This window comes from Actinomycetota bacterium, assembly GCA_040905475.1.
In the GTDB taxonomy this organism is placed as follows: domain Bacteria; phylum Actinomycetota; class AC-67; order AC-67; family AC-67; genus DATFGK01.
The window spans coordinates 18,643-76,313 of sequence record JBBDRM010000136.1; the positions used below are offsets into that span (position 1 = coordinate 18,643).

Below are 57,671 nucleotides of genomic sequence, written 5' to 3' on the forward strand. Positions count from 1 at the left end.
CCCCCCCCCCCCCCCCCCCCCCCCCCCCCCCCCCCCCCTCCCCCGCTCGGTGCCTAGCGGGCGTACGCGGTCGTGGTCTCCATCGCGCGGAGACGCTCCGACATCGCGCGCATCATCTTCATGCCCACGTTCGGTGCGACGGCCAACAGGCTCGCGAAACCGCGCGGCTCGAGGACGAGCAGCGACAGGTCTGTCTCTGCGACGACCGTCGCTGCTCGCGGCGCGACCTCGAGCAGACTCATCTCACCGAAGAAGTCGCCGGGCTCGAGGGTCGCCAGGTGCTGCCCGCGGAGCGTCGCTTCGGCGCGTCCTTCCACGATCACGAAGAACTCGGCGCCGGGCTTGCCCTCCTGAACCAGGGTGGTCCCGGCGGCTCGCCGGCCCTCGTCGAACAGCTGGGCGAGTCTCGCCAGCTCGCTGGGGCTGCAGCCTGAGAAGAGCTTGATCCCTCGTAGCACTTCGACCTTGTCCGAAGCGGCTCGCTCTCGACGCGCCATCGCGATCGACCTCCTCAGTTCCCGGCGATCCGGTCGGGTGTCATGCTGCGTCTTTCTTGCCGCGACGCCAATGGGAAACCTCACTCGCCCGGTGTGAGGAACCTCACTACGCTCTAGCCCGATGGCAGCCGCCCGCCGACCCGCACTGAAGTTCCCGCGTGAGCTCCCCGTCACGAAGCGCGGGCAGCATTGGTACGCGGATCTCGACGGCGTCGAGGTGCGGCTCTCGAACTGGAACAAGGCGTATTGGCCCGACGAGGGCTACACGAAGGGCGACCTGCTCACCGCTTACTACAACCTGGCGCCGATGATCCTCCCCCACCTGCGCGACAGGCCGCTGACGCTGCTGCGGATGCCCGACGGGATCGCCGGGCCCGAGTTCTACGAGAAGCAGGCTCCCTCGCACACGCCGGACTGGGTCCCGCGGGCGCGCGTCACCGGCCTGTCGAGGAACCGATCGATCGACTTCCTGATGGCGAACAACACGGCGTCGCTGCTGTTCGTCGCGAACCTCGGATGCCTCGAGATGCATCCCCTTCACTCGCGAGCGGGCCGGATCGACCGGCCGGACTACGCGTTCTTCGATCTGGATCCGTTCGAGCCGATCACCTTCGAGACCGTGCGGCGCGTGGCGGTCATGGTGAAGGTCGCCCTGGAGAAGCTCGGGCTCCGGGGCTATCCGAAGACCTCGGGCGCGACGGGGATGCAGGTCTTCGTGCCGCTCGACGGGACGCATACCTATTCCGAGGCCCGCGCGTTCGTCGAGCGGGTCTGCCGGTTGATCAACCGGACCTGGCCCGAGGGCACCACGATGGAATGGGAGATCGCCAAGCGCGCCGGGAAGGTGTTCCTCGACTACGCCATGGTGTCGGAGGGACGCAACATCGGCTCGGTGTATTCGGTTCGCGCCAAGCCCGGCGCACCGGTTTCCACGCCGCTGAAGTGGGACGAGCTCGAGCAGGACATCGAGCCCCGTGACTTCACGATCGCGACGGTCTGGAACCGCTACGAGCAGGTGGGCGACCTGTTCGCCCCCGTGCTCGATGGGGGGTCGAAGAAGGGGCAGAACCTCAACAAGGCGATGGACGCGCTCGGTATCGACCGCTCGAAGCTCGACGCTCCGGCCGATCTGCGCGCCGAAGCACCGGCCGAGCCGCTCAAGGAGTACAAGAGGAAGCGCGATTTCGCGATCACATCCGAGCCGGCCGGCAAGCCCGGCACGGTGGAAGTCGACCGGCCGACGTTCATGATCCACAAGCACCACGCCCGGCGGCTCCATTACGACCTTCGGCTCGAGCGCGGCGGCGTGCTCGTGTCGTTCGCGGTACCCAAGGGGCTGCCCGAAGAGCCGGGCGTCCGCCGGCTCGCGGTCCACGTCGAGGATCATCCCATGGAATACGGCTCGTTCGAGGGGCAGATCCCGAAGGGCGAGTACGGCGCAGGCGAAGTGCGGATCTTCGACGAGGGCACCTACGAGCCGCTCGAGTGGACCGACAAGAAGATCACGATCCGGCTCTACGGCGAGCGGCTGGACGGCGAGTACCACATCGTCAAGACCGACGAGAAGAACTGGCTGATCTTCCGCTCCACACGGTCCGGCCCGCTCGCCGCGAAGCCGATGCCGCCCGTCCTGCAGCCGATGCTCGCCACCGCGGGCGGGAAGCCGTTCGACGACCCGAAGTGGACGTTCGAGGTGAAGTGGGACGGCGTGCGGACCTTCGCCTACCTCGGGGGTGAAAAGACTCGGCTCGTCTCGCGACGCGGCCGAGACGTCAACGTCCAATACCCGGAGCTGGTCGACATGCACGGGCTGCTCGCCGGGGACAACGCGCTCGTCGACGGTGAGATCGTGGTGCTCTCCAAGGATGGGCGGCCGTCGTTCGAGCGGCTGCAGAGCCGGTTCACGCTGGCGAAGCCGACGGAGCGTGACTTGAAGGCCAACCCGGTGATCTTCATCGCGTTCGACCTGCTGTGGCTCGACGGCGAGTCGCTGATCGACCGACCGCTCGAGGAGCGGACGGAGGCGCTGCGACGCGTCCTGGTGCCCGGGCCGCGCGTGCAGAACTCGGTCGCCATCGAGCGGGAAGGAAAGAAACTGTTCGCCGAAGTGAAGAGACGGGGCCTCGAAGGAGTCATCGCCAAGCGCAAAGGCTCGCGCTACGTCCCCGGCCGGCGCACCAAGGACTGGGTCAAGATCAAGGCGGTCAACCGGCAGGGCTGCGTGATCATCGGTTGGTCGGCGGGTGAGGGCCGGCGCGACGGCTCGATCGGCGCGCTGCTGGTCGGGGTGTACAAGGACGGGAAGCTGATCTACGCAGGGCACGTCGGCACCGGCTTCACCGACCGGACATTGAAGACGCTGTCCGAGAAGTTGCGGCCGCTCGAGACAAAGGAGTCGCCGGTCCCGACGCCGCCCAAGGACGAGGTCGACCTCCGCGGCGTGCGCTGGGTCCGGCCGGAGCTGGTCTGCGAGGTCGAGTACCTCGAGTTCACGTCGCAGTTCCGGATGCGGGCCGCCTCGTTCAAGGGCCTTCGCGAGGACAAGGCGCCCGAGGACTGCGTGTACGAAGGCTGACCGGGAGGAGGCGATCCCCGCGCGACGAATCCCATCGGGGTGAGACGCCGCCGATCGCCGCTCTTCCTACTCCTCGTTGTCGTGGCCGGCCTCGCCGTGCCGCCGAGCTGGGCTCCCGCGCAGGCGGCTGGTGAGCCCTACCGCTATCGCGGCGTCATCTTCGGTCCGTACGGACGGCCGTGGACGCACGACGATCGGATGAGCGTGCTCGCGTGGATGGGCAGGCCGTGGCGCGACACCGGCCGGCCGCGGATGAACATCTACATCCACGCGGCGAAGGACGACGTTTACCAGCGGCTGCGGTGGCGAGCGCCGTACCCCGCGGAGCAGATGACCGCGTTCACGCAAGAGATCGCCCTGGCTCGTTCGCTCGGCGTCGAGTGGGTGCCGAACCTCAGCCCCGGGTTCCCGCTGATCCCTTCCGCGGCGCTCCCCGACGGCCCGCCGAGCCGGGACATCTGCTTCTCGTGCCCCGCCGACCTCGAGGCGCTCGTCGCGAAGCTTCGCCCGTTCGCCGAGGCCGGGGTCCGCACGTTCATGATCTCGTTCGACGACGTGCAGAAGCTCTCGACCCACGTCGAGGATCTGCTCACCTACGGTCTGGGCGACGCCGCGTACGGACGGATGAACGCGGATCTGCTCAACCGCGCCCGCGAGCGACTGCGAGCCGAGTTCCCGGCCTCGCCGGATGAGGCACCCGTCCAGGTGCTGACGGTGCCGGCCGAGTACAGCGGTACGGCGGCCAGCGCCTACCTGAAATCATTCGGCGAGACCTTGGACGCCGACATCCCGGTGATGTGGACCGGGACGCACGTCGTGTCGCCGGAGATCCTGGCGTCGGAGGCAGCAGCGTACAGCGCCGCGATCTCGACGCCGGCGTCGGGTCCGCGCAAGCTGTTGATCTGGGACAACTTCCCGGTCAACGACTACAACGGCAACATCTTCTCCTCGACCGGCCTGCCGACGAACTTCAAGCTCAACACGGGGCCGTACAAGGGCCGCGGCGCCGACCTCGCGGCGGTCATCGACGGGATCGTGGCGAACCCGATGAACGAAGCCGAGGCTTCGAAGGTCCCGCTCTACTCGGTGGCCGCGTACCAGAACGACCCGGCCGCTTTCACGACGTCCGCAGCGACCTGCCCGCTCGATGACGACGTCGCCGGATGCTTGGCCGAGGACGCGTGGCTGGAGGGAATCGCGGAGTTCGGAGGTCCGCTGTCGGACGCAGTGTTCGATGTGGTCGCTCAGATGCGCTCGACGCCGATGGATCGGACCGAAGCGCCTGTGTTCCGTGCCCGTTGGGAGGCGGTCCGAGACACGTTCGGCGACGCCTTCTGGCCGGAGCCTTGGGCCGCGCTGGTTTCCGAGCTGGGCGACGAGGGTGCCGCCCCGGGTCTGCTCCGCGCCGGGCTCGGCAACGCCCGGTTCATCGCGGAGACCAAGAACCACCTGGCGACGCTCGAACGCAACGTCGCGGCCGGGCTGGCGGCCACCGATCTCCTCGCCGCCCTACGGCCGGCGCTCGATGCGAAGATCATCGCTTCGTCGAGTGGCGCCGTTACCGTGACGGGGGTCGCGCGCGCTCCCGAGCTCGCAAGGGTGATGGACGCGCTGACGACGCTGCTTCCCCGAGAGACCGTGATGCGCGCGACTCCCTACAGCGTCCACGGCGACCGGTTCCAGCACTCGATCGACCAGGTGTACGTTCGCGAGAATCAAATGGACGCGTTCACCGGCTTCGTGCACGAGGCGTTCCTCGGGTGGCTTCCGGCCGGGCCGATCGCCGTCTCGGGACCCGTGACCGTCACCGTGAACGGAAACCCGGTGATGCTTCGGTCCGACGGCTCGTTCGAAGCAACGGTTCCCATCGAGCCCGGCGAAAGCCTTCTGACCGTGATCGCCACGGACGCGGCGGGCCTCACGACCGGCGCGCGGTTGACCCTCACCTGACTGATCCGACCGGTTTCTTCTCGCTCTTCTCGATGTGTACAACTATAGGGTTCAAGGTGTATCCTCATGTGTATGAGGACGAACATCGATATCGACGACGTGGTTCTCCGGGAGGTTCAGCGTCTCACCGGCGCGCGCACCAAACGCGAAGCGGTCGACTTGGCGCTCCGAGAGCTGGTCGCACGATATCGGCGGGCCGGGATCCTCAAGCTTCGCGGCCGGGTGCGGTGGGAAGGCGATCTCGGGCGGAGCCGCGCAGCCCGATCATGATCGTCGTCGATACCAGCGTCTGGATCGACGTCCTGAACGCGAATGACACGCCACAGGCCCTCCGTTGCGTCGAGCTGCTCGAGGACGGCGCACCGATCGCTTTGACCGACGTCATCTTCACCGAAGTGCTCCAGGGGCTTCGGACCGAGCGGGAGGCCGCGCGCGTCGAACGCTACCTCCGGTTGTTCCCGACCTTGAGGCTGGGATCCCTTGACGACTTCGCGCTGGCCGCTGGCCTCTATCGGTCTGCGCGTCGCGCCGGCGTCACGGTCCGAAAGACGTTGGACTGTCTGATCGCAGCGCCCTGCGTCCGCGAGGGCGCACCGATCCTGCACGCGGATGAGGATTTCAACCGCCTCGCTTCTTGCACGCCGTTGACGATCTTCTCGTAGGAGATCAGAACTCTTCGAGCCGGAACAGCTTGTAGGACTCGGCGTACTCGAAGGCGCCCTCGAAGCCCTTCTCCTTGGCGGCCGCGGCGATCTGCTTGTTGCGCTCGCGGATGAACTCCCCCACCGGCCATTCGCCGACCTGCGATGCGTGCGCCTCGAGCGCCTTCACCTTGAGGTCGATCGTGTCGGTGATGTCGATGAAGACGTCGGGGTCGCTGAACGCGACGACGAACAGCGCCTTGGGCTTGTGCGGCTCGAGGCCCTCTTCCTTCCACAGCTCCGGGAACATCAGGCCACTGGACGCGTCGGGGTTGATCGAGCGGAACACGACCTCGCCGACCGCGATGTGGTCGGGATGGTTGAGATACGCCGGCGCCCAGTACCGGCTCGTTGGGTCCTGCGAGATGATCGCATCGGGCTTGACCTTGCGGATCTCGCGCGCGACGGCCTTGCGCAGCTCCAGGTCCGGATACAGATAGCCGTCCTCGAAGCCCATGAAGATCACGTTTTCGATGCCGAGGATCTCCGCGGCTTGGAGCTGCTCCTGCCGGCGGATGTCGGCGAGCTTCTCGCGGGTCATCTCCGGATCGGACGAGCCTGAGGCGCCGTTGGTCACCATGCAGTACGTGACCTGGACCCCCTCGCGCGCCCACTTCGCGCAGGTGCCGGACGCGCCGAACTCGGCGTCGTCGGGGTGCGCGTAGATGACCATGACCCGCTCGAGCTCGAGCCCTTCGTAATCCATCGCGTCGCTCCTCCCGGTGACGAAAGGCGAGTCTACCGGGCTCCTCACTAGGATGCCGCCCGATGGCGAAGCACGTGGTCGCGGCGTTGATGGAGTACCGGGCTCAGGAACATCCCGAGCACGTGTTCCTCAAGATGGACGGCGTTCGCGAGACGTGGGGATCGTTCTATGCGAACGTTCTCCGCGTCGCCGGCGGCTATCGCGACGCGGGTCTGCGCACGGGCGACCGCGTCGCGGTCATGCTCCCCAACTGCCCGGAGTTCCTCTACGCGCATTTCGGAGCCATCTGCGCGGGTCTCGCGCCGGTGCCGGTCAACACGGCGCAGCGCGGCGAAACGCTCGCGTTCCTGCTGCGCGATTCCGGCGCGCGCGGCATCGTGATCGACGCGGCGCTGCAACCCCAGTACGAGGGGGACGGGCTCGTCGAGATCGTGCGGGGAGCCCCCGTTGCCGGCTCGGGTGGGATCACGCTGAGCGACGTGCTCGCGGGACCCGCGCGCGAGCTTCCGTACGAAGAGGCCGAGGGCTCAACGTTCGGGGTCCTCTACACCAGCGGAACCACCGGCCCGCCGAAGGGCGTCGTCCCGACCAGGACCGACATCGCCCCCTTGCTGGCCATGTGGCAGGCCATGGAGGTCGCCGCGGGCGAGACCCTCTACACCTGTCTGCCGCTCTTCCACGGGAACCCTCTGGCGATCTCGGTGCTCGGCGCGATGTTCCTCGATACCGCGATCGCGGTGTCCGAACGGTTCTCCGCGAGCCGGTTCTGGGACGAGTGCCGGGAGTTCGAGGCCGTCGAGTTCAATCACGTGGGCGCGATCATCCCGATCCTGCTGAAGCAACCTCCGCGCGACAACGACCGCGACAACCCCGTGCGGGTGTGTCTCTCCGCCGGCTGTCCGCCGCACGCATGGGAGCCGTTCCAGGATCGCTTCGGGGTGAAGATCGTCGAGCAGTTCTCGATGGTCGATGCGCCGGGCTACCTGATCAACCTCGAGGGGCGTGTCGGCTCGATGGGGAAGCCGGTCGCCGGCTGCGAGGCCGCGATCCTCGACGAGGCCAGCTTCGAGATGGGGCCGGGGCTCGTCGGAGAGCTCGGGCTGCGCGCGGCGGAAGGCCGAACGCACTACTACCTGAACCAGCCCGAGGCCACCGACGAAGCGTTCCGCCACGGCTGGTTCCACACCGGCGACCGCGCCTGGCGGGACGAGGATGGGTTCTTCTACTACGCCGGCCGAAAGAAGGAATCGATGCGCCGGCGCGGCGAGAACGTGAGCGCGTGGGAGGTCGAGAACGTCGTGAACCAGTTTCCGGGCGTTCTCGAGTCGGCCGCGCACGCGGTCCCTAGCGAGCTCGGCGAGGACGAGATCAAGGTCGTGGTCGTGCCGCGCGATGGGGTAACGATCGATCCGCGGGCGCTGACGGATTTCTGCGCGACCCGGATGGCCGCGTACGCCGTCCCCCGCTACGTCGAGATCCGGACCGAGATACCGAAGACACCGACGGAACGCCCCCGGTACGCGGAGCTGCGTTCAGAAGGCATCGGCGAACGGTCGTGGGATCGCTCGCGTAACGAGCGCTAAACGGTCGCCGCCTGGAACAGCTCCCAGTCGTCGGGAACGCCTCGCAGCCCGACCGACCCTCGCGACGTGAATCTGAGGTCCGTGCCGGTCGCCAGGTCACGCACGGTACGCGTCACAACCACCTGTCCGGCACCTGCCTCGGCGGCGGTTCGCGCCGCTATGTGGACGCCGATGCCGCCGACGTCTTCTCCGCGCAGCTCGATCTCGCCCGTGTGCAGTCCCGCGCGGATAGACAAGCCGGAGCCTGCCAGCGCTTCGGCCAGTTCGAACGCACACCGGAGCGCCCTCGTCGGGGCGTCGAACGTGGCCAGTAGCCCGTCCCCGGTGGACTTCACGAACCGGCCGCGGTAGCGCTCCACCTCTGCTCGCGCGGTGCGATCGTGCCGGTCCAGCAGCCGGCGCCACTGGCGGTCCCCAACCTCCGCGGCAAGAGCGGTCGAGTTGACGATGTCGGTGAAGAGCACGGTGGCGAGGACCCGGTCCACGTCGGGTTCGCCGCGCGCTCCGGTGAGGAACTCCCGAAGGGCGGCCGCCAATTCCTCGACGTGCTGACCCATCACACCGCTTCCGCTCCCAGGAAGCTCCACGAACCGGGAACCCTGGATGTTCTCGGCGAGGTACGTCGACTGTGCCATCGGGACGAACGGGTTGTCTTGCCGGTTGAGGATGAGCGTCGGCGCCTGAACCAGCGGAAGGACCTCGCGTACGTCGATCGAGAACGTCTGATCCATGTGATCGGCCATGACGCGTGGGCTCGCGGCAGCGCGTTGGTATTTCGCGAACCACTCCGTGAACCGGCGGTCGCCGGCGCGGTCGGGATAGAGGATCTCGCTCATCCTCGGCGTCCCCCAGTTCTCCGTGATGACGGAGATCAGCTGGGTGGACACCTCTGTCGGAAGGCCGGCAGGGTAGTCGTCCGCGTGCGTGATCCTTGCTGAGGTGTTGATGAGCACAAGTGCCGCGGTGCGGTCCGGGTGGGTCGCAGCGAACAGGATCGCGGTGGGCCCCGCATCGAGGGCGCCGATGATGACGGCACGTTCGGAGCCCGCAGCATCCATGACGGTGCGAAGATCCTCGACCCAACTCTCCCACGCGAAGCGCGAGCCCGGCGGGAGCGGATCCGATGCTCCGCTCCCCCGTCCGTCGAAGGTGATCAGGCGCCCGAGTGTAGCGATGCGCCGGTGGAAGTCTTCGAAGACGGGCTCGTCCCACTTGAGGTCGATGTGGCCCACCGATCCGATCGTCAGCACGAGATCCGGCGGACCATCGCCGAGCACCTGATAGGCGATGCGATCACTGCCGAGGCGGGCGAAAAGCGTGGAGGGAGGCCTCATCCGGCCGATTCTTGCACAGGGCCAGGCGGGTGCGGCAAGCTCGCCAACGCGCCGTCAAGCGAGTACGCGGCGCAGCTGCTCGACGTAGTCGTCCGAGCAGCCGTGGGCTTGGGCGCCACGGATGAGCGCCGACAGGTACCTCTTCGACGGCTTCTTGTATCCGCGCGGGATCGCGAAGTAGACCTGCGCGTCGACATCGCGGCCGTCGAATGAGACCGTAACGACGTCGCGGACGTACGCCCCGATGTCGATCCCCTCGTACGTATCGAGCGCGGCGAAGTGCTCGGTCGGTGAGGTCCCAAAGCACGCCCCATACTTCGGAATCTGGATCGGGATCGATGTGGGCGACGCCGCCGCCCCACGCCGGCGAGTCGCGGGTGAGCGTAAGCCGGTACCCGCCCAGCCGCGCGGTGGTGCCGTCGTCGACCCGGCCGCTCTGCTCGACTTCTGCGCGACACGGATGGCTCGGTTCGCCGTACCCCGTTACGTGGAGTTGCGACGCGAGTTGCCCAAAACCCCGACCGAGCGTCCGCGCTACGCCGACCTGAAGGCCGAAGGCGTTACCCAGCGAACCTGGGACAGCGAGGCGTCCGGGTACCGTCTACTCGGCTGAGCGCCGCCCGATCGCCCAAAGAACCGGGAAGTAGATGAGCTTCAGGCCCGGCGCTTCGGCGTCGCGCTGGATCGCCTTCTCCCACCGGGCGAAGTCGGCCTCCGTCGCAAAGCCCCGCTCGATCAGCGTCTCGCGGGCCGCCCACGCGGGACCACGCATCTCAGGAGAGCGCTCGAGGGAGTCGTAGACGCCTCGCCGCTCGACGACCTCGAGGCCGGCGGCGTCCAACAAGATCGGGAGCTTCAGCCCGATCGAGAGGTCGTTGCCGAGCTCCTCATGGAGCTCGATGTACCGGGTCGTCAGTTCCTCGAACTCGGGACTCGACGGAACTGCTCGGATCGCGGTCGCGTCCACATCCACGAGATAGACGTAGCCGCCCGGCTTCACCAGCGTGGCGAGGTGGTCGACGATCTCTTGCTCGCGGCCGCCGTTGTGCGCGAGCACGTGCCGCATCATCACGGCGTCGAAGTTCCCCGGCTCCAAGCCGGTCGCCCCGGCGTCGCCGGTGATCACGCGCGCGTTCGTGATCCCTTCCCGCTCGAGGATCGCCGTCGCCGTCGCCATGGTCCCCGGCTCGCGCTCGACGCCGGTGGCTTCTCCGCCGGGAGCAACGGCTTTTGCCATTTCGCATAGCGGGAGCCCCGGCCCGCACCCGACGTCGGCGACCCGCGCGCCGGGGACGATGCCGGCCAGGGTCCACGAATCGGCCTCGAGCCTGCGAGCCGACTCGGCCATGCGTCGATAGCGGTCGATCTCCGCTTCGCCGACCTTGAGGGTGTACGCCACGAGATGGATCGTATGTCGTCAGTCCGGAAGTGCGCGCAGTCGCTCGACGTACCCGGCCGGGAGGCCGTGCGCTTCGGCGCCGCGAACGAGTGCGGCGATGTAGCGCTTCGACGGGCGCTTGAAACCGCGCGGGACCGCCAGGTAGACGATCGCCTCCACCTTGTAACCGTTGTGCGTCACGGTCACGCTATCGCGGACGTAGGCGCCGCCGGCGATCCCTTCGTATTCGTCCAGCGCGGTCATGTCGGCTTCCGTCGCGTCCCAGAGGACACCCCAAACTTCGTCGGCGACGTCGGGCTCGATGTGGCCGACGCCGCCTCCCCACGACGGGGAGTCCCGGGTGAACGTGAGCCGCCAGCCTGCAAGCCTCGCGGCCCCGAGCGCGCGGGCCTCCGGTGCGCGCGAGCTCATCTGCATGGGATCCATGTTGCTGCCGTAGGCGAAGTAGAGCACGCACCTGACCTCCGTTGTGCTGTGACGAGGCTTAGCTGAGTCGAGACGTTTCCAGGATGGACCGAATCATCTTCACCCGTGCATCGAGGTCGCCTTCCGCACCGGTGACTCCGTGACCCATGAACCGAGACTTTCCGAAGGTCGTGTAATACCAGACAGAGTGCGATCCGTTGAAGTCGATCCCGTATTGAAACCCCCAGGGATGACCTGCGATCTCGACCACGCCGCAGTCGATGATCTGGGTGATGTACTCACCTTTGACGCACGCGGAGTCACCTTCGAAGGAGCGTTCCGTCTCCTCGTGTGCGACACCCATGACGAGCTCGATCCTATCTTTGGCCTTCTCATCAAAAGTGCTCTCCAACGACCATCGAGCATCCTGTGGAGCATCCGGATACTGCTCGACCCACCAGGTGCTCGGGTAGCAGATGCGCCAGTGCTGCGTCGGATCGAGGAGCAGCGCGTCGCGTGGAGGAGAACATTCCGGCGAGACAGCCCAAAGACGACGGGCGGCCGGATGGATCGGCACAACGGTTCCGCTCAGAAGATCCAGAGCGCTCACTTGCCCGTGGTCGAGGAGATCTTGATCCAGCAGGACCGTCCCACCGTCGGGGAAGAGAGAGCCTGCTTCTGCCCGGTGAACCCTGAACCCCTTCGGCCATTGATCCGACTCGCTCGGCACGGACCTCGTCGTTCCCGTTCCGAGGTCCCGAAGGAACAGCCGTCCCCCGCCGGCCGTCGGATCGGGTTCGGCGGCGAACGCCACGCAGCTCCCATCGGCACTGATGGGGAGAACGCCGCGCAAGCCGGCCCCTCGAGGGAGCTCTCTGTCCATCGCATCGCGGGACGCGCGGATCGTTCCGCCGCCGACCAGGTCGTGCACAAAGACGTCGCCGAACTCGTTCTTGTCATCGGGGACGAGGTTCCCAGCACCAGACGAGAACACCACGAAACGGCCATCACGCGCGATCGCGGCATCGACGCTACCTCCGGACCGGTCGCCCTCCTCACCGGATGAGGCAACCGACACTCGCACGGTCTTTCCGAGGAGCCTGTCGCGAACGAAGACATCGGACATCCCGTTGCGATCCTCCTTCACCAGATTCGTGGCTGAGGAAACGAAGACGACGTGCCGGCCGTCCCGAGAGATCGCGGCGACTCCGGACCAGCTGTCTCCGTCCGCTTCAGCGCCGCTGGAAGACACCGAGACTCGTTCTGTCGTTTTCGCGACGAGATCCCGAACGAAGATATCGATCTTGCCGTTGGAATCCCCCGGTGCCAGGCGCGGGTCGCCGTGAGAGAAAACGACGAATCCTCCGTCCGCCGAGATGGAGGCGAAGTGCCTCGAAGGCGTCACGACCCTGACATCCCGGCTCGCGTACCCCCCAGAGGGCAGAACCGAGACCGGGATCTCCTTTCCTGTCTTCGTGTCCCGCACATACACGGTCATGCCGTCGATCTCGAACGCCGCATACCGCCCATCGGCAGACATCGATCCGGCGCCATCCCCCCTCATCACAGGAACCGTGTGCCCACTCGACAGGTCCTTGACGAACATGAAGCCGTCCACCGTGACCGGCTGATAACGCCCTTCAGGCTTGCCGGAGCCACCAGAAGCGAGCGTAAGACACCCGGCCCCGGCGGCGGTGAAGGTGCCGTCGGTTTCTGGCGCCTCGTCGGCTCGCGGCCCTTCTTGTCTGCATCCTGCGGCCAGGAGCGACAGCACGATCAGGAGACGAATCACTCTTTCGCGTGAGCCCATGGATCGTCTCGGGCGGGTCATAGCGTCAGCACCTTTTCAGAAATGCCGTTCTCCAGGTACGACCCGAAGGCGATGGAGGTCACCGGCGGACGGCCATACCTTCCAGTGCAGCGTACTCCCGCGCACGCATTGCGCAATGAGCTCATCGCGATCGAGTCCGGAGCGATCGCGATGCGTGCTGATGAAGCCTAGCTCTCGGTTCCGGCTGCAAGTCAGGTTGCGGTCGGCGTCAAGCGGTCGCGACGACGACCAGGCGGGCCCTGTCGATCGAGAATGGCCGCCCTCTGCACCGAGCGCATCGAGTGCCGTAAAGCCTGCGCCGATCAGCCAGTCCCGGATCTCCGGGACGGTGAATGTGCGAACGGCGATGTGGACGCGGCGTCGGCGTCGCTCCGCTCGGGCGTAAAGGATCTCGTCGGAGAAGGAGAGGTAGTCCTCGTCGAAGAGGGACGGATCGACGAGCTCGGCCACGGCCGGCCCTTACTCGGATTCCTCGCCGACCTCGAGCGGGGGCTCGAAGCCGCTGTCGTCCATGAGCCCGGCGATCTCCTCGGCGGTCATGCCCCGCGCGGCGAGCGCGTCGACGAGCCGAAGCGGCGCGAGTGACGCCCCGCAGTACGGGCAGTACGTCCAATCGTCCCACGCGCGCTGCGGCAAGCGGCCGCGGCAGTAGGAGCAGCGGTTGCGCTCGGACAGCCAGGCGTTCCCGGCCGGCTTCTCTTCGTCGGCCGGCGCCTCCATCTCGTCCGTGTCGGCCTCGGTCAGCGCGTCGAGGAAGCCGCGCGCGTAATCCCAGCCGAGGTACTCGTCGGGGTGCGGCTCGAACGCCGGCTCGTGCATCCGCGGCTCGCCGGTCTGCAGCATGTGCTCGAGCGACTCCTTGAGCATGTCCCAGCCGTAGTAATGATCCTCGCCGCACTCCGAGCAGACGATGACCACGCCCTTGTACCCGCGGTCGCCGAAGATGGCGCGCATGGCCTCGAGGTCTTCGAGGTCCTCGATGACGGATTCGCGTTCCTCGGGGTCCATCTCGCTCATGGGAGCATCGTAACAGGGGCTCCGTGAGCCCGGCCGGGGGCTTCGAGCGGGGGTTCTGGTCGGCTACGCGCTCGGCTCGAGCAGGCGGGATGCGGCGTCGAGCGTCGCGGTGGCCGTCGCCTGGAGCGGATCGGAACCGGTACCGCAGAGCGACGCCCCGAGGACGGTGCGGCCGCGCTCGTCGGAGAGCAGCACGAGCACGGCGCGCTCGGTCCCGATCTCTCCCTCGATCGCCTCGCCGAGCTTGAGGCTCTGGTCGACCGCGTCGATGACCGCCAGCGCGACGGCACGCGGCGCGGATGGAGCTTCCGCGGTGCCGGTGCGAACCTCCCCGCCGAGCGGGACGGCCACCTCGGCGCGGGTGAGGTCGCCGACGAGCTCGACGGCGACGCGCGCCGGCGAAGCGACGATACGCGGGCGATCCGGCGTGCTTTCGAGCGCGTGCGTCGCTCGGCCGAACGAGCGGCAGAGCTTCACCGAGAGCTCGCGCTCCGGCTCTTCGAGCGAGAGGTCGCGACGGCCGATCACGTGCAAGCCGCGCGAGTGGCGGCCGCGCGTCGTCACCGCCAGCGCGAGGTAACCGCCGAGCAGGATGATCTCGTCGCCGTCGTGCTCGTCCTGGAGCGTGTCGCGCAAGGCCGAGAACAGGTTGAAGGCCTCGGTCGCGTCCATCTCCGCGAGCGACGGACGCGAAAGGTACAGCTGCGGTCCTTGGTCGCCGGCCGCATGGAGATAGGCGCACAGATCGAGGCTCATCGTCGCTCCGAGCGCGTCGAGGCCCGCGTAGACGAGGTCCTGGATGACGAGCCCCGCCTCGGACTGCGGCTGCTGCTGAGTCACTTCGGCCTCCCGTGATCGCAATGCGGTCGGGGCTTGGTCCAGTGGTGAACCCATGGAGGAGTCCCGTGTCCGCGCCCGGGTTTCGGGCGAAGCTCCGGCCGCACCTGGGGTGGGTGGCATGAGACGGTCGTCGGGACTTCCCCGTTGGGGTCGGGCACGGGTCCCGGGCCGGGTCCCGTCGGAGGCTCGGGGGCCGGAGGCGGCCCCACGACCGGAGGCGGCTGCACCATCGGAGGCGGCACGGAGGTCGGCGGCTTCGGAGGGCTAAGCAACGGCCCGCGGCTGACGGGGCGGAGGATCGGCTCCAGCGGCTGAGGCGCGGGCGGCGCGGGCGGCTCCGGCGGCATGGGCCGGTCACCGCCGGCGGACGGCACGTTCACGAGGTTCCGCACGACGGGAGGCGCTAGAACGAGCTCCGTGGTGTTCTGGGTTCGGCTGCCGGTGCTACCCCGGAGTCCTACCCCACTGCCGGCCAGCCACACACCCGCCGCGAGCACGAGCGCGCCACCCAAAGAGCCCACGAGGGCGGGTCGTCCGTTGCGGATCTTGAGCGGCTCGACGAAGACGGGACGTGCCCCGCCGAAGACGCGAACCGGCAGGTCCACGCCGCGTGCGCGGAGCAGCTCGGTCACGGCTCGCTCGACGGAAACGGGGTCGGCTGCCGGCTGAACCAACACGACGATGTCGTCGTCCGTGATCGAGCAGGCGAGAACCTGTGGATAAGAACGGATCTCGTGCTCGAGCCATCCCCCCGTCACGAGAAGTAATGTACCCGCCGCCGCGGAGCACGTCACATACGGCGCGGAAGGGACACGCTGCGCGGTCGGATGCTCCTCGCGGTGGCCCCGCCCCCTACGCGGAGCGGAAGGTCTCGACGATGCGTGCGAAGGTGTCGGCGGTCCGCAACGAGTCCGGGGTCGCCCACGGCGGACCGAGGTACAGCTCGTCGGCGAGACCTTCCCAGCGGCCGATCTTCTCGCGGACCTCGTCCGGCGTGCCGGCTATCGCGTACGTCTCGCACATCTCGTCCGTGATGCAGCCGATCATCCCTTCCGCATCCCCCTTGGCGAACGCGTCCCTCAGCGGACCGACGACGTCTCCCCAGCCGTGGACCTCGAAAACCGGGCTGTAGGTGCGGGTCGTGCCGTAGAACCCGATCTGCATCTTGGCTTCGCGCATCGCCTGCTCGGTCGAGTCGGCGATCGAACAGATCACGCCTTGAACGATCCGCACCTCGTCGCGCTTGCGGCCGCTCTTGTCGAGGCCGGCGTCGAGCGCCGGGCGCACCACCTCGGTGAAGTAGCGCGGGCTCGAGAACGGGTGTCCGAGGATCCCGTCGCCGACCTCTCCGGTGAGCTGAACCATGAGCTTGTTCACGGCGGCGAGGTAGACCGGGATCGGGCCCGGCGCCGGCTGCCCGCCGGGGAACGGCGGCATCGTCACCGTGTAGAACCGGCCCTGGTGATCGATCGGCTCGCCGGCGTACGCGCGCCAGACCTTGCGGCACACCTCGATCACCTCGCGCATCTTCGGCGCGGGATGCTCGAACGGCGTCGCATACCGGAGCTCGTTGACCCGCTTCACCTGCGTGCCGAGACCGAGTATGAAGCGTCCACCGGAAAGCTCTGCGAGGTCGCGAGCCTCCATCGCGGTGACCACCGGCGAGCGCGGGAAGGCGAGCGCGATCGCCGTGCCGACCGTCGTCGCCTCCGTCGCTTGCAGGGCGACCGCCGCCTGCAGGAAAGCCGTGCGCGACGTCTCCGCTACCCAGAGGGTTCTGTAGCCGGCGTCTTCACACTGTTTCGCGACTTGCCCGACGATGCCCAGCGGCCCGCCGACCGATAGCCCAACCTCCATTTGAACGCCTCCCCTCGACGCGAGGCGCAGCATACCGACCGCGCGCCTCCGGTACGATTCCCGGTGTGACCGCGTCCGAGACGCTCGCCGAGTTCTGTACGACCCTCCGCTTCGAGTCGATCCCGGCAGCGACCATCCACGCCGCGAAACGACACGCGCTCGACACGCTCGGTGTGGCGCTGGCGGCCGCCGCGAATGGGGTGGCCCACCCGATCGTCGATGCCGTGCGGGCGTGGGCCGGCGCGCGTGAGGCGAGCGTGGTCGGGCACGACTTCGGCGCCGCTGCGCCGCACGCTGCCCTCGCGAACGGCACCTTGGCGCACGCGCTCGATTTCGACGACACGCACGTCGAGTCGGTGGTTCATCCCAGCGCGTTCGTCGTGCCGGCCGCTTTGGCCGTCGCGGAGGAGTCGGGGGCGAACGGCCGGGCGCTGTTGTGCTCTGCCGTCGCAGGCTACGAGGTGTCGACCAGGATCGGCGCGGCCGCGCCGGGACGGTTCCATGCGCGAGGCTTGCACACGACCGGGATCGCGGGAACGTTCGGCGCGGCGGCCGTCGCAGGCGCGCTATGGGGGCTGACCTCGTCGCAGATCACGAACGCGTTCGGGATCGCAGGGTCACAGTCGAGCGGCCTGTTCGCCTACCTGGCCGACGGATCCGAGACGAAGCGGTTCCACGCGGGGTGGGCCTCGCAAGCCGGTATCGTCGCCGCCGACCTGGCGCGCCGGGGATTCACCGGGCCCCGGACGATCTTCGAGGGGCCGCACGGGTTGTTCGACGCGTTCCTCGCCGGCGAGAGCCACGATCCCGAGCGGCTCGTCCGCGGCCTCGGCGAAGAATGGGAGACGACCCGGATCGCGATCAAGCCGTATCCCGCGTGCCACTTCGTGCACGCGTTCATGGACGCGGCGGTCGGGCTCGGCGTCCGCGCGGGGGACGTCGAGGAGATCACGTGCTCGATCGCATCGCCGGCTGCCGGCATCGTCGCGGAGCCTCGCGACGGACGTTTGCACCCGACGACGACCTACGCGGCACAGTTCTCGCTCCCGTTCGCGGTCGCTTCCGCGATCGTCGGCGGACGCGAAGGGCTGGACCTGTTCGGCGATGAGGCGCGAACGGACAAGCGCGTTCTGGCGCTGGCCGAGCGCGTCCATCACCGCCGAGACGATTCGCTGCCGTTCCCCAAGACCTTCGGCGGACGCATCACGATCCAGCTTCGGGACGGACGGCTGCGGGAAGCCGACGAGCTCGTCAATCGCGGACACCCCGACCGGCCGCTGAGCGACGACGAGGTCGTCGCGAAGTTCACGTCCAACGCGCGGCGGCGGCTGGACGCCGGCGCCGTCCAAAAGGTCGCCGACACGGTGTGGCGGCTCGAGGAGCTCGACTCGGTCGATGAGCTGGCCGGGCTCGTGCAGGTTTCGTGACCGGACACCACGGCTTCATCGAGAACCTCGGCATCGTGAACGGGCCGTTCGGAGACGGCCGCTCAACGCTTTCGCTCACGATCGGACCGGAGCACATGTCTCCCACCAAGACGGTGCACGGGGCGGTCCTGTACGGCCTCGCCGACACGACCATGGGCTCGGCGATCTGGACACTGCTCACCGACGGCGAGACCTGCGCGACGATCTCGTGCTCGATCGACTACCTGCACGCGGTCCGCGAAGGGAAGCTGGTCTGTGAGGCCGAGGTCGTTTCCAAGAGCCACCGCACGGCGCTGGCGCGCGCCGTGATCAAGGACGGCAACGGCGAGCCGGTGGCGCAGGCGTCGGCCGCTTTCTGGGTTGGCCCCGCCGACGGGCGTCGGGCCGGGCGCGGCGAAGGCCGCCGGCGCTGAAGGATCAGCCGCGCTCGAAGTGCGGCATGACCTCGGTCGCGAACCGCTCCACCGAATCGGTCGCGGGATAGTCCGGATACCAGTTGATGAAGCCGCTCGCGCCGAGCTCGACGTAGGTGCCGACCTTATCGATCACCTCTTGCGCCGTCCCGATGAGACCGCCCTGGCGTCGCGATTCCGCCGCCTCGCCCCACAGCGAAGGGAATTGGGTGAGCAGCCGCTGCACATCGGCCTCGTCCTTGCCGATCAGGCAGTCTTGATGGAGCGTCATGCGGATCGAGGCGGGATCCCTGCCGACCTTCTCACAGTGTGAGAACAGGATGTCGCGCTTGCGCTCCCATTCGTGCGGCTTCCCGCTGAAGTTCGAGTAGTCGGCGTGCTGGGCCACGATCCGCAGCGTCACCTTCTCTCCTCCGCCGCCGATCCACAGCGGCGGACGTGGCGACTGGAGCGGCTTCGGGTCGCAGAAGGCGTCCTTCACGCTCGCGTAGCGGCCCTCATACGTCGCCTTCTCGTCCGACCACATCCGTTTGAGGATCTCGATCGTGTCTGCGAGGTAGCCGAGCCGATCCCGCGGCTCGGGGAATCCGTAGCCGTAGGCGTTGAACTCGTCCCAGTACCAGCCGGCGCCCACCCCCATCTGCAGCCGTCCGTTCGAAGCCACGTCCACGCACGCCGAGATCTTCGCGAGGTACGCCGCGTTCCGGTACGGCGTGCACGTCACCATCTGCCCGAGCAACACGCGTTCGGTGCGCTCGGCGAACGCCATCATCGCCGTCCAGCACTCGAACACCGGCGTCGCGATGGGCGGGGGCGGGATGTTGTGGAAGTGGTCGTAGAGCCAGATCGAGTCGTACCCGACGCGCTCGCAGAGCCGAGCCGTCTCGATCATGGCGCGGTAAGCCGTGCGCGAGTCCAGTCCTTGGAACTCGCCCTTCCAGCCTTGGGGGACGAGGGCTCCGAAATGGATCGGAGCCAAAGTTAGGCGATCACCTTCGCTCCCGAGGGCTCCCAGATGAACGTCTCCCAGTCGAGTCCCTCGGTCTTGGCGCGCTTGTTGAACTCGTCGCCCACCTTCTCGGACGTTTCGTGGAACGCGTCGTGGTTGTCCCACTCTTCGAGATCGAGCACGAGCGACGGGTTGCCCTCGCGCCGGAACGCCTGCGTCGAGTGCAGGCCCTTGGGCCGATCCATGCCGGCGTACCAAGCCACGGCGCCCTTGAAGGCCTCCCAATCCGGAGGCGAGACGGTCATCCAGACCACCGTGCTGCGTACCCCGTCGCTCTCGACGACCGGCGCATCGGAAGGCGTCCACACCTCTGTGATCCAGCCGCTGAAGTCTGCCTTGGCGCGGGTGCCGAACTCCTCGCCCACCTCGTCTGAGGCCTTGTGGTAGGAGTCGTGATCGTCCCACTCTTCGATGAGGAGGACGTGGTTCTGATCTCCTTTCTGCCGGTAGGAACGCGACCAGTGGAGTCCGGCGGCTCGATCCTCGCCGGCGTACCAGTCGAGCGCCCCTTTGAACGAATCCCAGTCGGAGACGGGCCCACGCATCGTTACCAGTACGGTCATCGCGCCCTCCTCGGTCTCGATCCTGGTCGTGAAGCTATCACTCCCCGGGTTTTGCGAACAGGTCGTTCTGCACAGAGCGGCGGGCGAGCGCGCGGTCGGGATCGCGGAAGTCCGTTCGCTGGTGCACGCCGCGGCTCTCCCGGCGCTTCAGGGCCGCGCCGGCGATACCGAGACAGAGATCCCGGTGGAGAGAGTCCGGCAAGCGCTCGAGCGCGTCGATGAGGCCGCGCAGGCGCATCTCGTCGCGGAACGGGCCGCAGCCGTCCCACATGAGCCGTGGGATGTTCACGTCGTGCGGCGTCAGGCGGACCGGGGGCGGCTCCGGTGGCGCTCCGGCATCCGGCGGCTCTTCGTCGTCGACCATCTCGGCCGCACGCCGCCCGAGGACCACCGATTCCAGGAGCGAGTTGCCGGCCATCCGGTTCGCGCCGTGCATGCCGCCCGCGGAGCACTCACCCGCCGCGAACAACCCGGGGATGCTGGTCCGTCCACCGGCGTCGACGGCCACGCCGCCGATGAAATAGTGCGCCGCGGGCGAGACGGGAAGCGGCTGGGTGCCAGGATCGAACCCTCGTGATCGCGCGCCGGCGATCACGGTTGGGAACCGCTCCTCGAGCCGTTCGATGCTCCGACAGTCGAGGAAGACGCGACCCCGCTCGAGGATCGCCTTCGCCACCACGTGTCGCGGGCCGAGCTCGTCGACGAATCGTTCGCCGCGCTCGTCTATCAGCGTCGCCCCATCCCCGCGCAACGCCTCGGTGAGGAGCACGCGACCGGGCCTCCCATCGTCCAAGGCCGTCGGATGGAACTGCATGAACTCCAGGTCGGCCAGCCTCGCGCCCGCGGCCATCGCCAGGGCGATGCCGTCTCCCGTCGCGCCCGGCGCGTTCGTCGTCGCCGCCCAGAGCGCTCCCGCGCCGCCCGTCGCCAGAAGCACGCCGCGGCCGAGCACAGGACCGTCGTCGGTGAGCACGCCCGCGCAGCGGCCGTCCGCGACGAGCAGCGCCACGGCGCGCGAGAGGATCCGGGTGGCGCGGCCGCGCGCGGACTCGCGCAGCGCACGGACGATCTCGAAGCCGGTGGCGTCGGTGGCGTGCACGCTGCGACCGACGGTCTGGCCGCCTTCACGCGCCAGATCGCGCGCGCCGTCCGGCGCACGATCGAAGCGGCAGCCGAGCTTCTCCAGCCACGCCACGACGTCGGGCCCTTCGCCGCAGATGTCCCGCACGATCGTCTCGTCGCACAGCCCGGCGCCGGCCGCGATCGTGTCGGTCGCGTGGAGCTCGACCGAGTCCGCCGGGCCGACCGCGGCCGCGATCCCACCCTGGGCGAGCGGCGATGAACCCGCGCCCGCCTCACCCTTGTCGACCACGGCGATCCGCGTTCCGTCGGGCGCCGACAAAGCGCATGCCAGCCCGGCGATACCGCCGCCGACGATGACGATGTCGTAGGGCTGGGACACGGTGCCGCGAGGCTACACTGCCTCCGTGCCGGTCTGCGCGAACTGCAACGAGGACAACCCAGAGCGGGCGAAGTTCTGCCTCGCCTGCGGCTCCCCGCTGGCAGCCACGGCGCCCGCCCGCGAGGTCCGCAAGACCGTCACTGTGCTCTTCTCGGACGTCACGGGCTCGACGGCGCTCGGCGAGGCGAACGACCCCGAAGCGATGCGCTCGGTCATGGAGCGGTACTTCGACCGGATGAAGCTCGTGATCGAGTCGCACGGCGGCACTGTCGAGAAGTTCATCGGCGACGCCATCATGGCCGTGTTCGGCGTCCCCGAGGTCCACGAAGATGACGCGCTCCGCGCCGTGCGAGCCGCCGGCGAGATGCGCGAGGCGCTCGCGGCCCTCAACAGCTCGCTCGAGGGCGAGTTCGGCGCCCGTATCCGTGCGCGGATCGGCGTGAACACGGGTCCCGTAGTCGCCGGCGACCCGACGGCCGGACAACGGCTCGTGACCGGCGACGCCGTGAACGTTGCCGCGCGGCTCGAACAGGCGGCGCAGCCGGACGAGATCCTCATCGGTGCGGAGACCTATGGGCTCGTCCGCGGCGCCGTCACGGTCGAGCCCGTCGAGCCTGTCGCGGCGAAGGGGAAGGCCGACCCGGTTCCCGCTCTCCGGCTCACGGGCGTGACGCCGGGCGCGGCCGGCGTGACGCGGCGGCTGGACGCGCCGATCGTCGGCCGCGAGCACGAGCTCTCGCTCCTGATGCAAGCCTTCGAGCGAGCCGTCCGAGAGCGTTCCTGTCACCTCTTCACGATCCTCGGCGCCGCCGGCGTCGGGAAATCGCGGCTCGTCCATGAGGTGATGACCGGACTCGAAGACCAGGCCACGGTTCTGCGCGGACGCTGCCTTCCGTACGGAGACGGCATCACGTTCTTCCCCTTGCTCGAGGCGATCCCCGAAGCGGCCGGCATCCGCGACGACGATTCCCATGCCGGGGCGCGCTCCAAGATCGAAGCGCTCTGTCGGGGCGAGGAGCATGCGGACCGGATCGCGAACGCGATCTGCGAATTACTCGACTTCGCAGAAGGATCGACCTCGCTGGAGGATCAGTTCTGGGCCGTCCGACGGCTCTTCGAGCATCTCGCGCGGCAGCGGCCGCTCGTCGTCGAGTTCGACGACATCCACTGGGCCGAGCCGAAGTTCCTCGATCTGATCGAGCACATCGCCGACTGGGCGCGCGACGCGCCGATCCTCCTGCTGTGTGTGGCCCGTCACGAGCTGCTTGACCGCCGGCAGGGTTGGGGCGGCGGGAAGATGAACGCAACCTCACTCAACCTCGAGCCGCTCACCGAGAAGGAGTGCGACCGGCTCGTCGAGTACCTGCTCGGCCGCGCCGAGATCGCCGAAGAGGCGCGCAAGCGCATCACCGAAGCGGCCGAAGGCAACCCCTTGTTCGTCGAGGAGATGCTCTCGATGCTGATCGAGGATGGTTCGCTCGTCCGCCGGGACGGGCGCTGGGTCCCGGCCGGGGATCTCGGCACCGTCGCCGTACCCCCCACCATCCAGGCACTCGTTGCGGCGCGGATCGACCGTCTCGGGCCCGGCGAGCGCGCCGCGCTCGAGCGCGCCGCGGTGGCCGGCAAGGTCTTCTGGCGCGGTGCGGTCCTCGCGTTGTCCCCCACGGAGCAACGCGGTGCCGTCGACACGAACCTGCTCGCGCTCGTACGGAAGGACCTGGTCCGGCACGACCGGTCGACCTTCGCCGGCGAGGACGCGTTCCGCTTCCGCCATCTGGTGATCCGCGATGCCGCCTACAACGGGATCGCAAAGCGCGTGCGTGCCGACCTGCACGAGCGGTTCGCGAACTGGCTCATCGGGTCGACCGGGGAACGCGCAGCGGAATACGAGGAGATCATCGCGTACCACTACGAGCAGGCGTTCCGGAATCTCGACGAGCTCGGCATCAAGGACGAGCACACGACCGCGCTCGGGATCGAGGCGGGGACGCGCCTGGCCGACGCGGGCCGGCGGGGGCAAGCCCGCGGCGACTCCCCGGCCTCGGTCAATCTCATCCGGCGCGCGATGGCCGCACTTCCGCGGAGCCATCCCGCGCGAACCGGCGCGCTGCCGGACCTCATCCTCGCGTACCTCAACGTCGGCGGGCTGGATGAGGCCGACGCGGTCGCCGCAGAGCTCCGAGCGATCGCGGACGAAACCCGCGATGAATCGGCGAGCCGGCAGGCCGAGATCGGCACGGCGGCGGTCGGTATCTGGCGCGCGACGCCCGGCTCTGCCGCCCGCGCGAGGACCGTCGCGACCGAGGCCATCGCGGCATTCGAACGGATCGGAGATGATCGCGGGCTCGCGAGCGCCTGGGATCTCCTTTCACAAGCGGAGTGGTTCCGTCTGCGAGCCGGCGACACGGCTGCTGCAGCCGAACGGGCGCTGGCATATGCGCGTCGGTCCGGGGAACGAGGTCGCGAAGACTCGCTGATCAGCACGCTATGGTTGACGCTGATCTTCGGCCCGACCCCGTGGCGCGAGGCGGTGCAACGCTCCGAGCAGCTCTTCCGAGAGCACGAAACCCAGTCGATGGAGGCCTCGCACCGAAGCACGCTCGCGAACGCGCTCATGGCAGAGGGGCGCTTCGACGAAGGACGTCGCGAGAAGGCGACGGCCCGCTCGATAGCCGAAGACCTGGGTCTCGACCTGTGGGCGGCCGGGTTCACGCAAGGGGAAGCCCACCTCGAGCGCTACGCCGGGGAGCACGAAGCCGCAGCGCGGATCCTCCGCGACGGGGCCGACACCCTCGGGCGGCTCGGCGAGGGAGCGATGCGTTCGACGAATCTCTCCCACCTCGCGCGCGTTCTCGCGTACCTGGGCCGCTACGACGAAGCCGAGCGTGCGGCCGTCGAGGCGCGAGAGACGGGCGACGAGCTGGATAACGCCACGCAGGTTGGATGGCGCACCGCGATGGCGATTGTGACGGCACAGGGGGACGACGCCGCCGAGGCCGAGCGGCTGATCCGAGAGGCCCTCGGCATGCTCGAGGACAGCGATTTCATCGAGTACCGCGCCGAGGTCCTCATCGATGGAGCCAGCGTCCTTCGTGCCATCGGCCGGCACGACGAAGCCGAGGCCTGGCTGGCGGAGGCCGAGGAGCTGTACGCGGCGAAGGGCACCCCGGTCATGGTCGACCGAGTGCGCGCGCTGCGCGCAGCTCGGTAACGGGTCAGATCCGCCAGGCCGGGCGCAGCCAGGTGCGGCGACCGCAGGCCGGACACTTGATGTAGGCCGGATAGCGCCGCGGCACCGTCAGCCAGAACGGGAACGCGAGCCGCGGCAGCTCGCGCAGCCGCACGGGTGACTCGCGCTTGCACGACGAGCACTCGAGGATCAGCGTGCCGAGCCGTCCCTGCGTCCGCGCGCCTACTGAGAAGAGCGCCAGCTTCCCGAGCGGGTCGGGCTCCCGGCTGATCTGTTTGTAGTGCGCGAGCTGGTCTTCGATCAGCTGGCGGTCCCAGTCCGCGGGGTCAGCGCTCCGCGGCGTCGTGCGCGTCTCGCCGTTCTCCGTTGTTCGCTGCATCGAGCATGCTCCTCGCGATCTGACGGTACGCCTCGGCGCCCAGGTGTGACGGGGCGAACTTGAGGATCGATCGCCCTGAACGGGGCGCTTCGGCGAACCGGATCGATTTCCGGATGGGTGGGGAAAGCACGGGAAGGCGGTACCGCCTCCCGACATCGTCCAGGATCTCCTGGCCGTGCTGCGTGCGGGAATCGTAGAGCGTGGGCAGGATCCCGATCACCTCGAGGCCTTTGTTCGTGAGGCGCCGGACGTCGTCGATCGTCTCCAGCAGCTGACCGACGCCTCGATGCGCCAGAGCCTCGCACTGCATCGGGATGATCACCGCGTCCGCCGCCGTCAAGGCGTTGATGGTCATCACGCCGAGCGACGGGGGGCAGTCGAGCAGGATCCAGTCGTAGTGGATCTGGACGTCCTCGAGCGCGGTGCGTAGCGCATACTCACGGCCGGTTCGGGTCAGCAGGTAGGCCTCGGCGCCGGCGAGGTCGATGTTCGCTGGGACCAGGTCGACCTCGGCGAGCTGGTGGATCGTCTTGCCGATCGGGACGCGGCCCACCAGGACGTCGTGGATCGTCGTGTCGAGCGCGTCCGAGTCCAGCCCGAGCGAAAAGGTCAGGCAGCCCTGCGGGTCGAGATCGACGAGCAACGCCCGGCTGCCCATCTGCGCGAACGCAGCACCGAGCGCAAGCGTCGACGTCGTTTTCGCCACGCCACCCTTTTGGTTGGCGAGCGCGATGGTCCGAGCCACGGCCCTCCCCTGGCTGCCCCGGATGTGTCAGCGGGCATCATCCGTCGCGGGCCGCGTTCAGCACAAGAGCGGGAAAACCTAATGTCGGACGAACCGGACAACGAAATTTCGTTGTGTTCGTCAGGGGCGCGCGAGTCGCTCGCCTGCGGCGTGCAACGTTTCCAGTTTCTTGCAGAACGAGAACCGGAGCTTCGTCCGTCCCAGCTCGGGCTTGCTGTAGAACGACGAGCCGGGCACCGAAGCGACTCCGACTTCCTTGGTCAGATGACGCGCAGCGGTGACGTCATCGTCGAATCCCAGGCCGGAGATGTCGGTCATGATGTAGTAAGCGCCGTACGGTTTGTAGGTCTTGAACCCCGCGCCTTCCAAGATCGAGAGCATGAGGTCCCGCCGCTCCAGATACTCTTTCGCCAGCCGAGCGTAGTACTCGTCTGGGAGTCCCATCGCCACTGCACCGGCTTCTTGCAGCGGGGCGGCAGCGCCGACAGTCAGAAAGTCGTGAACCTTGCGGACGCCGCTCGTTAGCTCCGGCGATGCAACAGTCCATCCGACGCGCCAGCCAGTCACCGAGTAGGTCTTCGAGAGCGCGTTGATCGTAACGGTGCGGTCCTCCATGCCGGGGATGGTGATGAGCGGGACGTGTTCGTGACCCTCGTAGGTCATGTGCTCGTAGATTTCGTCAGTGAACGCGACCGCCCCCCACTTCTGGCAGAGCGCGCCGACAGCCTCCAGCTCCGAGCGTGTGAAGACCTTCCCCGTCGGATTGTTCGGCGTGTTGAGGATGATGCCGCGCGTCCGATCGTTGAACGCCGCCGCTAGCTCGCCCTCGTCAAAGGTCCAGTCAGGCTCGTGCAGCGTCACATAGCGCGGGGTCGCGCCGGACAGGATTGCGTCTGGCCCGTAGTTTTCGTAGAAGGGTTCAAGGACTACCACTTCGTCGCCGGGGTCGATGACCGCCAGCATCGCGGCGATCATGGCTTCGGTCGAGCCACAGGTGACGCAAAGCTGGGTGTCGGGATTCACACGCATCCCGTACGTCCGCTCGAACTTCGCGGCGATGGCCTCACGGAAGTTCTGGGCACCCCAAGTGATTGCGTATTGATTCAAGTCGGCATCAATCGCGCCCTTGGCCGCGTCCTTCAGTTCTTGTGGGCATGCAAAGTCAGGGAACCCCTGGGCGAGGTTGATCGCGCCGTGGGCGATGGCGAGCCGGGTCATGTCGCGGATGACCGACTCGGTGAACGACGCCGCCTTAGCCGATATCATCCTTGGCCCCCTGACCTGCAAAAATGTCCTTTCTTCTCGTAGAAGGGCTCGAAGACGACCACCTCGTCACCCGGGTCGACGATCGCGAGCATCGCCGCGATCATCGCCTCGGTCGACCCGCAGGTGACGCAGAGCTGCCGGTTCGGGTCGACGGCCATGCCGTAGGTGCGCTCGAACTTCCCGGCGATCGCCTCGCGGAAGCGTTGCGCGCCCCAGGTGATCGCGTACTGGTTGATGTCGGCGTCGATGGCTTCTTTGGCCGCGTCCTTCAGCTCTTGCGGGCACGCGAAGTCCGGGAAGCCCTGCGCGAGGTTGATCGCGCCGTGCGCGATCGCCAGCCGGGTCATGTCGCGGATCACCGACTCGGTGAAGGACGCAGCCTTGGCGGAGATCCGTATCTCGCCCATCGAGAAATCGCTCATAGACAGGTTCCTTGATAGCGCTCACGGAGAATGCGTCCCGCTAATCGAGGCCGTCAATGCCCTGGTTCAGCTCAGCTTCTTCGGCTCAAAGCCAGCTTAGCGGTTAATGGACGGGGCCAGTCCGGGCGGCCAACGGAAAGGAACAGGGTCGTTGCCTTTGGTGAAAGCCGTGGTCGAAAAGTCCACCGTCCGGTTAGGGCGACGGCGTCCGACTCATATGATCTCCCCAAGAATGTGTATGTGTTGTTTAGGTCGTCTCTCGCCTCGACGCGCCATGAAGGGTCTCGGGGGCTCCCTGGAATCAACGCATACCCTATCTTGAATCGGTCTGACCAAATCTCCAGGCTGAGAAGGAACGTAGCCTCCGTCGCCTCCCGTGGGGTGATTCTCGACAGCCACGGCAGAACTCGAACAGGTTTGGGAAATGGGAGATTCGTAGGAAGATCTTTCGAGGATTCCTCCGTCGGAGGCTCCCTATCGAGGCTCAAAATCCAAGGTAATAGTCGTAATGGCAAATCAATCGCTGCGGCTGATAGTCCAAGCCACATTCCGGCGTAGGATACGACGCCCAGTACCAACCTGGCCAAAGCACGAGGTGGAAATCGGCCTCCCAATGCCAATCACCGCGACAGTATTGCGAAACTCCCTTACTCTCGTATTGCTGGCGGCAGTTGATCGCTCCTGCGTGTTGGACGGCAGGACGACCATGGACCTCCTAACCAATCTCTCCTATCGATGCGATGAACTCCCATCCACGCCCAGGGTCCCAATACCAGGCCACTCCTGCTGCGCTCAGGCCGTTCATTTCCGCGCTGCACCACGCCTTAACGCCCATATCCATCACCCCAACGTAATCAGGTGATCGCTGAAACTCATCCTCGTGCCAGCAGTAGATCGTTTGTTCTTCTTGGGCAGTTGTCGGGGCGCCTGCGCCTGCAAAACCGCAGACGTTAAACGCCTTCTCACACCCCAACGGGACGAGGCCAGCGGCGTCCCGCACACGGGCGACGAACCTCATCGTGTGAAGCTTGATACCGCCTTGGGCTGGGAGTTATGTCAACACCAGACCCATCAGAAGCGCCACGAGCGCCGCCCGTTTCATCCTGCCCCCTCCCGACGCCGAGTTAATCATTTGGCGCATACAGCCCAAATCATATCATATCTGGCTTATACCATGGGAGTCAGCGCCGCCCTCCACCACTGGCTGTGGGAATGTGGTCCCGCCCACGGTCACTCCGCCGCGAACGCTTCGGCAACAACGGGCAAAGCCGCTGGCCGGTGGTCGGGAAGCGGATGCCGGCGAGGCCGACCGCAAGCTCCTTGATGTTGTCTTCAATGTCGTCGACGAATGCAAGCCCAGCAGGAGTCGCCAAAGGATTAGGCCACAAGCCTTCTGCCAGCGGAAGTGGAATGTCCCTGGTTCTCGTAGAAGGGCTCGAAGACGACCACCTCGTCGCCCGGGTCGAAGATCGCGAGCATCGCCGCGATCATCGCCTCGGTCGACCCGCAGGTGACGCAGAGCTGCCGGTTCGGGTCGACGGCCATGCCGTAGGTGCGCTCGAACTTCCCGGCGATCGCCTCGCGGAAGCGTTGCGCGCCCCAGGTGATCGCGTACTGGTTGATGTCGGCGTCGATGGCTTCTTTGGCCGCGTCCTTCAGCTCTTGCGGGCACGCGAAGTCCGGGAAGCCCTGCGCGAGGTTGATCGCGCCGTGCGCGATCGCGAGCCGGGTCATGTCGCGGATCACCGACTCGGTGAACGAGGCGGCTTTCGCTGAGATGCCCACGTCGCCCATCGTCAACGCCCCGCCGCGAATGCCTTCGGGAACAACGGCCGCAGCCGGTCCATCACCTCGCCGTTGGTGGTGAATCGGATCCCGACCAGGCCCACGTTGCGCGCGCCGACCACATTGTCCTCGATGTCGTCGACGAACGCCGCGCGTGCCGGTGGGACGGCGAGGCGCTCGCAGGTCAGCCGGTAGATGCGCGGGTCGGGCTTGCGCATCCCGACCTCACTCGAGTCGACGACGACCTCGAACACATCGGTCGGATAGAACTCGCGCCAGCCGCCCCACTCCTTCACGTTGTTGGTGAGCAGCCCGACCTTGTAGTGCTCGCTGATCCGCCGGGCGGTCTCGATCATCTCGTCGTTGCGGCGGATCCGGCCCCACAGCTTCTTGCGAACCTCCGCCGGATCTTCCGGCATCGTGATCGTGCTGCCCATCTCGCCGAGCTTGACGCCCAGCCGCCGGTAGTAGTCGGCCTCGGTGATCTGTCCGGTCTCGAGCAGATGGAAATCGGAAGAGCCGTCGGTGCTCGAGTAGTGCTCACGGAAGGTCTTGACCAGCTCTCCCGGCTGCAGCCCCAGATCCTTCTCGAAGTCGGCGAACGACTCGAGGACCGGGGTAGTCAGCACCCCGCCGAGATCGAAGATCGCGGCGTCGAGCTCTGCGGCTTCCGTACCCGGCACGGCCGCGAGTCTATCGGAAGGCCTGGACTACGATGCCTGCAGACTCCGACCGGGGAGGCCGCCATGACCCTGCAGATCGTTCACGCCGAAGTCGAGCGTTACATGCGTTCCCTGCTGACCCGCCACGACGGAGCGGTGCTCCTCGAGATGGAGAAGGAAGGTGAGGAGCGCGGCTTCCCCATCATCGGACGGATGGTCGGTGTGACCGTGGAGGTTCTCGCGCGCGCGATCGGCGCGCGGCGCGTCTTCGAGCTGGGCTCGGGGTACGGCTACTCCGCGTACTGGTTCTCGCGAGCGGTCGGCCCGACCGGCGAGGTCCATTGCACCGATGGCGACCCCGAAAACGAGCGCAAGGCCTCGGACTACCTGACGCGCGCCGGACTCTGGGATCGGGTGCGGTACCACGTCGGCGACGCGGTCGAGATGCTCGCCGCGACCCCGGGCACGTTCGACGTCGTCTACAACGACATCGACAAGCACGGCTACCCGGACGCGTGGCGTGCAGCGCGCGAACGCGTGCGGCCCGGCGGGCTCTACCTCTGCGACAACGTGCTCTGGAGCGGCCGAGTGGCCGAGGACGTCGTCGATGACGACGTCAGGCCCGGGTGGACCGAGGCGATCAAGGAGCACAACCACCTGGTCTCAGAGGACCCCGACTTCTTGTCGGTCATCATCCCGACGCGCGACGGGGTGATGACGGCGTTGCGCCTCCGTTAGGCGTTCCGCGTGTTGTCGAGATATTCCGCGATGCCGGTCGCGGTCCGGCCGTCCATCGTGAAATCGGTGAGGCCTTCGGCGACTCGCGTGGCTCCGATCCGTAGTGGGATGACCGAGCGGACGGCGCCCTCGACCTCGTACTTGGTTCCTTCAACGTCCTCGGCCACGATGCGCATCGCGCGGTGGAAGCGGCCGTCGAAATCGGAGTCGAGCGTGAAGCGCTTGACCTTGACGAGGCGGTGGTCGCGCCAGACCCATCCCGCCTGAACCTCGCGGCCGGGAAGGATCAGCGAATGAACCCCCAGGGCTCGTTCGCGGTCGAACGGGATCGAGAACCAGCGCCATCCCCAGACCGCGCTCCAATCCCGAGGTCCCCACGACTTGTCCCGAACGCCGATCCCCTGGACCTCGAGGCGACGGTTCCCCACCTTCACGACGCCCTTGACGCGGCACGCCTGCTCGAAGTGCCCGGTGGCGACCGCCTTCGCGGCGGCGTCGGCGTCCTCGGTCCGCCGCGTGCGTCCGCTCGTGCCGAACGGGGGCATGAAGGCAACGTAGGAGAGCGCGATCTGGACGCGGACGATCCGCCCACCAGCGCTCCGTCCTCGCGTCTCGGCGATGTCGAGGTCCGATGCCTGCTCCACCGCGATGGCGCTGCCGGAGCACTCGACCACCCATCGAGTCAGGTCGAAGCCCCGTTCGTACTTCAGGCCGCCGACGGCCACCACTTCGGGATTCGCCGTCGTGGGCTCGCGGTTCATCACGGCGACCGCGCCGCCCTCGGGGAGGAACAGGAAGAGGTTCCCGTCGGCCTGTCCCTCGTTGGGTCGGAAGCCGATGCGCGTGAAGCCCGCCAGCCCGGTCGTCGGGTCGGAGAAGTTGAAGTAGTACGACTCGCTCCATGCCGGCTCGGGGCCGGTCGGATGCGGGTGGTCGTCCTGCGGCTCGATCACGAGGCGCCGCGACGGATCAGCCGGGCGGTCCGGACGAGCGACGTGAACGACGACAGCGCCTTCTGCGGCTTTGCGATCGCGGTGATGTTCTCGAAGATGATGTGCTTGAGGCCGCGTCGCTCGTAGTTCCAGGCCAGCTCCGCCATGTCCTGGGGGCTGCCATGCGGGAACAGGGCGTGCACGATCTCCCACGGAACCTTCTCCATCGCGGCCATCGTCTCGTCGCGCGAGTAGCGCGTCGGGATGAAGTCGCGGATCCCGCCGAACGATTCGCCGAACGGGTGGATGCCGCCGGCCTCACGCCACGCCTCAGCGTCGAGCACGAGCGCGCCGAGCTTCAGCGCCGGCGACTCGAGGGCCGAGTGGCAGGCGTCGTGCGACGCGTCGATCATCCCGGTGACGACGAGGCCGGGAGTGATCGACATCGGGTCACGCCCCGCCGCCGCCGCGGAGTCGCGGATCTTCCCCAACGCGATCCCGTACCGATCGGGCGAGAGCGTGTGCGGGATCCAGCCGTCGCCGTAGCGGCCGGTGATGTCGAGCATGCGGGGCCCCATCGCGGCGACCCAGATCGGCGGAGGGCGCTTCAGGTACGGACGGAGCGAGAGCGCAGCGCCCTGGAGCGTGAAGAACTCGCCCGCGAAGTGGACGGGCTCGCGGGAGGACCAGAGCAGCCGGATCACCTTCAACGCTTCCTCGAAACGGGTCACGGCTTTGGTCATCGACAGGCCGTACGGCTCGGTGTTCTCGCGCTCGCCGGCGCCGAGCCCCAGGATGAACCGGCCCTTCGTCGTGTGTTGCAGCGTGAGGGCCGCGCGCGCGATCGACGCGGGATGGAGCCGGATCGGGTCGGTGACCGAGACGCCGAACCGGATCCGCTTCGTCCGTGCACCGAGCGCGCCGAGCACCACGAACGGGTCGAAGAACTCGTCGGGATCCTTGATCAGCCTGGCCGCCGGTGTGAGGTCCTTCGACCACATGCCCGGAGGGATGACGCCCATGAAATGATCGATCAGCCAGTAGGAATCGAACCGGACCCGGTCGGCGACGCGCGCCATGATGCGCGAAACGGTGTGCGGGGGGCGCGTCGGATCTTGAACGCCCACCCTCAGCCGGTCGTCGCGCCGGGCCACGGCAGAAGCATATAGGTGGAGCCGAAAACCCGGACGAGAGACCCCCTGCGGGGTCTCTCGTCACTATGGTGCTTCGTTGACGACGTCTATGCGCCGCCGTCCGGCACCCCCGCGACTACACCGCGGCGAAGGAGTCGGCGTGTGCCTCGGCCACGATGATCTCGATGCCCAAGCCCTCGATGAGGGCCTCCGCGGCCGTGATCACCACGCGGATCGACCGGACCGTGAGCCCTGAGCTCGTCGTACCCGAGCAGCTCGGAAGCGCAGCGGTGCCGTCGCAAAGCTGCTCATTCAGGATCACGAAGCCGATCCCCGGGAGCTCGATGACGGTGTTCGGGGGCGGCGTCACGTTGATAGGCGTCCCGGCGATGACCAGACCCACGAGCTGCGTCCCCGTTGGGTTGGAGAACGCCATCCCACCACCCGCGGTGCTGTTCGCCTGCGAGCGGACGAGAGTCGCGCCGACCGTACATCCGTCGTCCGTCCTGAGGACGCAGACGTCGGCGGCCTCGGCGTAGCTCGACGACCAAGCTCCTGCCGGTGCGATGAAGCCGGTACTGTCGGAATCGGCCGCGGCCGCATCCACCACGGAACCGTCCAGGATGTCGGCTTCATCGAGAGCCTGGTGGTCCGACCCGCCGGACGGCGGGATGCCGACGAAGCCGACGGTCGCACTCAGCAGGTCGGGATTGATCGCAGCGTGAGCGATGAAGGCGTGCCCGCTGACGGCCCGAAGCAGGCCGCCGCCTCCGCAGAGGGTGATCTGCGGGAAGTCGGCGTGCGCGAACGCGTGCGACACGACGATCTCGACCCTGCCCAGCAGCGCCATGTTGGTGACGTGGACACGGATCATGTTCACCGCGATGTCGGCGGCGTAGGTTCCGCCCGAGAGCTGGCCGGGCGCCGGACGAGCCGTGGAAACGAGCTGCTCATAGAGCCGCACGTAGCTCCCCGCCCCGAAGAGGGCCGCCGGCAGCCTGACCGTGGTGTTCGGGGCCACGTTGTTCATCGCGACGCCCCGTACCTTCAGGTTCTTGAAGGTCGATCCGAGCGAGCTCGTCGTCGAGGAGCTGCCGTCCGCCGTCGCCGACGCCACTGCGCGCACGACGTCGGCGGTGACGACCCCGTTGAGGATGTTCACGCCGAGCACCTCCGCGGTGCCGGTGTCGGATGCGCGGGCGGGCTCCTCCGAAACCACACTCGAGCTGGTCGTCTGGAGCAGACCGGCGCGGAGCACATTCCCCGTCGGCGGCAAGAGGCTGACACTCAGCAAGGAATCCGCATCGCTGTCCGCACCGACGCCCGACTGAACGCTGTCCACCGGGATCAGCGTCTCGTCGATCCCCAGGATGTCCACGCCCACGTTGGCCGCGTACGCGTTGCCGCTGGCGTGTGCCAGCTCGGGATGGGCTCCAGGGGTGACGATGAGGCAGAGCTGGTTCGAGGGGGTCGGCGCGGTCTGAGCGCTGTCACCCATAGCGGTGTTGCAGATCTGGCAGGACGAGAGGGCGGCGTTGATGCTCACGGTCATCGACACAGCCACCGCAGCTTGCGGCGCGATCGGCGCGGCGATGGCCCAGCTCACCTGCGTGACCGGAGGACCATCGGTCTCGCAACCGCCGGTGCACGACACGTAGGTCGTCTGCGCCGGGACGGCGTCGGAGACCGTCACACCGGTCAGCGTGGTGTTGCCGGTGTTCGTGACGGTGAAGACGTAGGTTAGCGTGTCGCCCTCGTCGAGGAGGCCGTTGCCGTTCTCGTCGGCGTTGACGCTCGACTTGACGACGGACATCGCCGGAGTCTGAGTGATGGGCACGTCGAACTCATCGTCGTCTGGAGGGGTCTGATCCGAGTCGCCCGTCGCGATGTTGTGCACGTTGCCCGCGTCGATGTCCGCCTGGGTGATGGTGTAGCTGCCGGTGCACGACACTGCCTGTCCAACCCCGAGCGTGCCCGTAGCCCCCGGCCATGTGCAGACGAGTACCCCGGCCAGCGGGTCGACGACCGTAACGCCGGTCAGCGTGGTGTTGCCGATGTTGGTGACGGTGATCGTGTAGTTGATCTTGTCACCGGGGTTGACCACGTTGTCGGACCCGTCGTCGAGGACGCCCGACTTCTGCGTGTCGATCGCCGGCGCCTGAGGGATGGGCTCGATGTTGGTGTCGGAATCAGGCTCGGACTGCGTGCTGTCTGCCGTGCCCGTGTTGGTGACCGAACCCGCGTCGATGTCCGATTGGGTGATCGTGTACGTGGCGGTGCACGTCATCGACGCACCCGGCGCGAGCGCGGTTGCCGGACACGAGATCGCCGACAGGCCCACCTTCGGGTCGGTGACGGTGATGCCGGTCAGCGTGACGTTCCCGGTGTTGGTGACGACGAAGGTGTAGGAGATCACGTCACCGGGGTTGGCCGATCCGTTCCCGCCCAGGGCAAGTGTTCCTTCCTTGTCCAGGTTGATCGCGGCGGTCTGAGTGATGGGCTCGACGTTGGTGTCGGAGTCCGGCCCGGACTGGTTCGAATCCGCCGTGGCCGTGTTGGTGACCGAACCTGCGTTGATGTCGGCCTGCGTGATCGCATAGGTAGCGGTGCAGGTCATCGACGCGCCCGGCGCGAGCGACGTTCCGGGGCACGAGATCGCCGACAGACCCGAGAGCGGATCGGTGACGGTGATACCGGTCAACGTGACGTTCCCGACGTTGGTGACGACGAACGTGTAGGAGATCACGTCACCCGGCGTAGCACCATTCCCGCCTTCGTTCAGCGAACCTTCCTTGTCGATGTCGATCGCCGGAGCTTGCGGGAGCGGCTCGACGTTGGTGTCGGAGTCCGGCCCGGACTGGGTCGAATCCGCGGTTGCGGTGTTCGTGACAGAACCCGCATCGATGTCGGCCTGGGTGATCGCATAGGTAGCGGTGCAGGTCATCGACGCGGCCGGCGCGAGCGACGTTCCGGGGCACGAGATCGCCGACAGACCCACCTTTGGATCGGTAACGGTGACGCCGGTCAACGTGACGTTCCCGACGTTGGTGACGACGAACGTGTAGGAGATCACGTCACCCGGCGTAGCACCGTCGGACCCCAGCGCGACGGTGCCTTCCTTGTCGATGTCGATGGCGGGAGCTTGCGGGATCGGCTCGACGTTGGTGTCGGAGTCCGGCCCGGACTCGGTCGAGTCGGCGGTGGCGGTGTTGGTGACCGAGCCGGTGTTGATGTCCGCCTGCGTGATCGCGTACGTGGCGGTGCAGGTCATCGACGCACCGACCGCAAGTGTCGTCGCCGGGCAGCTGATCGCCGACAGACCCGGAAGCGGATCGGTCACCGTGACGCCCGTCAAGGCAACGTCTCCGGTGTTGGTAACGAGGAACGTGTAGGAGATCACGTCACCGGGAGTGGCACCGTCGGATCCCGTTGCGAGCGTTCCTTCCTTGTTGATCGTCAGCGACGGGTTGAGCTTATTGTTGGTGAAGGTACAGGTGATCTGCTGACCGGAAGCAAGATCGACCGTGACCGAGGGCTTGCTGACGACGGGGCCACCTCCGGTGCATGAGATGCTCGCGAGCGTCCAGCCTGTCGGCACGACCTCGGTGAGGGTGACCGGGACGTCGGACCGAACGGGGAGGAACGCCGTTTCGCCGGAACCGTCGATCGTCGCGAAGAGTCCGCCCGGCGGTGTGAGGTTGAAGTTGAAGTCCGTCCCGTCCTCGGCCGGCGTCGCAACCTTGACGATCTTGATGAACGCGTCGCGCGGGATCAGGACGCAGTCCGACGGATCGGAATTCGGCTGGGCAGACGGATACGAACACGTGTTGAGGAGCTCCGCACCCGCGCCCATCTCCGCCAGCACGATCGTGCACGATGCAGTCGTGTCGTTCGGAAAGGCCGTACCCGGCCCGTTGGGAACGTTGGGGCCGAACGGATCGGTGTTCGTCACAGCGACGCTACACGTCGACTCGGGAGTCCCCGGGACCTGCACGGCACCCGCGCAGCGATCGGCCCGGGTGTCGTTGCATGTGAAAAGGCGAGGGCTGCCCGCGATCTGCGTGGGAGTGCTTCCACCCCACGTAACGCAAAGGGCGCTGTTCGCCAGGCCGTCGCCGTCGGTGTCGAAGAGTGCGCACCCGTCCGCCGTGTTGTTCCCCGATATCGTGACGATGTCCCAGTTCCAGGTGACGGCGATCGTATTCGGCAGTCCGGCGGTATCGACCGTGTGCCGCGTGAGGTCTTTCTGGCCGGGTCCGTCATTGTCGTTGGCCCCGCCCTCGTCGATGAAGACGATCGGTGCCGCCAGCACCGGGAGCGGAGCGAAGGTCGCTCCCACCAAGGCGACGAGCAAGACGGCGACGAGACGTGCGATCAGCTTGCGAGAGTGCATGGCCATTCCTCCGTTTCGCGCCGGACGGCTCGACGCCCGTCCCCCAAGGCCCCTGATTCCCGAGCGCGTCCCCAACGTCGCTCGGCAAAATGAAATGATGAGTACCGTAGGTGAGTATTGAGCACGCCCGACCAAAGTGGGAGTGTTCGGCGGCGGAGCAAACGACTACATATCAGCCCAGGCGGCAGCCGCAGCAGGCCGATTTGTTCTGTTTGGCGAGAGCGCGCTTAGGACACCGGTCGCGACCGGGCAGGGCTCAGGTCTCGCTCGACTCGTTCTCCTCGGGTAGGTCGATGAGGCCGAGCCGCAGGGCGGCGGTGATCGCGCCCGAACGGTTCTGTACTTGTAATTTCTCGAAGATGCTCGATAGGTACGCCTTCACGGTGCGCTCACTGACGAAGAGGCGCTCGGCGATCTGCTTGTTCGCAAGGCCTCGCGCAAGGAGACGCAAGACCTGCAGTTGCCGCTGCGTGAAGGTTTGTGCGGCGAACGCGGTCGGCTCGGAAACGACGGTGTTCTCCTCGGTTATCAGCGAGGGATCCTCGTACATCGCCCGGCTCGAGCCGAGCACGATGGTATCGCCATGGTGAAGTTGACGGATCTGATGGAGGCGTTCGTTGTTGACGTAGCTGCCGTTGTGACTGCCGAGGTCCTCGAGCAAGATCACGTCGCCGCGGCGCATGAAGATCGCGTGCAGCCGCGAGACCAGCGGGTCCTCCAGCGTCAGGTCGTTCTGCGCCGCGCGCCCGACGGTCAGCTCGTCCGAGTTCAGCTCGACGCGGCGCCCGGCGATGGGGCCGTGCATGAAGATCAGCGTTGGTGCGGCCATCTCACAACGCTCCCCGTCCCATCTCCCTGACCCGGTCGATCAAGCCCCGCCAATCCTTGCGGTGGCGCACCGCCGCACCGAGCCGCCCGGCGATGCCGGGAGCGTACAGCGTTTCCAATATCCCAGTGAAGCCGGCTCGCAAACGCTCGTCGTAGGGATGCCACCACGGCGCGGTGAAGCGTCCGGCGTCGACGGAGATCATGCGCATCTGCGTGGTCTCGTAGAAGCCGTGCTTCGAGTGTGTGACGCCCACGCCCGACTTCTTCACGCCTCCCCACGGCAGCTGTGCGGCCGCGTGCGAGTACATGTGATCGTTGACCCAGATGCTTCCGGCTTCGAGGCGGCGGGCGAGTGAGACCGCGCGCGCCCGATCGCGCGACCAGACCGACGCGCCGAGCCCGTACTCGGAGTCGTTGGCGAGCGTCACCGCCTCGTTCTCGTCGGCGAACGGCATCATCGGGATCACGGGCCCGAAGGTCTCGTCGCGCATCAGCGGCATGGTGTGATCGACCTGCGTCACGACCGCGGGCGCGTACCACTTGCCCGGCATCCCGGGGTCGGCCGGGCCGCCGGTGTGTCGCTTCGCGCCGCGCACGAGGGCGTCCTCGACCTGCCCGTGCACGATGTCGTACTGCTCCGGGGCGGCGAACGGCCCGACCTGCGTCGCGGGATCGAGCGGGTCGCCGGGCGTGAGCTGTTCCGCCAGCGCGGTGATGCGGTCGAGGAACGGATCCCAGATCCGATCCGAGACGTACACGCGCTCGATGCCGGAGCACGTCTGGCCCGCGTTGGCCGCGCCGCCCCAGAGCACTCCCCGGGCCGCGCGGTCGAGGTCCGCGTCGGCGCAGACGATCGCCGCGTCCTTGCCGCCGAGCTCCAGGACGTACGGCTTGAGCATCGGCCCGCACACCGAAGCGACCTTGCGGCCGACCTCCACCGAGCCGGTGAAGAAGATCTTGCCGATGCCGGGGTGCTGGCACATCGCCTGCCCGATCTCGGCATCGCCGTGCGCAACGGTGAGCAGCCCGGCCGGCAGGCCGGCGGCGTCGAACGCCTTCTTGATCCACTCCCCCACCATGGGCGTGATCGGCGCCGGCTTGAGGATCACGGCGTTGCCTGCCGCCAGCGCGATCGCCACCTCGCCTGCCGGGATGGTGAACGGGTAGTTCCAGGGCGAGATGATCCCCACGACACCGATCGGCGGCCGCTCGAGATAGTGCTTCTTGGTCTTGTAGAAGAGCTGCGGGTCGTGGACGCGCTCGGGCTCCAGGATCTTGGCGGCATGACGTGCGACGTACGCGAAGGTGTCGACCACAGGGAGGACCTCCATGAGGTAGGCCTCCGTCAGCGGCTTTCCGTTCTCGCGGGCGATCAGCTCGGCGATCTGCGCGTGGTTGTAGCGGACGTAATCCGACGCTCGCTTGATCGCGAACCCGCGCTCCTTCGGCGTCAGGGACGCCCACCGGCGCTGGGCGCGGTGCGCCTCGGCGACGATCGCGTCGAGATCGGACGGCGGCGTGGGCATGACGCGGCCGATCTCTTCGAGCGTCGCCGGGTTCAGCGAGATGATCGGCTCGAGGGCCGCCGGCTTCGCCTTCGCACGCGGCATCTACGTACCCGTTCTCGAGTGGGCGATCTCGGCAAGGCGCTCGAAGACTTCGGGGTCGGTGGTGTTCTCACCGATCTTCCCGCCGTGATCGTTGCCGTGGTAGTCGCTGGAGCCGGTGCCGAGCAAACCCGTCTTCAGCGCGAGCGCGCGGAAGCGCTCCCGGGTCGGCGGATCGTGGTCGGGGTGATCGACCTCGATCCCGGCGAGCCCGAGCGGGATCAGCATGTCGAGGAACCGCTCTTGCTCCTCGGGCTTCTTCGGGTGCCAGACGGGATGAGCGAGAACGGCGACGCCGCCGGCCTCTCCGATCAGCTCGACGGCCGCCTCGGGGGTGAGCGCCTTCTTCTCGACGTACGCGCGGCCGCCTTCGAGGATCCAGTCCGTCGTGAACGCGTCGACCGTGCTCTTGATGACCCCGAGATCGACCATCGCTTGCGCCACGTGCGGCCGCACGATGGCCTCGCCCTTGGCGTTCGCGCGCACCTGCTCGAACGTCACCGGCACGCCGAGCGCGTTCAGCTTCTCGATCATGCCTTTGGCGCGCCATTCTCGATCGTCGAGGATCGCCGATAGCTCCTCCATGAGTCGCGGGTGCTTCGGATCCATGAAGTAGCCCAACACGTGCACCGAGCCGCCCTGCCAGACGGCCGAGATCTCGCAGCCGTCGTACACGGTGAGCCCAAGGGCCTCACCGGCCTCGCGCGCGGCGCCGAGGCCGGCCATCGAATCGTGGTCGGTCAGCGCGATCGCGTCGAGCCCCGCCTCGCGCGCGATCCTCGCCACCTCCGCCGGCGGGAAGGCGCCGTCGGAGTTGTTCGAATGGACGTGAAGGTCGATGCGCATCAAGAGGTGAATGCGTTGACGCCGGTGAGGTGTCGTCCGAGCAGCAGCTTCTGCACTTGGCTGGTCCCTTCGTAGAGCGTGGTCACGCGGGCGTCGCGCAGGTATCTCCCGACCGGGAATTCGTCGATGTAGCCGTAGCCCCCATGCACCTGGATGGCCAGGTTCGCGCATTTCACCGCGGCCTCGCTGGCGACGTACTTTGCGATGGCCGCCTCGATGGTGTTCCGCGAGCCCTTGTCCTTGAGCGCGGCCGCGCGCCACACGAGGAGCCGCGCCGCCTCGACTTCGACGAGCATGTCGGCGAGCATCTCCTGGATCAGCTGGAAGCCGGCGATCGGCTTGCCGAACTGCTCCCGCTGCTTCGCGTACTCAACCGACGCGTCCAGGCACGCCTGCGCGATCCCAACGCAGCCTGCCGCGAGGCTCACGCGCCCTTGATCGAGGGCGCCCAACGCCACCTTCATCCCGCTTCCGACTTCCCCGAGCACCGCCGTCGCCGGCACGCGAACATCGGCATAGACCATCTCCGCGGTCGAGGCGGCTCGCAGGCCGAGCTTGCCTTTGATCTCGATCGCCTTCAGGCCAGGCGTGGGGACCGGCACCAAGAACGCGGTAACTCCCTTCGCCCCTTTCGACGGGTCTGCGTTGGCGAACGTGAGCGCAAGGCCGGCAACCGTGCCGTTGGTGATGAACATCTTTGTCCCGTTCAGCACGTAGTCGTCGCCGTCCCGCACGGCCGTCATCTGCGCCGAGCCCGGATCGGAGCCGGCGCCCGGCTCGGTCAGCGCGAAGCACCCGATCGCGTCGCCGGCGGAAAGCTTCGGGAGCCACACCTTCTTCTGGTCCTCGGTTCCCCACTTCGCGATCGCGGTCCCGACCAGCGAGCAGTTCACACTGAGGATCCCGCGGATCGATGAGTCGGCGCGCGCGATCTCCTCGATGACCAGGCAGTACGCGATCGAGTCGAGTCCCATCCCCCCGTACTCTTCCGGGATCGAGGCGCCCAGGAAGCCCAGCGGCTTCATCTTCTCGAGGACGGGCCAAGGGAACTCCTCCGACCGGTCGTAGTCGCGCGCCACCGGCGCGATCTCGCGTTCGGCGAAGTCGCGCGCGGTCTTGCGGATGAGCTCTTGCTCGGGCGTGAGGTCGAAGTCCACGTTCTCGCCTCCGGGCTCGCGGGCCCACCGAGCGTACCATCAGCCGCTTCGCTCTTCGCCGTCGCATCGCTGCGCAGCGCGGGGTCTTGGCCCGGGCCACGGCGGACGGTAGGCTCCACCGCCGCATGGGGGCTGAGTCAGGGATCAAGGAGCTGGTCGAGCGCGCTCTCGATGCCGCCGCATCCGCCGGGGCGGGCTACGCAGACGCGCGCTTCCTGAACGAAGAGTGGGAAGCCATCGACGTTCGGGACGACCGTGTCCAAGGCGTCGACCGCGGCACTACCGCCGGGATCGGCATTCGCGTGCTGGTCGACGGCGCCTGGGGATTCGCCGGCAGCGCTCGCCTCGATCCCTCGTCGATCGACCGGGCGGCCGCCCTGGCCGTCGAGATCGCCCGATCGTCGCAGGCGGTCAAGGGGCCGGCGGTCCGCCTCGCGGACGAGCCCCCCCAGAGGGCGTCGTGGACGACCGCGATCGAGGAGGATCCGTTCGCGGTCCCACTCGAGGACAAGATCGCGTTGCTGCTCGACGCGGCTGGCCGCATGAAGATGGTTCCCGGCCTCGGGATCGCGGAGGCGTCCATCGACCTATGGCGCCGATCCTCCTTCCTGGCGACGAGCGAAGGCACACGCATCGATCAGACGCTGACCCAGTCGGGAGCCGGGATCCGTGGGGGGGGGGGGGGCGAGCGCGAGGTTCAGCAGCGCTCGTATCCCAACTCCTTCCGAGGGCACTTCGCGTGCATGGGCTACGAGCACATCCGCGCGATGGACCTGACCGGCAACGCACAGCGCATCGCCGAGGAAGCCGTCGCGCTGCTGAAGGCGCCGGAGCTGCCGTCGATGGAGACGACGCTCATCCTCGACGGTCCGCAGCTCGCGTTGCAGGTGCACGAGTCCATCGGTCATCCGATCGAGCTCGATCGGGTGCTCGGCATGGAAGCCGCGTACGCCGGCACCTCGTTCCTCGCGCCGCCGGACCGGGGGAACCTCCGGTACGGCTCGCAGGTGATCGACATCACGGCCGATGCAACCACACCGGGAGCACTCGGCTCCTTCGGGTTCGACGACGAGGGCGTCGAGGCGCAGCGCTCCGAGGTGATCACCGAGGGCGTGTTCCGGCAGTTCCTGTCCTCGCGCGAAACCGCGCCGGAGATCGGCGAGGCGCGCTCGAACGGGACGATGCGTGCGTCCGGCTGGGACGTGATCCCGCTGATCCGCATGACGAACATCAATCTCGAGCCCGGCGACTCCTCGCTGGAAAAGATGATCGGCGAAACGGACGACGGCGTATTCATGTCGACGAACCAATCGTGGTCGATCGACGACAAGCGCGTGAACTTCCAATTCGGGTGTGAGATCGCGTGGGAGATCCGCAAGGGGAAGCGGCGACGGATGTTCCGGAACCCGAACTACGCGGGCAAGACGGTGGACTTCTGGTCCTCATGCGACGCGGTGGCGGGGCGGGACGAGTGGGCAGTGTGGGGAACGCCAAACTGCGGCAAGGGGCAGCCCGGCCAAACGGCGCGCGTCGCACACGGCACCGCGCCGGCACGCTTCCGCAAAGTGAACGTCGGGGTTCGCGGGTGATCCCTGGAGAGCTCGGACGTGAGCGGCTCGCCGAGGCAGCGGACGCCGCGCTCACCGTTGGAGCCGACGGGGTCGAGGTCATCGCGATCCACTCGATCGGCGGGCTGACCCGCTTCGCATCGTCGCGGATCCATCAGAACACCTGGCGCGAAGATATGGAGTTCCGCGTGGTCGCTGTGGTCGACGGGACGAAGATGGGCGTGGCATCCACGCACTCGCTCGAACCCGGGGCGGTTCGGCGAGCGGCGGAAGATGCCGTGGCGATCGCCCGGGTCACCCCGGGAGACCCAGACTTCCCCGGGCTGGCGCCGGCAGCCTCGTTCCCGGAGAAGAAGGGCTTCGACGAAGCGACGGCGACCGCGACGCCGGCCGACCGAGCCGAAGCGGTCCGCCACGCGCTGTCGGAGGTCCCCGGCACGATGGAGGGCGCCGGCTACGTCGAGACCGTCGCCGACGAAGTGCTGATCACGTCGACGACGGGGGTACGGGCTTTCGGCCGGACCACGCGCGCCGGCATCTCGGTGCTGGCGATGACCGACGATTCGAGCGGGTACGCCGAACGGCTCGAGCGGCGTCTCTCCGATCTCGACCCGACATCGCTCGCGACGCGCGCGGTCGACAAGGCCGAACGCAGCCGCGACCCGAAGCCCATAGAGCCCGGCGCGTACACCGTGATCCTGGAACCGGCCGCGGTGTCGACCCTGATGCAGTTCCTCGGATACCTGGGCCTCGGCGCGAAGGCGTTCCTCGAGGAGCGCTCCTTCATGAGCGGGCGGATCGGGGACGCCCTGGCCGCCGAGCTGATCACGATCGTGGACGATCCGATCGCCGAGGACTCGCTCGGCTTGGCGTTCGATTTCGAAGGCGTGCCGGCGCAGCGCGTGGTCCTCATCGACCACGGCATGGCGAAGGGTGTGGTCTGGGACCGTGCCACGGCGAAGAAGGGCGGGGTCTCTTCGACCGGACACGGGCTGCCGCCGCCGAACTCGTATGGACCCATCCCGCTCAATCTCCGGATGGAACCGGGGACGAGCACGGTCGAGGAGATGGTCGCCTCAACCGAGCGCGGCCTGCTCGTGACCAGGTTCCACTACTCGAACGTGGTCAACGAGAAGGAGACGGTTCTGACGGGGATGACCCGCGACGCCACGTTCCTGATCTCGGACGGTCGCATCGAGCACGGCGTGAAGAATCTGCGCTACACGCAGAACACCCTCGAGGCGCTGTCGAACGTCGAGGCGGTGGGCGATAAGACCGAGATCTCGACCGAGCTCTTCTTCGGCGGTTCACGCGCGCCCGCGCTGAAGATCCGCGACTTCAAGTTCTCGTCGACGACGAGTCACTGAACGTCAGCTCAGCCGGACCGGATCCCCCACCCGGATCTCTCCGTCCTGCGCTACGGTCGCGTAGACGCCCGCGCACGGATAGTCCTTGCCGAGCGCTTGTGTGCGATTCGTGCGGGCGACGGTCCGAAGCACTTCGCGGTCCTCCGGCAGGTCGCCCTGCGGCAGCGTCGTCATCACGCAACGCGGGACCGGCATGAGGACCTTGACCCGGACGTTCCCGATCTCGACGACGCGGTCCGCCCAGTCGTTCTCGATGAAGCCCTCGGCGCCGGGCACGTCGATCACCAGATTCGGCCTGAACCGTTCGGGCTCGAACCGGCTGGCCGGCGCAGCATCGGCGAGGCTCCGCAGCGACGCCGACGTGATGAAGTGGATGGCGGCCGCGTCAAAGAAGCCCTCGAGCGCGGCGAGCGAGGCGGGAACGTCGATGAGCTGTTCCCCGTCTTCTTCGCCGATCACGGGGCCGTACGGCTCGGCGCCGTTCTTCAGCTCGCCGTACCAGACCTCTTCGATGTACTGCATCTCGTCGTGAGATGCCGCGAGCCGAACGGGACGGCCGAGCGTCGCCGTGAGCGCGTCCTCGATCGATGGGTCATCGCTCGAACGCACCGAGCCGTCGGGGAAGGTGATCTGGACCGGAGGGAGCGATCCGGCCGCCGACGGCGGGCCGGCGAACGATGCACTGAAGCTCAGGAGCGATCCCCACATCTTTGGCCGTTTGGCGCTCGCGAGCTTTCCCGTCTCACGGTCGACGATCGCGAGCGCTCTATCGCCGAGCAACCCCCGCTCGGTGACGTGTGAGCTTTCGACGTCTTCGCCGAGCATCGACTTCACCGGGTACCGGCGAAGCCGGGCGACCGAACCGATCGGGTCCATGCCGGGACTGTAGGACGGTCGAGTGAACATCGCCACAGCCGGCCGCTGGGCGAGTGTGGTAGAAACCGGACAACCGAGCCGGGGAGGGATGAGCATGGACTGCCCTTCCTGTAAACAGCCGAACCGCGACGGCGCGCGCTTCTGCGACGCGTGCGGCGCCGAGCTCGATGCGGTTCCGGCCGAAACCCCGCCCAAACCCGAGGCGTTCGCGGAAGGCCGATATGAGGTCGTGCGGTTCCTGGGCGAAGGCGCCCGAAAGCGCGTCTACCTGGCGTGCGACCTGCGGCTCGATCGCGAGGTCGCCGTCGCGCTCGTCAAGACCGAGGGCCTCGACGAGATCGGCCTTCAACGGGTTCGGCGCGAAGCCAAGGCGATGGCTCGCCTCGGTGACCACCCGCACATCGTCACCGTCCACGACATCTCCGACGAGAACGGCCGGCCGCTCATCGTCAGTCAGTACATGGGGGGCGGATCGCTCGCGGAGCTGATCGATCGCACCGAAGCACGGCGCCTTCCGATCGAGGAGGCGATCCGGATCGGCACCGAGGTCGCCCGCGCACTGGAACACGCGCACGCCAGCAGCGTGGTCCACCGCGATCTCAAACCCGGCAACGTATGGCTCACCGAATCCGGCACGGCGATGCTCGGCGATTTCGGGCTCGCCGTCGCGCTCGACCGGTCGCGACTGAGTAGTGAAGGCATGATGGTCGGCACGGTCGCCTACATGCCGCCCGAGCAGGCGACCGGCCGCGACCCCGACGTGCGCGCCGACCTGTACGCGCTCGGCTGCGTGCTGTACGAGATGCTGTGCGGGCGCCCGCCCTTCCTCGGCGACGACGCCATCGCGGTCATCTCACAACACATCAACACCCCGCCGGTCGCGCCCACCTGGCACCGGTCGCAGTTGCCTCCCGGCCTCGAGCAGCTCGTGCTGGATCTGCTGGCCAAGCCTCCGGAGGACCGGCCGAAGTCGGCGACGGTGGTACGCGAACGGCTCGAAGCCGTATCGGCTCAGAGCCTCACCACGAACGAGCCCGCCGCCGCCCTCCCCCAGACCGCACGCGCCACGTCCGGAACCGCGACCCCGGCCTGGCTCCGGTTCGTCGGGCGCGAGCGCGAGCTCGCATCGCTGCGTGACGCGGTTGAGGGCTCGATGGGCGGGCGGGGGTCGATGCTGATGATCGTCGGCGAGCCTGGGATCGGGAAGACACGCCTCGCTGAGGAAGCCGGCGTGTACGCCCGTTTGCGCGGCGCCCAAGTGCTGATCGGCCGGTGCTACGAGAGCGAGGCATCGCTTCCGTTCATCCCGTTCGTGCAGGCGATCCGCTCGTACATCTCCGAGGTAACACCCGAAGCGCTTCGCGAAGAACTTGGAGACGGCGCAGCCGACGTCGCCAAGCTCGTGTCCGAGATCCGTCAGCGCATCCCCGACTTGCCCGAGGCGCCGCAGGTCGAACCCGAGCAGGAGCGGTTCCGGTTGTTCGAAAGCGTGACGTCTTTCCTCGTAGCTGCGTCGAGAACGACGCCGCTGGTGCTCCTTCTGGACGACTTGCACTGGGCGGACAAGCCGTCGCTGCTTCTCCTTCAGCACCTCGCCCGCAAGGTCCCGGCAAGCAGGCTTATCATCCTCGGGACCTATCGCGACATCGAGCTCGACCGGCGACATCCATTATCGGAGATGCTCGCTTCGCTCCGTCGAGAGCACTCGTTCGAACGTGTCCTTCTGCGAGGGCTGTCTGTCGAGGAGGTGGCGGCGATGCTCGAGGCCGGCGCCCAGCATGATCTCGGCCCGCGTGGTGCCCCCCTGGCACAAGCGATCCATCGAGAGTCCGAGGGCAACCCGTTCTTCATCGAGGAGATCATCCGTCACCTGGTCGAGACCGGCGGCATCTACCGGCGCGGCGATCAATGGGCGATCGGCGCGGACCGAATCGAGGATCTCGGCATCCCGGAAGGGATCAAGGAGGTCATCGGACGGCGGCTGTCTCGGCTGTCCGAGGCCTGTAACGTCGCGCTATCGCACGGCGCCGTCCTCGGGCGCGAGTTCGATTTCTCGGTCGTCGGCCTCATGAGCGGGCTCGACGACGACGCGCTGCTCGGAGCGGTCGAGGAAGCGCTCGAGCATCAGCTGATCGTCGACGCGCCGGGACGCTCGGGACCGGCGTACATGTTCACACACGCGTTGGTGCGCCAGACGCTTTACGACGAACTTTCGCTCCCGCGCAAGCAACGGTTGCATCTCAAGGCGGCACAAGCGATGGAGGAGGTCCACGCCCGCAACGTCGACCCGTACGTCTCGCCGCTCGCCGTGCACTACCGGCTCGCCGGCGCGGCGGCCGACGCGCAGAAAGCGATCGAGTACTCGCTCCGCGCCGCAGCGGCGGCTGCGACGATCTTCGGGTGGGAGGAGACTGCGACCCACATGCAGGCCGCGCTCGAGCTCATGGAAGAGCAGGGCGCCACGCCGGAAGTGCGGGCTCGTCTGCTCGAGCGGCTTGGGACGGTGATGTACGCGGTCGGGCTCGATCTGAGCCTCGGCGTTCGCTATCTCGAGCGCGCGCTCGAGTTGTATCAGCAGCTCGGCGATGGCGACCGCACCGCACGAATACACATCCGGCTCGGGTTCCTGCGTGCGACCTTCCCGGAGACCATGGACGTTCCCCTCGCACACGAGCATCTCAACGCCGCCCGTACCGCGCTGGACGAGACGATCCCGACGCAGGCGCTCGGGTATCTCTACATGGGGTACGCGTCCGCGGCATTGTGGGACGGCCAGCCGCGCCGAGGGTTCGACATGGCGTCGCGCGCGCTGGAGGTCGGGACCGCGCTGGGCAACGAGGTCATGGAGTCCATGGCCGAGACGGTGGTCGGGTGGTTCCGCGCCGTTCTCGGTGAACTCACCGAAGGCGCCCGGATGATCGAGGACGCATGGCAGAAGGCGGACCGTCTCGATCATTTCTTCGCGTCGTTCCTAGCGAGCTGGTGCCTCGCCGGCGTGTACGGGATCGGATGTTGGGATCCCGTTCGCATGGCCGGGGCCGCGGAACGCGAGCTCGCCAAGCCGCGGATCGAGCAGGCACCGAACCAGCGCCAAGCTCTTGAGCAGATGGTGGCCGGATCGCTGATCATGCGCGGACGGCTCGCGGAAGCGCGCGCTGCCACCGACGTGTATCTCGATTGGACGTTCGTGGAGCCATGGTTGCTCATGTACGAAGGCGACTGGGAGGCCGCCGACGCCGTGCTGCGGCGGTCCGTCGACATGGGGATGACGCGCAGGGAGAACATCACGCCTACAGGCGCGCGCGGATTCCGGGGGCTCATCGCACGGTACCGCGGCGATTACGATGCCGCCAGAGATCTGCTCACCCCCGATCTCGAGCTGGCAATCGACCGCGACTGGGTGTGGCCCGAGGTCAGCAACCGAATGATCCTGGCCGAGGTCGAGGTGGACGCGGGGCGTCCGGATGAAGCCGAACGGCACATCAACCGATGCAGGGAGCTGTTCGCGCGCGACAGCCATGGCGGAAAGGAAGGGATCGTCGCTCGTGTCGAAGGCAAGCTTGCTGCCGCCCGGGGCCGATACGAGGACGCGGCTGGACACTTCCTGCGTTCCGTCGAGATCCTCGAGCGGGTAGACCAGGTCTTCGAGCAGGCGGCGACGTTCCATTCGTGGGGCGGTGCCCTACGAGACCTCGGCGATCACGGCGCCGCGATCGAGAAGCTGTCCCAGGCACTCGACCTCTACCGGAGAGGCGGCGCCGGCGCTGTGTTCATCGAGCGGGTGCTCGTCGACAAGATGGCCGCCCAGGGCATCGATCCGTCTACCGTCGAAACATCGATCGACGCCGTGGCGTCGATCGTAGGCATGGAACGGCCCGACCTGCAGCAGCACGCCTCGCCCGACGGCACCGTGGCGATCGTCTTCTCCGACATCGAGGGCTCGACGCAGATGGCCGAGCGGTTGGGCGATGAGCGATGGATCGCCGTTGTGCGCCGTCACAACGAGATCGTGCGCGAACGGCTTGCCGTGCACCGCGGTACCGAGGTCAAAGCGCTCGGTGACGGGTTCATGCTTGCGTTCCCCACGCCGTCGGACGCCATCGCATGCGCGGTCGACATCCAGCGAGCGTTCGCCGTGCACAATGCCTCTCACCCAGACGAGCCGATCCGCGTACGAGTCGGCGTCCATACCGGGCAAGCGATCAGAGAAGGCGAAGACTTCTACGGCAAGACCGTCATCGTCGCCGCGCGGATCGCCGCAGAAGCGCGTGGTGGAGAGATCCTCGTCTCGTCGGCTGCGCGCGAGCGCGCCGGCAAAGTGACGACGGACGAGACCCGCGACACCGAGCTCAAGGGCCTCTCCGGACGCCACGATCTTTTCCGTGTCGCATGGTCGGCGTGAGATAGTAGGAACGACATGGGCGTCTACGTCTTCGACGATTCCTGGCAGCTCTTCCGCGAGCGGCTGGCCGGCCTTGAGGCGCTCTACGACCCGCAGACGATCCGTCACCTCGAGGACATCGGGATCACCGAAGGCTGGCGTTGTCTCGAGGTCGGCGGCGGGGGTGGCTCCATCGCCGCTTGGATGAGCGAGCGGGTCGGCTCCCGGGGCAACGTGCTGGCCACCGACGTCAACACGCGTTTCCTCGACGCACTGTCGGAACCCAATCTCGAGGTTCGGAAGCACGACATCGCCTCGGACGAGCTTCCCGTGGAGGCGTTCGACCTCGTTCACGCCCGACAGGTCTTCTCGCTCATCGCGGATCCGGACCAGGCGCTCAAGCAGATCGTCGGAGCGCTGCGGCCCGGCGGCTGGCTCCTGGTGGAGGACTTGGACTGGGGTACCGTCTCCAAGTCGGGCGCGCCGTTCCGCTACCCGGCCAAGCACCCTCGCCGGGGCGCCAAGGTTATCCGCGGCTTCTTGTCCCATATGGAACAGCTGGGCTACGACCCGCACTACGGCGGACAGATCCCCGGGCAGCTCATGGCGCATGGGTTCATCGACATCGGTGCCGAGATGTGGAGCGGCCTGATCTGGGGCGGCTCACGCGCGACGATGGAGCCGGCGTCGATCATGCACCGGCTGCGCGAACCGCTCATCGCCGGCGGAGTGTCCGCGAAAGATCTCGACGGCGAGCTGCAACTGATCGGCGATCCGGCCGTGGCTCAGTTCCCGGTGCCGATGGTGTCCGCGTGGGGGCGCCGGCCCGAGGCCGAGGTCCACACCACCGAAGGGAACCCGCGCATGCCGCCGCGCACCGAGAGCGCGCTCGACTGGCTCCGCTTCCCCCCGCTCTTGGAGGGCTGTGGCCAGGCAGACCTCTCCCGCGTGGCCGCGCTGGCGCCCGGTGGACGCGCTTGCCGGCGAAGTCCTGACGGCCGAGGGCGAGCCGGGAGACACCTTCTATCTGATCGCCACCGGCTCCGCGACGGTGACCAGAGCCGGCGTCCGGCTGGCGTCGCTCGGCCCGGGGTCGTACTTCGGGGAGATCGCCATCCTCGAGCGGGGACCCCGAACCGCAACGGTCACCGCCGACACGCCGATGCGCATGTTCGAGCTCGAAGCGGCGGATCTGGCGGCGCTCCTGCGCGACATCCCGACGGTGCGCACGAGGATCGAAGCGATCCTCGCCGAGCGCAAAGTGCGCGACTAGGCGCTCAGAAGCGTTCGAGGACCGCCGGGACCTCGTCCAGCGCACGCACGGCGGCGTCCGGGACCGCGAGCTGCTCGGCGGTCGGGTCGTCGGGAGCCTCGTTGCGAAGAACCCAGACCGTTCGCATCCCGAGCGCCTTCGCCGGCGCGATGTCGCGGTCGAGCCGGTCCCCCACCATCGCGACCCGATCGGCGCTCGTCCCCGCGTCGCGCAGCAAGCTCCGGAAAAGGGCGGCGTCGGGCTTCTCCGCGCCGACCTCGGCCGAGATCGCCCACGCGCCGACCAGGTCCGCGAAGCCGGCCTCTTCGGCCCGGCCGCGAACCCACGAGAAGTGGTTGGTGATGCACCCGATCCGATAACGGCCGGCGAGCACGCGCAATGCCTCGAGGGCCTCCGGGTAGAGCTCGTCCGCGTGGTGACCGCGGTCGGCCCAGCTCGCGTCGGCGTCGGCGCGGATCGCGGCATGCCGGGCAGGGTCGGGAACGAACGCGTCGAGCAAGGCCGGCGTGAACGGCTCGGCCTGAGCTGTGCGTAACGTCCGGAGCTGCTCGTCGTACGCGGCGCGCGTCGTCGCCGGTTCCACCCGGGCGATCGCCTCGAACAGGCCGGTGAAGTAGGAGTCGTCGCTGAAGATGATCCCGCCCACGTCGAGGAAGACCCAGTCGATCGTCATTCGGATGACCATGGTACGGGCGGTGATACGCTCGCGCCGTGACAACCGGTCCGTTCTGCGCCGTCGGGGCCATCGTCGTCGACAAGGGCGCGCTCCTGCTCATCAAGCGCAACCGGGAACCGGCGCGGGGCCAGTGGTCGCTCCCGGGCGGACGTGTCGAGCTCGGCGAAACCTTGCGTGAGGCCCTCGTACGTGAGGTCCGCGAGGAAACCGGCGTCGACGTCGACGTCGACGGGCTCATCGGTGTGGCCGAGCGGATCGTCCGCGACGACGAGGGCGCGATCGAGTACCACTACGTGATCCTCGACTACGTGTGCACGGCGCGTTCCACGGTCGTCAAAGCCGGTGACGACGCGGCGGATGCGCGGTGGGTGCCCGTCGGGGAGCTGGCGGACCTGCATCTGACCGCCGGGTTGCTCGAGTTCCTGTCGGACCGGGGCGTCATCGAGGGCCGGCGGTTGCGGGTGGATCGCGGCGCCTAGAGATTCCTCTCCTCATCTGGTCGGGCGCCTTTTAGATATAATTCTTTGCGATTTGAAGAAGATGCCAGTCAAGAGCACGCCATATGCGACTTCTTTACGCAGGTCTTGTGGATTTACGATAAACGCGTTATAATAAGTCGCATGAAGAAGAGGCCTGGCTACAACGAAATGGTAGGTCGCCTTGCCGCTCGAGGCATTGAGATGTTCACCCTTGCCGACCTGCGGACAAACTTCGACCTCACAAATACGCAGGCGTATCAGCTTGGGCATCAGCTCGCCCGAAGACGTCTCGTCCGACGGGTCAAGCCAGGCCTCTACGTGATCCTTCACCCCGCGGATTGGCAAGCCGGACCCGGTGCGGGTGTCGACCGCTTTTGGGCTGCCGCGAATGCGGTTCGAGGAGAGCCCCACTACCTCGCGTACTACACCGCTATGGACTTCCACGGCATGATCCAACATCCCCTAAGAACCGTCTTTGTTGCCGTTGAAAGACCTCACAGGAACCTAATGCTAGGCACGGTCGAGGTGAGGTTCGTCAAATTGATCCCACGCAAGCTCTTTGGCCACGAGGAAAGGCGTACGGCTGGTGGTCACGTCGTTCGAGTCGCTCAACTAGAACGTACCTTTCTCGACTGCGTGGACCGTCCCGACCTCTGCGGAGGGATCGAAGAGGTCTTTCGAGGCTTCGCGAAACGTAAGCGGGATCTGGACCATGATCGACTCTTGCGGTTCGTCCATCGACTTGACAAACCTGTTCTTACCAAGCGATTGGGGTTCTTACTTGAGATGGCGGGCGGAGACCCGGAGTTGCTACTCGAGCTCGAACGCACCACTGGCCGCCTCAAACGCTTCGTCCCGTTAGACAAGACCGTTCCGGCAGACGGCGACGAGCGCAACAGCAGGTGGGAGCTCATCGTCAATACGAACTTGCAGCGACTGTTCGCGGCGGCTCGAACATGATCGACGAACACGAAATCACAACGCGAGCAAGAAGACTCGGCGTAGATCCTTCCTACATACAGAAGGATTATGTCTTGAACTGCGTTTTGGCGGCGATTGCCCAAGTCGGCGACGGGCTTGTCTTCCGCGGAGGTACCGCACTCGCTCGCGTCTTCTGGCCCGACTTTCGGTTGTCCGAGGATCTCGACTTCATCACTACATCGAGGATCGCGCCGAAGCTGGCGGCGATTCTGGACCAAGCGGTGGATGCCGCCACTCTACAGTCGGGCTTGGACCTTCGACTCGACTTCGGACCCCCGAAGGGACACTGGTCACGGTCACTTGTTCGATCTGATCGCATCGAGATACTGATCGACATTAACCTGGGCGATCGACCCTACCTTCCCGTCGAACATCTCGAACTCGACCTTCCGTATTCAGACTCCCCCAATCCGTCGCCCAGGATAGGCGTCGTTCAACTCGCCGAGATCTTGGGGAATAAGTGGTTCATGCTGGACGACAGCGACCGGAACGAACCGCGCGACCTATTCGATGTGTGGGCCGGCCTTCAGCGCTTTGACGTGGCCTTCGAGGAGCTCGCTCGTGGCCACCGGGCCAAATACGGATTCGCTCCAATGATCCGGCAACTAAGGAACGCCCGTCGGCTCGAGCCACTGTGGGTAACAAGGCTTTCGCACCAATTGGTGAACCTTCCGCCCTTCGATGATGTCTACGCCTCGGTCCTCCGGTACTACGAAGCATGGCACGGCTCCTCCGGTCGTGGAGCTGATGACTGAACCCCCTCCCTAACCCCCAGGGGCTCCTATCCGGCACCTGTATCACCATGAGATGCAAACCATTCTTGGGCCCCTTGCAAGTTAGTAACGGATCAAAACGTCGAGCTCGCCGTCCTTGCGCAAGACCTGGCAGCCGGTGACGCCCTCGTGCGAGTTGAAGGCGAGGTCGACACGTGCATCCCCGACGCGCATGCCGATCAGATCCTGCCGCTGGAGCCAGTGCGGGAGCGTCGGCCGGGCGATGTAGAGCGTTCCGCTGGGCGCGTCCGCCGATATGCCCCCGTACGAACGGACCATGAGGAGCGATGCGCCGGTCGCCCACGCCTGGGGACGGCACGCGACCGGGTACTCGACCGGCACCGGCACATCCTCGCGAGCGAAGCCGCAGAACAGCTCCGGGAAGCGGCCGGCGGGGAAGAAGGCGCCGGACAGCGCCAGCTGGTCGATCACCTTGTTGGCCGCGTCGTCGAAGCCCATCAATTTCATCCCGTGCGCGATCAGCGAGTTGTCGTGCGGCCAGACGGTTCCCGTGTGGTATCCGATCGGGTCGTAGGCCGGGCTGCGCCGGGACAGGGTGCGGATCCCCCACCCGCTCGACATGTCCGGCGCCAGCAGCCGGCGGACGACGCGCGTGGCGCGCGCCCGGTCGATGATCCGCGACCAGAGGCAATGCCCCGGGTTCGAGGTGATCGACTTGACCTGCTCCTTGTTGCCGTCGAGCGCGACGGCGTAGTAGCCCTCGTCGGGCATCCAGAAGTCCTCGTTGAACCGTCGCTTCAGCTCGGCCGCCTTGCGCTCGAGATCCTTCGCCACGTCGGTGTGGCCGAGGGCCGAAGCGACGCGCGCCACCTGCACCCAGGCGTCGAAGACGTAGCCCTGCACCTCGACGAGGGCGATCGGCGACACGGGGATCGATCCGTCGGCGTGGACGATCCCGTCGTGCGAGTCCTTCCATCCTTGGTTGTCGAGACCGCCGCCCGACTTCTTCCGATACTCCACGTACCCGTCGCCGTCCATGTCGCCGTAGCGGTCGATCCAATCGAGCGCCCGCAGCGCGTTCGGCCACAGCTTCTCGGCAAACGCGCGGTCGGCGGTCCACATCCAGACGCGCCCGTAGATGAGGAGCCACAGCGGCGTCGCATCGATCGTGCCGTAGTAGGGCGTGTGCGGGATCTCCCCGGTACCGGCGAGCTCGCCGACGCGGAGCTCGTGCAGGATCTTTCCGGGCTCCTCCTCACGCCACTCGTCCACCTTCGAGCCTTGGTACTCGGCGAGCGTCTCCAGCGTCCCCTTCGCCAGATCAGGATTCACGCCGAGCGCCTGATAGGCGGTGATGAGCGAGTCGCGGCCGAACAGCGTCGAGAACCACGGAACGCCGGCGTCGATCGCGGGTTTGCCTTCCAGGTCCGTCTGCATCATCCGCAGATCCAGCACCGCGCGGTCCATGTACTGCTGGAGCTGCGGGTTGGAGGCGCGGAAGCGGGTGCAGTGCTTGCGCCAGTCCGAGTAGTCGCGCTCGAGCTCGGCGTGCGTGCGGTGGAGCGGCTCCTCGCCGCCGGCCCGAGGCAGGATGCTCACCTCGATCGAGCTCGAGGACTGTGGGTCCACTCGCAGCTCGAACGTGGCGCCGCGGGAGCTGATGCGTTTGGGATGCGGCTCGAATCTGATCTCGAGCTCCCGATGGATGCCGTCGAGCCCGTCGTAGCCGAACGTCACGCCGTCCTCAGAGATCTCGGGATCCAACATCTTGCCGGACTCCTTGCGCCGGAAACCGCGCACGACGAACAGGTCGAGGAAGTCGGCGCCGAACGTGAGTGAGATGCGCACGCGTCGCCGGTTGGACCCGAAGTTCTGGATGCGGATGGTCTCGTGGAAGCCGTGCTCGAGCCAGCGATGGCGTGAGACCGAGACGTTCTTCTTGGTCTCGACCCCCGTGGGATCCACCGACGTCACCGGCAGCGTCGCCTCGACCAGCATCGAGTAGTTCCGGTCGACCTCGGAGTGCAGGTAGATGGGGCGCATCCCGTCGATCTCGAGCTCGTAACGGGACAGGAAGCGCGTGTCCCGGAAGTAGAGCCCGAGCGCCGCCATGTTCTTGTCGGGGATGTCGCCGTGGCGGTCGCACAGCAGGAAAACGCGGTCGTGCTTGATCGTCTGCACGTCCCGGATGTCGAGCGGCCTGGCCGGGGCTTTCTTCTTCGCACGGACCGCCATGCCGCGGGAGTGTATCGGGCCGTATAATCGCGCCGCGACCGACGAAGGAGACCCTGTGGGCGTCACGATCCACGACTTCCGCGTCACCGATGCAGTTCTCGCGGTGACCGATCCCGACGCCGGAGACGTCGTCTACCTGGGGCCGGCAGGCAACGCCGCGTTCCCGTTCGTGGTGTCCCGGAAGCTATCCGGACCCGGGGGGATGTACATGGACGCCGTCGAGATCCCGGGCTCCGACGTCGACCCGATCGCGTTCATCGAGCGCAAGTACGAACTCGACGGCGAGTCGATCATCCAGAACGTCGTCGACGAGTTCACCGACGCCTCCTTCCCCGGCCCCGGCACGTACACGCTCCAGTATTACGTCTACGACGATCTCCTCCTCGAGACGCCGTTCGAGGTGATCCAATCGGACCCGCCGTACGGTGCGGTCGTGCCCGGCCCGGTGGACGCCGCGCTCTCCAAGTCCACGATCGCGTGGCTCGTCGTGCCCCAGGAAGACGGCACCGAGATAACCAAGCCGATCTGGTACGGCTACGACCAGGGCCGCGTGTACGTCCTCACCGGGAAGGGGGAGCAGGAGATCCCTGGGCTCGCGGGGTCGTCGAAGCACATGCGCTTGATCGTCCGGTCCAAGGATGTGCAGTCGCGCATCGGGGAAGTCCTGTGCGTCTCGCAGACGCTGCCCAAGGAGGCGGATTGGGAGCGCATCGCGCGCGACGTCCTCGTCGGCCGCCGCCTGAACCTGCGCGATGGTGAGAAGGCCGTCGACCGCTGGAAGAAGGACTGCGAGATCGTGATGCTCACCCCGGTGATCGTTCCGCAGGGCGAGGAGTAGCGCCCCCGCTCCGATGGAGCCTCCGGTCGTCCTGTTCGTCTGTATCCACAACGCCGGCCGAAGCCAGATCGCGGAGACGCTCTTCAACGCGTACGCGGGCGGAGCCGCGACCGCGATCAGCGCCGGGCTCGAGCCGGTCGCGGCGCTCAACATCGCGGTAGTCGCGACGATGCGAGACGCCGGCTACGACATCGCCGAGCAGAAGCCGAAACTGCTGACCGAGGAGATGATCGACGCCGCGGACCGCATCATCACGATGGGCTGCATGGACGATCCCGCCTGTCCGGCCGTGCTCGCGGAGGAGGACTGGGGGATCGACGATCCCGCCGGCGCTCCGATGCCGAAGGTGCGGGCGATCCGCGACGAGATCGCACGCAAGGTCCGCACGCTCCTGCGCGAGATGGGGATCGGATCGGTCGGGTAGCCGCCCCCTCAGGCGGGCGGCATCGGCGCCCGATCGGGGAACGCCCTCGGTTCCACGGGCGGCTCGCTTACGCCCGGCGGGCCGGGGCGGCGGCTGCGACGGATCAACGTCCAGCCGAGAAGGAGGAGCAGCGCGACGACCGGGGCGCCGACGATCCCGAGCGACCTCGTGTTGTATGCCGTGCTCT

The 57,671-nt window shown here is 67.3% G+C and carries 49 protein-coding genes and 2 pseudogenes (1 of these 51 running past the window's edge); 19 read left to right on the forward strand and 32 right to left on the reverse strand.

Going from position 1 to position 57,671, the window contains the following annotated elements; genetic code table 11:
- Positions 1-53: 53 nt before the first annotated feature.
- Complete coding sequence (locus WEB06_16340) at positions 54-497, reverse strand: cyclic nucleotide-binding domain-containing protein (protein MEX2557185.1); 444 nt, start codon at positions 495-497, stop codon at positions 54-56.
- Between the two features lie 121 nt (positions 498-618).
- On the opposite strand from WEB06_16340, the gene ligD reads away from it, so the two are divergent.
- From ligD to WEB06_16360, 4 genes are all read left to right on the forward strand, one after another.
- A complete protein-coding gene (gene ligD, locus WEB06_16345) occupies positions 619-3,072 on the forward strand; it encodes a non-homologous end-joining DNA ligase (protein MEX2557186.1) in 2,454 nt (817 codons plus the stop codon).
- Between the two features lie 39 nt (positions 3,073-3,111).
- A complete protein-coding gene (locus tag WEB06_16350) occupies positions 3,112-5,022 on the forward strand; it encodes a beta-N-acetylglucosaminidase domain-containing protein (GenBank protein ID MEX2557187.1) in 1,911 nt (636 codons plus the stop codon).
- A gap of 72 nt (positions 5,023-5,094) precedes the next feature.
- Positions 5,095-5,292, forward strand: coding sequence for a type II toxin-antitoxin system VapB family antitoxin (locus tag WEB06_16355; protein MEX2557188.1), 198 nt, complete (start codon positions 5,095-5,097; stop codon positions 5,290-5,292).
- Entirely contained in the window at positions 5,289-5,684 is a 396-nt protein-coding gene (locus WEB06_16360) for a PIN domain nuclease (protein MEX2557189.1), read from the forward strand. The genes WEB06_16355 and WEB06_16360 overlap by 4 nt, the downstream gene beginning before the upstream one ends.
- Before the next feature lie 4 nt (positions 5,685-5,688).
- Here WEB06_16360 and WEB06_16365 read toward each other — a convergent pair whose 3' ends face one another.
- Positions 5,689-6,429 (reverse strand): PIG-L deacetylase family protein, encoded by a 741-nt coding sequence (locus WEB06_16365; GenBank protein ID MEX2557190.1) that lies wholly within the window; start codon positions 6,427-6,429, stop codon positions 5,689-5,691.
- A 62-nt stretch (positions 6,430-6,491) separates the two neighbouring features.
- On the opposite strand from WEB06_16365, the gene WEB06_16370 reads away from it, so the two are divergent.
- Entirely contained in the window at positions 6,492-8,012 is a 1,521-nt protein-coding gene (locus WEB06_16370; protein MEX2557191.1) for an AMP-binding protein, read from the forward strand.
- On the opposite strand, the gene WEB06_16375 is transcribed toward WEB06_16370, so the two are convergent.
- Positions 8,009-9,346 carry an adenylate/guanylate cyclase domain-containing protein gene (locus WEB06_16375; GenBank protein MEX2557192.1) on the reverse strand — a complete coding sequence of 446 codons (1,338 nt, stop codon included), beginning with the start codon at positions 9,344-9,346 and terminating at the stop codon, positions 8,009-8,011. The two genes, WEB06_16370 and WEB06_16375, sit on opposite strands and share 4 nt — an antisense overlap.
- Before the next feature lie 244 nt (positions 9,347-9,590).
- Here WEB06_16375 and WEB06_16380 point away from each other — a divergent pair, with 244 nt between their 5' ends.
- Positions 9,591-9,959 carry a hypothetical protein gene (locus tag WEB06_16380; GenBank protein ID MEX2557193.1) on the forward strand — a complete coding sequence of 123 codons (369 nt, stop codon included), beginning with the start codon at positions 9,591-9,593 and terminating at the stop codon, positions 9,957-9,959.
- On the opposite strand, the gene WEB06_16385 is transcribed toward WEB06_16380, so the two are convergent.
- The 8 genes from WEB06_16385 to WEB06_16420 all read right to left on the reverse strand — a co-directional run bounded on the left by WEB06_16385 (position 9,948) and on the right by WEB06_16420 (position 16,695).
- A complete protein-coding gene (locus WEB06_16385) occupies positions 9,948-10,745 on the reverse strand; it encodes a methyltransferase domain-containing protein (GenBank protein MEX2557194.1) in 798 nt (265 codons plus the stop codon). The two genes, WEB06_16380 and WEB06_16385, sit on opposite strands and share 12 nt — an antisense overlap.
- 18 nt (positions 10,746-10,763) lie before the next feature.
- Positions 10,764-11,198, reverse strand: a complete 435-nt coding sequence (locus tag WEB06_16390) for a gamma-glutamylcyclotransferase (GenBank protein MEX2557195.1) — start codon at positions 11,196-11,198, stop codon at positions 10,764-10,766.
- A gap of 31 nt (positions 11,199-11,229) precedes the next feature.
- Positions 11,230-12,942, reverse strand: a complete 1,713-nt coding sequence (locus tag WEB06_16395) for a hypothetical protein (GenBank protein MEX2557196.1) — start codon at positions 12,940-12,942, stop codon at positions 11,230-11,232.
- Between the two features lie 54 nt (positions 12,943-12,996).
- A complete protein-coding gene (locus tag WEB06_16400) occupies positions 12,997-13,431 on the reverse strand; it encodes a hypothetical protein (protein ID MEX2557197.1) in 435 nt (144 codons plus the stop codon).
- A 9-nt stretch (positions 13,432-13,440) separates the two neighbouring features.
- Complete coding sequence (locus WEB06_16405) at positions 13,441-13,998, reverse strand: DUF5319 family protein (GenBank protein ID MEX2557198.1); 558 nt, start codon at positions 13,996-13,998, stop codon at positions 13,441-13,443.
- Between the two features lie 63 nt (positions 13,999-14,061).
- The gene (locus WEB06_16410) at positions 14,062-14,838 is read right to left on the reverse strand and encodes a hypothetical protein (GenBank protein ID MEX2557199.1); all 777 of its coding nucleotides are present in this window, start codon (positions 14,836-14,838) and stop codon (positions 14,062-14,064) included.
- The gene (locus WEB06_16415; GenBank protein ID MEX2557200.1) at positions 14,835-15,596 is read right to left on the reverse strand and encodes a hypothetical protein; all 762 of its coding nucleotides are present in this window, start codon (positions 15,594-15,596) and stop codon (positions 14,835-14,837) included. The genes WEB06_16410 and WEB06_16415 overlap by 4 nt, the downstream gene beginning before the upstream one ends.
- A 94-nt stretch (positions 15,597-15,690) precedes the next feature.
- Positions 15,691-16,695, reverse strand: a complete 1,005-nt coding sequence (locus tag WEB06_16420) for a TIGR03617 family F420-dependent LLM class oxidoreductase (GenBank protein ID MEX2557201.1) — start codon at positions 16,693-16,695, stop codon at positions 15,691-15,693.
- A gap of 65 nt (positions 16,696-16,760) precedes the next feature.
- Between WEB06_16420 and WEB06_16425 the strand changes: the two genes are divergently transcribed.
- Both WEB06_16425 and WEB06_16430 read left to right on the forward strand, forming a co-directional pair.
- A complete protein-coding gene (locus tag WEB06_16425) occupies positions 16,761-18,122 on the forward strand; it encodes an MmgE/PrpD family protein (GenBank protein MEX2557202.1) in 1,362 nt (453 codons plus the stop codon).
- Positions 18,119-18,535, forward strand: coding sequence for a PaaI family thioesterase (locus WEB06_16430; GenBank protein MEX2557203.1), 417 nt, complete (start codon positions 18,119-18,121; stop codon positions 18,533-18,535). The genes WEB06_16425 and WEB06_16430 overlap by 4 nt, the downstream gene beginning before the upstream one ends.
- A gap of 4 nt (positions 18,536-18,539) precedes the next feature.
- Here WEB06_16430 and WEB06_16435 read toward each other — a convergent pair whose 3' ends face one another.
- The 3 genes from WEB06_16435 to WEB06_16445 are packed head-to-tail and all read right to left on the reverse strand — an operon-like array spanning position 18,540 to position 21,569.
- Positions 18,540-19,514, reverse strand: coding sequence for a TIGR03560 family F420-dependent LLM class oxidoreductase (locus WEB06_16435; GenBank protein ID MEX2557204.1), 975 nt, complete (start codon positions 19,512-19,514; stop codon positions 18,540-18,542).
- Between the two features lie 2 nt (positions 19,515-19,516).
- Positions 19,517-20,107, reverse strand: coding sequence for a hypothetical protein (locus tag WEB06_16440; protein MEX2557205.1), 591 nt, complete (start codon positions 20,105-20,107; stop codon positions 19,517-19,519).
- Positions 20,108-20,144: 37 nt separating this feature from the next.
- A complete protein-coding gene (locus WEB06_16445; GenBank protein MEX2557206.1) occupies positions 20,145-21,569 on the reverse strand; it encodes an FAD-dependent oxidoreductase in 1,425 nt (474 codons plus the stop codon).
- Between the two features lie 25 nt (positions 21,570-21,594).
- Between WEB06_16445 and WEB06_16450 the strand changes: the two genes are divergently transcribed.
- Entirely contained in the window at positions 21,595-24,780 is a 3,186-nt protein-coding gene (locus tag WEB06_16450; protein MEX2557207.1) for an adenylate/guanylate cyclase domain-containing protein, read from the forward strand.
- A gap of 4 nt (positions 24,781-24,784) precedes the next feature.
- Here the strand turns inward: WEB06_16450 and WEB06_16455 are convergent, their stop codons facing one another.
- From WEB06_16455 to WEB06_16485, 7 genes and pseudogenes are all read right to left on the reverse strand, one after another.
- Positions 24,785-25,138, reverse strand: a complete 354-nt coding sequence (locus WEB06_16455) for a hypothetical protein (protein MEX2557208.1) — start codon at positions 25,136-25,138, stop codon at positions 24,785-24,787.
- A complete protein-coding gene (locus tag WEB06_16460; GenBank protein ID MEX2557209.1) occupies positions 25,086-25,883 on the reverse strand; it encodes a ParA family protein in 798 nt (265 codons plus the stop codon). The genes WEB06_16455 and WEB06_16460 overlap by 53 nt, the downstream gene beginning before the upstream one ends.
- 120 nt (positions 25,884-26,003) lie before the next feature.
- Positions 26,004-27,149, reverse strand: coding sequence for an aminotransferase class I/II-fold pyridoxal phosphate-dependent enzyme (locus WEB06_16465; protein ID MEX2557210.1), 1,146 nt, complete (start codon positions 27,147-27,149; stop codon positions 26,004-26,006).
- 35 nt (positions 27,150-27,184) lie between these two features.
- Positions 27,185-27,571, reverse strand: a pseudogene (locus WEB06_16470) (aminotransferase class I/II-fold pyridoxal phosphate-dependent enzyme).
- 715 nt (positions 27,572-28,286) lie between these two features.
- On the reverse strand, positions 28,287-28,589 hold the full coding sequence (locus tag WEB06_16475) for a hypothetical protein (GenBank protein ID MEX2557211.1): 303 nt from the start codon (positions 28,587-28,589) through the stop codon (positions 28,287-28,289).
- A gap of 395 nt (positions 28,590-28,984) precedes the next feature.
- Positions 28,985-29,365, reverse strand: a pseudogene (locus WEB06_16480) (aminotransferase class I/II-fold pyridoxal phosphate-dependent enzyme).
- 2 nt (positions 29,366-29,367) lie between these two features.
- Positions 29,368-30,039 carry an HAD family phosphatase gene (locus WEB06_16485; protein ID MEX2557212.1) on the reverse strand — a complete coding sequence of 224 codons (672 nt, stop codon included), beginning with the start codon at positions 30,037-30,039 and terminating at the stop codon, positions 29,368-29,370.
- A 63-nt stretch (positions 30,040-30,102) separates the two neighbouring features.
- Between WEB06_16485 and WEB06_16490 the strand changes: the two genes are divergently transcribed.
- The gene (locus tag WEB06_16490; GenBank protein ID MEX2557213.1) at positions 30,103-30,756 is read left to right on the forward strand and encodes an O-methyltransferase; all 654 of its coding nucleotides are present in this window, start codon (positions 30,103-30,105) and stop codon (positions 30,754-30,756) included.
- Here the strand turns inward: WEB06_16490 and WEB06_16495 are convergent.
- From WEB06_16495 to WEB06_16525, 7 genes are all read right to left on the reverse strand, one after another.
- On the reverse strand, positions 30,753-31,709 hold the full coding sequence (locus tag WEB06_16495) for a hypothetical protein (protein MEX2557214.1): 957 nt from the start codon (positions 31,707-31,709) through the stop codon (positions 30,753-30,755). The genes WEB06_16490 and WEB06_16495 overlap by 4 nt on opposite strands.
- On the reverse strand, positions 31,706-32,842 hold the full coding sequence (locus WEB06_16500; protein MEX2557215.1) for an LLM class flavin-dependent oxidoreductase: 1,137 nt from the start codon (positions 32,840-32,842) through the stop codon (positions 31,706-31,708). Before WEB06_16500 ends, WEB06_16495 begins: the two co-directional genes overlap by 4 nt.
- A gap of 115 nt (positions 32,843-32,957) precedes the next feature.
- The gene (locus WEB06_16505) at positions 32,958-37,214 is read right to left on the reverse strand and encodes a choice-of-anchor P family protein (protein ID MEX2557216.1); all 4,257 of its coding nucleotides are present in this window, start codon (positions 37,212-37,214) and stop codon (positions 32,958-32,960) included.
- 256 nt (positions 37,215-37,470) lie between these two features.
- Positions 37,471-38,043: a LuxR C-terminal-related transcriptional regulator gene (locus WEB06_16510; GenBank protein MEX2557217.1), complete on the reverse strand. Its 573-nt coding sequence runs from the start codon at positions 38,041-38,043 to the stop codon at positions 37,471-37,473.
- 1 nt (position 38,044) lies between these two features.
- Positions 38,045-39,652, reverse strand: a complete 1,608-nt coding sequence (locus WEB06_16515) for an aldehyde dehydrogenase family protein (GenBank protein ID MEX2557218.1) — start codon at positions 39,650-39,652, stop codon at positions 38,045-38,047.
- Entirely contained in the window at positions 39,653-40,495 is an 843-nt protein-coding gene (locus WEB06_16520) for a PHP domain-containing protein (GenBank protein ID MEX2557219.1), read from the reverse strand.
- Positions 40,495-41,652: an acyl-CoA dehydrogenase family protein gene (locus WEB06_16525; GenBank protein ID MEX2557220.1), complete on the reverse strand. Its 1,158-nt coding sequence runs from the start codon at positions 41,650-41,652 to the stop codon at positions 40,495-40,497. The genes WEB06_16520 and WEB06_16525 overlap by 1 nt, the downstream gene beginning before the upstream one ends.
- Positions 41,653-41,777: 125 nt before the next feature.
- Between WEB06_16525 and WEB06_16530 the strand changes: the two genes are divergently transcribed.
- On the forward strand, positions 41,778-43,241 hold the full coding sequence (locus WEB06_16530) for a TldD/PmbA family protein (protein ID MEX2557221.1): 1,464 nt from the start codon (positions 41,778-41,780) through the stop codon (positions 43,239-43,241).
- Entirely contained in the window at positions 43,238-44,587 is a 1,350-nt protein-coding gene (locus tag WEB06_16535) for a TldD/PmbA family protein (protein MEX2557222.1), read from the forward strand. The genes WEB06_16530 and WEB06_16535 overlap by 4 nt, the downstream gene beginning before the upstream one ends.
- A 3-nt stretch (positions 44,588-44,590) precedes the next feature.
- Here the strand turns inward: WEB06_16535 and WEB06_16540 are convergent, their stop codons facing one another.
- Complete coding sequence (locus WEB06_16540; GenBank protein ID MEX2557223.1) at positions 44,591-45,463, reverse strand: MOSC domain-containing protein; 873 nt, start codon at positions 45,461-45,463, stop codon at positions 44,591-44,593.
- 94 nt (positions 45,464-45,557) lie between these two features.
- On the opposite strand from WEB06_16540, the gene WEB06_16545 reads away from it, so the two are divergent.
- Complete coding sequence (locus WEB06_16545; protein MEX2557224.1) at positions 45,558-49,865, forward strand: AAA family ATPase; 4,308 nt, start codon at positions 45,558-45,560, stop codon at positions 49,863-49,865.
- Between the two features lie 904 nt (positions 49,866-50,769).
- Positions 50,770-51,117 (forward strand): cyclic nucleotide-binding domain-containing protein, encoded by a 348-nt coding sequence (locus WEB06_16550; GenBank protein ID MEX2557225.1) that lies wholly within the window; start codon positions 50,770-50,772, stop codon positions 51,115-51,117.
- A gap of 4 nt (positions 51,118-51,121) precedes the next feature.
- Here the strand turns inward: WEB06_16550 and WEB06_16555 are convergent, their stop codons facing one another.
- Entirely contained in the window at positions 51,122-51,790 is a 669-nt protein-coding gene (locus WEB06_16555) for an HAD family hydrolase (GenBank protein ID MEX2557226.1), read from the reverse strand.
- 38 nt (positions 51,791-51,828) lie between these two features.
- On the opposite strand from WEB06_16555, the gene WEB06_16560 reads away from it, so the two are divergent.
- From WEB06_16560 to WEB06_16570, 3 genes are all read left to right on the forward strand, one after another.
- Positions 51,829-52,272 carry an NUDIX hydrolase gene (locus WEB06_16560; protein MEX2557227.1) on the forward strand — a complete coding sequence of 148 codons (444 nt, stop codon included), beginning with the start codon at positions 51,829-51,831 and terminating at the stop codon, positions 52,270-52,272.
- 141 nt (positions 52,273-52,413) lie between these two features.
- Positions 52,414-53,232, forward strand: coding sequence for a type IV toxin-antitoxin system AbiEi family antitoxin (locus WEB06_16565; protein MEX2557228.1), 819 nt, complete (start codon positions 52,414-52,416; stop codon positions 53,230-53,232).
- Positions 53,229-54,008 (forward strand): nucleotidyl transferase AbiEii/AbiGii toxin family protein, encoded by a 780-nt coding sequence (locus tag WEB06_16570; protein MEX2557229.1) that lies wholly within the window; start codon positions 53,229-53,231, stop codon positions 54,006-54,008. Before WEB06_16565 ends, WEB06_16570 begins: the two co-directional genes overlap by 4 nt.
- Positions 54,009-54,089: 81 nt before the next feature.
- Here the strand turns inward: WEB06_16570 and WEB06_16575 are convergent, their stop codons facing one another.
- A complete protein-coding gene (locus WEB06_16575; GenBank protein MEX2557230.1) occupies positions 54,090-56,222 on the reverse strand; it encodes a glycogen debranching N-terminal domain-containing protein in 2,133 nt (710 codons plus the stop codon).
- A gap of 55 nt (positions 56,223-56,277) precedes the next feature.
- On the opposite strand from WEB06_16575, the gene WEB06_16580 reads away from it, so the two are divergent.
- Positions 56,278-57,060 (forward strand): hypothetical protein, encoded by a 783-nt coding sequence (locus WEB06_16580; protein ID MEX2557231.1) that lies wholly within the window; start codon positions 56,278-56,280, stop codon positions 57,058-57,060.
- A gap of 13 nt (positions 57,061-57,073) precedes the next feature.
- A complete protein-coding gene (locus tag WEB06_16585) occupies positions 57,074-57,484 on the forward strand; it encodes an arsenate reductase ArsC (GenBank protein ID MEX2557232.1) in 411 nt (136 codons plus the stop codon).
- Positions 57,485-57,492: 8 nt separating this feature from the next.
- Here the strand turns inward: WEB06_16585 and WEB06_16590 are convergent, their stop codons facing one another.
- On the reverse strand, positions 57,493-57,671 hold the 3' end of the coding sequence (locus WEB06_16590) for a hypothetical protein (protein ID MEX2557233.1). Its footprint extends 655 nt past the window's final position; the window shows 179 of its 834 coding nt (coding positions 656-834); the start codon falls outside the window, past its right edge — the gene reads right to left on this strand; it ends in the stop codon at positions 57,493-57,495.

Bases quoted from the DNA above. Each gene is read 5' to 3' on its own strand.
- WEB06_16520 (MEX2557219.1), bottom strand. From the start codon at position 40,495: ATGCGCATCGACCTTCACGTCCATTCGAACAACTCCGACGGCGCCTTC.
- WEB06_16365 (MEX2557190.1), bottom strand. From the start codon at position 6,429: ATGGATTACGAAGGGCTCGAGCTCGAGCGGGTCATGGTCATCTACGCG.
- WEB06_16530 (MEX2557221.1), top strand. From the start codon at position 41,778: ATGGGGGCTGAGTCAGGGATCAAGGAGCTGGTCGAGCGCGCTCTCGAT.
- WEB06_16555 (MEX2557226.1), bottom strand. From the start codon at position 51,790: ATGACGATCGACTGGGTCTTCCTCGACGTGGGCGGGATCATCTTCAGC.
- WEB06_16405 (MEX2557198.1), bottom strand. From the start codon at position 13,998: ATGAGCGAGATGGACCCCGAGGAACGCGAATCCGTCATCGAGGACCTC.
- WEB06_16545 (MEX2557224.1), top strand. From the start codon at position 45,558: ATGGACTGCCCTTCCTGTAAACAGCCGAACCGCGACGGCGCGCGCTTC.
- WEB06_16510 (MEX2557217.1), bottom strand. From the start codon at position 38,043: ATGGCCGCACCAACGCTGATCTTCATGCACGGCCCCATCGCCGGGCGC.
- WEB06_16440 (MEX2557205.1), bottom strand. From the start codon at position 20,107: ATGACCGTACTGGTAACGATGCGTGGGCCCGTCTCCGACTGGGATTCG.
- WEB06_16475 (MEX2557211.1), bottom strand. From the start codon at position 28,589: ATGAGGTTCGTCGCCCGTGTGCGGGACGCCGCTGGCCTCGTCCCGTTG.
- WEB06_16585 (MEX2557232.1), top strand. From the start codon at position 57,074: ATGGAGCCTCCGGTCGTCCTGTTCGTCTGTATCCACAACGCCGGCCGA.
- WEB06_16575 (MEX2557230.1), bottom strand. From the start codon at position 56,222: ATGGCGGTCCGTGCGAAGAAGAAAGCCCCGGCCAGGCCGCTCGACATC.
- WEB06_16490 (MEX2557213.1), top strand. From the start codon at position 30,103: ATGACCCTGCAGATCGTTCACGCCGAAGTCGAGCGTTACATGCGTTCC.
- WEB06_16360 (MEX2557189.1), top strand. From the start codon at position 5,289: ATGATCGTCGTCGATACCAGCGTCTGGATCGACGTCCTGAACGCGAAT.
- WEB06_16355 (MEX2557188.1), top strand. From the start codon at position 5,095: ATGAGGACGAACATCGATATCGACGACGTGGTTCTCCGGGAGGTTCAG.
- WEB06_16465 (MEX2557210.1), bottom strand. From the start codon at position 27,149: ATGATATCGGCTAAGGCGGCGTCGTTCACCGAGTCGGTCATCCGCGAC.
- ligD (MEX2557186.1), top strand. From the start codon at position 619: ATGGCAGCCGCCCGCCGACCCGCACTGAAGTTCCCGCGTGAGCTCCCC.
- WEB06_16455 (MEX2557208.1), bottom strand. From the start codon at position 25,138: ATGCAGCGAACAACGGAGAACGGCGAGACGCGCACGACGCCGCGGAGC.
- WEB06_16380 (MEX2557193.1), top strand. From the start codon at position 9,591: ATGTCGATCCCCTCGTACGTATCGAGCGCGGCGAAGTGCTCGGTCGGT.
- WEB06_16505 (MEX2557216.1), bottom strand. From the start codon at position 37,214: ATGCACTCTCGCAAGCTGATCGCACGTCTCGTCGCCGTCTTGCTCGTC.
- WEB06_16540 (MEX2557223.1), bottom strand. From the start codon at position 45,463: ATGGACCCGATCGGTTCGGTCGCCCGGCTTCGCCGGTACCCGGTGAAG.
- WEB06_16375 (MEX2557192.1), bottom strand. From the start codon at position 9,346: ATGAGGCCTCCCTCCACGCTTTTCGCCCGCCTCGGCAGTGATCGCATC.
- WEB06_16515 (MEX2557218.1), bottom strand. From the start codon at position 39,652: ATGCCGCGTGCGAAGGCGAAGCCGGCGGCCCTCGAGCCGATCATCTCG.
- WEB06_16570 (MEX2557229.1), top strand. From the start codon at position 53,229: ATGATCGACGAACACGAAATCACAACGCGAGCAAGAAGACTCGGCGTA.
- WEB06_16565 (MEX2557228.1), top strand. From the start codon at position 52,414: ATGAAGAAGAGGCCTGGCTACAACGAAATGGTAGGTCGCCTTGCCGCT.
- WEB06_16340 (MEX2557185.1), bottom strand. From the start codon at position 497: ATGGCGCGTCGAGAGCGAGCCGCTTCGGACAAGGTCGAAGTGCTACGA.
- WEB06_16370 (MEX2557191.1), top strand. From the start codon at position 6,492: ATGGCGAAGCACGTGGTCGCGGCGTTGATGGAGTACCGGGCTCAGGAA.
- WEB06_16420 (MEX2557201.1), bottom strand. From the start codon at position 16,695: ATGGAGGTTGGGCTATCGGTCGGCGGGCCGCTGGGCATCGTCGGGCAA.